This window comes from Psychrobacter sp. NC44, from assembly GCF_904846655.1.
Classification (GTDB): domain Bacteria; phylum Pseudomonadota; class Gammaproteobacteria; order Pseudomonadales; family Moraxellaceae; genus Psychrobacter.
Genome location: NZ_CAJHBN010000017.1, coordinates 1 through 57,671 on the forward strand (window position 1 = coordinate 1; position 57,671 = coordinate 57,671).

A 57,671-nucleotide genomic window follows, 5' to 3' on the forward strand; every position below is an offset into this window, starting at 1 on the left:
ACATAGACTAAATTATGTATTGCATTATATACGATCTATTACTCCGTATTGTGCATTATTGTTATGGGGGTATAATAGGAATAAATCTGCTGAACGCTGATAGAGCTGGCATGACAGTTTATTATCCGCCACAAAGAACTGAAATAGCGTATGGCAAGGCGGCAACGCAACTTGATCTGCTTCACCGGGATTCCAACCAGACACAATCAAACGTCTTGAATTGGGATTGGTTTTTATTTGCTCAATGACTTGGGTGATTTGATCGACACCATCATTATTGTAGCTCCCATCTTCACGCTGGCTTGCGCCATAATTGCGCCACTGATGACCATAGACAGGGCCTAAATCACCAGCAGGGCGATTAAAGCGCGCTGTCTGTTCAGCCGTTGACCACTCATTCCAAATGCGTACGCCATTGGCTTGTAGATAATCAACATGCGTACTGCCACTTAAAAACCAAAATAGCTCATAGACGATAGATTTAAAGTGGACTTTTTTGGTGGTTAATAATGGAAAACCGTCGTCTAAATTAAAACGGAGCTGCGCGCCAAAGTGGCTCAGCGTACCAGTGCCAGTACGATCGCCTTTTTCAGTGCCTTCAGTGAGGACAAGATGCAGCAAATCTAGATAGGCTTGCTCATTTTTACACTGCTTGTTGTTACCAATAATGGAGTTGCTCATGGTCATAAAATTGCTCTTCTACGCTATTAAAACGCATAGTTGTATTGTTTTTTAACAGGCTACTTGATGTGAATTAGTGCTTAATAAGCCGACTGCTTACCCCAGTCATAGATACCACGTTTGTAAGCGTATACCAGCATAATGAAACCAATAATAATCATGGGAGCGCTGAGTATCTGCCCTTTGGTCATCCAACCTAGTAATACGAATCCTTGGTCAGCATCGGGTTGGCGGAAAAACTCAATGATGAAGCGGCTGATGCCATAGCCCAATAAAAATACTGCCGATGCTGCCATACGTGGGCGCGGTTTTGATGAATACCACCATAGGAATAGGAATAATAATAACCCTTCAGCAAGTGCCTCATACAGCTGTGAGGGGTGACGAGGTAGCAAATACTGCCCATTTACTTCAAGCATCAACTCTTGCAGCTCAGGGTTGGTTTGCAATTGCTGCATATCAGTAGCAGCTGCTTGCGGGAAGTAGGTCAGCCAGTTGTAGCCACCGTTAGAGACGCGGCCCCATAGCTCGCCATTGATATAATTGCCAATACGACCAAATAATAAGCCTGTTGGCACGCAAGGAACGATAAAGTCCAGCACCTGAAACGGGGTCTTTTTATACTTACGGGCAAAATATAACATGCCCAGTAAGACACCAATCATGCCGCCATGGAAAGACATACCGCCTTCCCAGACTTTGAAAAGGTAAGCGGGGTTTTGTAAAAATTCACCGAATTGATAAAACAATACATAGCCGACACGACCGCCCAAAATGACGCCAAGTGCGCCAAAAAAGACCAAGTCGGACACCATGTCAGTGTTCCAATTATCACGTTTAGTACTGCGATACCAAGCCAGACCAAAGGCGGCGGCAAATGCCAACAAATACATTAGGCCATACCAGTGCACTTCTACTGGACCCAAAGACAGCGCTACAGGATCGTACTGAGGATGTATCATCATAAAGGCATCATAAATTTGGTAATAGAATGCTGCTCATAATAGCAAAAATAGCCAGTGAGGCATACCAAATTACGGTGAGGCTCATCTCATGGTAACAACTTATCTGCTACGGGTAACATCTAGAAAGAAAGCCAGAAAACCGCTAAGATATAAAAAAGCTGCTGAATATAAATGCCATCATAAATATTGCATCATTATATTTAATGAAGCGTTAGATACTGCGCGCTTGCGCTAATGCACCGTATTAATGGATTAACCGTATTTTTAAGGAATGATTATGCAAGCTAAGTTATCAAAAGTAGCAATATCACCTAAATTTTTACCTTCTAAAAAACAGTTGACGCCACTGGGTTTATTTAGCTTAGCGGCTTTAGCTTTGACTCCTGCTCAGGCCGCGAACAGTAGTATTGAGCAAGTGACCATTTATCAGGGCTTAGCGAGCGTGACTCGTGCGTTACCAATCAATGGTAGCGGTGAGCAGACGCTGGTTTTTTCTTGTCTGTCCCCTTATATCGATAAAGACAGTGTGAGCGTACAAGCAGCAAATGGCATCAATATTGGTGAAGTCGGTATCGAGACTTTAAGCGATGAGCAAGCAGCGCAGTGTCAGTATCAAGGTGAGGCGAGAGTGCAGACACAGCAAGATAATTTGGCAGTTATCAATGCTGAGTTAGAAGCGGCACGCTTAGCTAAAGCTTACTTGCAGAATTTAACCAAGGTCACGCAAATCAGTACAGATGGCACGCTTGCCAATAATGCGCGCGATCTGGAAACCCAAGCGGTCAGTATCAATAAACGCATACTAGAAATTCAGCAGCGCCAAGCCCGTGCACAAGATGCGCTCAACCAACTAATGGCGGGCAGCGCGACTTCCACTCAAAATAGTGTAACTCAAGTGAGTGTACGTACTGCCAGTCGAGTACCAAGCAGTGTAAAACTGCACTATCAAGTACGCGGCGCGGGTTGGGAGCCAACGTATCAAGCAAGGCTGAATACTGAAACCAAGCAATTAAATATCATTGCCTCTGCGGTTATTGCCCAGCAGACAGGAGAAAACTGGCTCGATGTCCCTTTGATGCTAAGCTCTGTCAATCCCAATCAAAACACCACCAGCCAATTACCACGAGTTGAGCGCTTTTCTTTATATGAAGAAGATAGAGAAAATCGGACTATATCTGTACCACCTATGGCGGAAAACATGCCTGTTGTGGTATCTGCAAGAGACAGCTATGGCGGTGCCTCGACACCTAACATGGCACCGCTGCCAAGCTTTACCGTTAGCAGTCAGAATAAAAACGGCATTACCGAATATCGCTTACCGCAGCGTATTAGTATTCCAAGCGATGGCAGGCGCGTACGGACGGTCATTGATGAGCAGTCGGGCAGTAGCAAGCTATGGATTCGTAGTACGCCGAGCGTGGAGGCAGCTGGCTATTGGTATGCATCCGCACCGTTCTTGACACCAGCTTGGGTAGATGGTTCGCTACAGCTATACCGTGATGATAATTATGTCGGGCAGGCGCGCTATAATTATCAAGCGCTCAAAGAGCAAGGTATCGGTTTTGGTATTGACCCTAATACTATCGTAAAGCAGATAGCTGATGAAGATAAGCAAGGTGATAAAGGCGCATTTAATCGCACGCAAACCTTGACTAAAACACAAGCTTATCAATTTACCAATCAGCACAACCGACCTATGCATTTACAAGTATTAGGCAGTGAGCCGATTAGCCGCGACGATAGTCTTAAAGTAACCATCACTCATACACCGCCAGTGACTGAGCGTGACTGGAATGACAATAAAGGTATGGTTGCGTGGGAGTTCGATTTACCAAGTAAACAATCGAAAGTCATACAGTCGACCTCTCAGATTAGTTATCCTGCTAGCAAAAACTTATCAGTAAACTAATTTGTCAGTGAACTAAGTTCACACTTAAATCAAGCTTGGCTGTTCGCTAAGCAATGACATGTTATTAAGTATATTTTTAGTAAAATTAGGAGTCTTATGTGTATTGTCGCCATTGCTTGGCAACTCTTTGATGAGCTGCCTTTGGTGTTATTGTCCAATCGCGATGAGTTTTTGCAGCGTCCGACAGAACTGCTACATCAATGGGAAGATAAGCCTGTTTTTGCAGGACGCGATGTACAAAGTGGCGGTACTTGGCTAGGTATTCATCAACAGCCCCATCAAGCCAATCATCAAGGTAGTCATCAATACAGTCATCAAGTGCCTCAAGAATATTATCAGCAAAACGGACGTTGGGCTGCGGTATTGAATTTTCGCGATGGCGTGCAGGCAAGCTCTGATGAGCGCTCACGCGGGGCGCTAGTCACGGATTTCTTAACCAGTGATATCAGCCCGATGGAGTTTGCACGGCAGATTAGTTTGCAAAACTATGCTGGGTTCAATCTCATTATTGGTGATATGACACAAGCCGTTATTGTCAATAATCGTGGTCATGCTCCTATGCCACTATATGCAGGACTGCATGTCATTTCCAATGGTCAGCCTGAGGACAGCTGGTTTAAAACTGAAAAGCTGCGAGGCAGGCTGCGCCAAGAAATATTGCCACTAATCGCTGAGAATAGCGAACCTGAGTACTGGCAAGAAGCTGCCTTTGCGGTATTGTCTGACAATACGCAAGCGCCAGTGAATAAGCTGCCGGAGACTGGAGTGGCTGTTGAGATTGAGCAGATTCTGTCTTCTATTTATATAGAGCCTGTCTCTTTTAATCATACGCAAAATAATTTGCCCACTTATGCCACACGTACCCAAAGCATTTTAACCCTGAAATGTCATTCTCGGTTGGCAGATTCAGCAGTAGATGATATTGCTAGATTAGTAAGCCGAGAGTGTCAGCATGATAGTCATAAGTAGCCTATGGGTTTTTAATCTATTAGCTTTTTCATCTACTCTTAATGAGGCTCACGTACAATTTTCATGAGAAGTTTGATACTACAGTTTTAATATCGAACAAGAGAAAATCACCAATCCCTTTATTAAAGAATGGATTTCACTTTAAATTACTATTTATATGGCGTAAGATAAATATATATGTCACTAAAGTTCATACCAGTTGAGTAAATGTTTATAAAACAAGGAGTGTAAAATGAGCATGATGAAGTCACTGATATTTATTGAACCAGGTAAAATTGAAATTGTAGATAAAAAAATCCCTGATGTAGGCCCAAATGATGCCTTGATAAAAATTACGACCACGACCATTTGTGGTACTGACATCCATATCTTTAAAGGTGAGTATGCCGTTGCAAAAGGCTTAACCATTGGTCACGAGCCAGTAGGTATCATTGAAAAGCTTGGTAGCGCAGTCATGGGCTATGAAGAAGGGCAGCGAGTCATTGCTGGTGCCATTTGCCCAACGTTTACCTCCTATGCCAGTCAAGATGGTTTCCCTTCACAAGACGGTGGTTATCTTGATGCAGATGGTAGATGTTCTTGTCACGGTTATAAAGCCACAGGCGGCTGGCGTTTTGGTAATCACATTGACGGTACGCAAGCAGAGTATGTGCTAGTGCCAGATGCGCAGGCCAATCTATGTCCAGTGCCAGATGGACTGACGGATGAGCAAGTGTTGATGTGTCCTGACATTATGTCGACAGGCTTCAAAGGCGCAGAAAACGCCAATATTCAGATTGGTGATGTGGTTGCTATATTTGCACAAGGCCCTATCGGTTTATGCGCTACTGCTGGGGCAAGGATTAAAGGCGCGTCACTGATTATCGCTGTCGATGGCAATAATGAACGTTTGGCCATGGCAAAGAAACTGGGAGCAGATATTACTCTAAACTTCACAGAAGTTGACGTGGTGGATGAGATCATGAAAATCACTGGTGGTCGTGGGGTGGATAGCAGTATCGAGGCGTTAGGTTTACAGTCTACGTTTGAGCAATGTCTCAAAATATTAAAACCAGGCGGTACACTCTCAAGCTTGGGTGTGTATTCTGAAGATTTAGTCATTCCAATGGCTCATTTCGCCTCTGGTCTTGGCGATCATACGATAAGAACGGCTCTCTGCCCAGGAGGTAAAGAGCGTATGCGCCGATTGATGAATGTCATCGAGTCGGGTCGAGTGGATTTATCAGAGATGGTGACGCATACCTATGCCTTGGATGATATCGTAGAGGCCTATGACTTGTTCATGCATCAGCGTGACGGCGTACTAAAAATTGCTATCAAGCCATAATTATTCCGAAAGATATAATCGCTATATAATAGAAGAGCCTGCATCTAAAGGATACAGGCTCTTCTATTACGTGTTACTTTTAATCAAAATGTCAGTTTATCCTATCAACAAGTGATTGTCTTGTTCAGGAATAATCAGCTCTTGTCTTAGAGGTAGCTCAGGCACTAGCTCCTGCAAGGCACGGCGATAAACGCCTCGTTTAAAATGAATCACTTGTCCAAGTGGGTACCAGTAACTGACCCATTGCCAATGATCAAATTCTGGTTTGCCCTCATCAAAGCGGATATGTTGAGTGTTCGTCTCATCTAAGCGTAGCAAAAACCACTTCTGTTTTTGCCCAATACATAAAGGGTGCTGTCCATGCCGCACATAGCGTTTTGGCAGACGATAACGCAACCAATCTTGCGTCACTGCCAATAAGTCTACATGACGCGGATGCAGGCCGACCTCTTCCCAGAGCTCGCGATACATCGCATCCATCGGCGTCTCCCCACGGTCGATACCGCCTTGTGGGAACTGCCAAGCGTTGTGACCAATACGTTTTGCCCACAGAACCTGCCCTTGTGTATTTGCCAAGATGATGCCGACATTGGCGCGAAAGCCGTCTGCATCTATCATGATTAAACCTTTTTAATTTATTTAAAATAGCTTATTTTGAGCTAGAACCGTGACAGCAATCATAATTATTATAAGGTGATGGTTGTCGATATTAGGTCAAAATAAGATTCATTACCGTTATTAAACCAAGAAACAAGCAAAATGTGTAACAGTATTTTGCTATAAAATGTTTCACGAGCTTAACTGTTTAAAATCAACCAGTTATAATTAAACTTTTGTAATGTTTTTTGGGGAACCTTACTGCAAAGATAGGTCCGAACTATAAGAGGATAGGTTTGAATAATAAACAGTAGGCGGTGTATGAGTGTTAATTCACTGCTAAGAAAATTTTAGTAAAAAGGTTTAATTGAAAATAAGGCTGCAAAAGACAAATAGGTGAGCCATTCATAATGATAATGATTTTGGATGATAAGGGCTCGATAAAATGTGCCATTGGCTTATGCTACACTAGCCAAGTAAAACATATTGCCAGAAAATAAAAATCGGGCAACGAGCTAATTAAAATAAGGAATGGTCAAGATGTCAGAGTCAAAAGCAAGTGTAACGTGGCAAGAAAAAAAAGCATTTATGGGCGTGTCACCATCAGGGCATAATGTACAGATCGATGCCGATAAAGAAAAAGGCGCAAGTCCGATGGAGCTGATTCTATTGGGGCTTGGTGGGTGTGCTAGCTATGATGTGGTAGCAATTTTACAAAAATCGCGCCAAGAGGTGACAGACGTACGTTGTGAGCTGACTGCTCAGCGTGCTGAAACTGTACCAGCTGTCTATACTGACATTCACATGCATTTTGTAGTGACAGGACAAGATGTCAAAGAAAGCCAAGTAGAGAAGGCCATAAAACTGTCCGCAGAAAAATACTGCTCGGCCAGTAGAATGTTGGTACAAGGTGGGGTGAACGTCACCCATGATTTCGAAGTGATTGCAGGGTAGGGGCAAGTATACTAATGAATGCACTTCTGGAATTAGTCTCTGATACCGCAGCGTCCGCCATTTGGGCGATGGTCGTAGCAAGTTTACTACCGCTTGCCATGGCATTGACAGCGAAAGCTATTGGCGGCTTTAATTTGGCTGACAATGCCCATCCACGTGATTTTTTACAAGGTACGACGGGCGCGGCTGCACGTGCTAACGCGGCCCAGCAAAACAGCTATGAAACTTTGCCAATATTTTTGGCAGCAGTACTGACGGCGATGCTGTTCTTCGTACCACAATCGATCATCAATATACTGGCTTGGTCATACGTGCTGATTCGTATCGGTTTTTGCGTGGCTTATATTACTAATTTGGCGACGTTTCGCTCCATACTTTGGGTGTTATCGATTGCCTGTTGTTTGATGCTATTCTATTTAGCGATTAGAGTGAGTGTTTAATCTTATTCGTTAGACAGATTGGCTTTAAGATAGTGCTGTTTTAAAACAGATTGCCTTTAAGATAAAAGCAGCTATTATTGGCGCACACTGGCTTGCAGTGCACTAATGATAGCTGCTTTATTTTTTTCTCTTTTAATACTGTCCCATAAAAATTTTGCTTCGCTATAGCCTTTGATGAGCATTGCTAACCACTGCTTGTAACGACCAACCAAGATAACTTCAGTTTTAGCCTGACCTTCCAAAAATCTTATCTGATGGGTGACCATCGCTTCCCACGACAACGTTGCTGCATTTAGCATGGCATCATCTGAACCGCAATCCACGCGAGCAACCAAATCGGGACGGGTAACCGCGCCGCGACCTAACATCAAATGTTCTGTACCAGCTTGAGTCATACAGTTTTGCGCGTGCTCGGCATTCCATATTTCACCGTTGGCAATGACTGGAATATCTAGCGTGTTAAAGCTCTGGATTTTGTCCCAATAGGCTGGTGGTTTATAGCCTTGGGTTTTGGTTCGTGCGTGAATGGTTAGCCAATCAGCACCACTGTCTTCAATCACAGCTTTGATATCATCCATGCGGCTGGTATCGGTATAACCTAAACGAATTTTGGCTGATACTGGAATATGAACGGGAACAGCTTGCCGCACCGCGCTGATAATCTGATACATGGTTTCGGGTTCATCCAACAATACGGAACCACCACGGTGGCTATTGACCGTCTTGGCAGGGCAACCAAAGTTGATGTCAATCGCCGGCGCACCAAGCTCGGCAGCATAAGCAGCATTTTCTGCCATGAGTTGCGCTTCACTACCGAGCAACTGGATATGAATAGGCGTGCCAGAGGCAGTTTTAGCATCATGACGCAGTTCTGGAACGTATTTATAAAATACATGCGCAGGCAATACGTGCTGAGTCACACGGATAAATTCGCTAACCGACCAATCATAAGGGCGACCCAAGTCCGATGCAATTTGCGTGAGAATTTGACGCATCAATGGGTCGGTTAAGCCTTCCATTGGAGCGAGCAGGCGGACGGGACTGGCGAATAACTGACGGATGGTATTTTGACGTATTTGAAGTTGCTGATTAGTATTCATGCTTGTTGTTCACTGCTAAAAGGGTGCTATTAAAGGATTGCCATAAAGACAGGTAGGCTAGAGGTTTAGAGTGGCAAATACAGAGAGTGACTAACTGAGAAAAATTAAGTATTACCAAAAATCACTTTTTTGCCTGTCTGCAAACCTGATATCAAGTCTTTAATATTATGGATGTCCAAATTGCTCTGGGCACGTGTGCAAGCGACGTAGAGCAAACGCAACTCTTCAGGGCTTATTTTGACCGCATTGGTCGTCACATCATAATAGAAATCATCGTCCAGCTGTACCTTTCCCCATTCGAGCCCTTTCGCCTTATGGGCAGTAGAGATAACATAGTCAGCATTTTCGATACTGGTGAGACTATTGACCGCTTGGCTCAGGACATTGGTGCCATGATCATCGACCAATTTCACCAGTGTTTTTAGATCACTGCCTTCATTGGTTTCAGAATACTCTTGTACATCGCCCCAATTATAAAAATATGCCAGTTCAGGTACACCGTACGCCGATTTACCATTCTTTAAATTTTCGGCTGCCTGACAAAATTTAAGCATACGATCGGTATCGGCTTGTAGCGCCACGCGGTGTCCCAATTTTAATCCAGTTAATAATTGCGACATTGCGGCGGCATTAGTGCGGCAAAGGATGGCATCTTTTTTACTATGTGCCATACCCTTATCAGTAGAAGATTGCTTATTCGGATTGCCTTTTAACGGGACGTCTTCTTGCAATGCTTTGAGCAAAGTATTGGCAATCTCAGCAATCGGTTCGCCAAAACGAAATGACTGGGTCAATAAGGTTTGTGGTAAGGGTAGTTTTTTCATCGCATTGACTGCGCCGCGCCATTCATAAATCTGCTGATGAGCGTCACCCACATAAATTACTTGCCGTGGCTGCTGGGTCAAAATTCCCATCATCAAGGGATCGGCATCTTGCGCTTCATCAAACAAAATAAAATCAGCGGGAATACTGGGTTTAGACAGTGCCCATAATTTAAGATAAATATCATGCCCGATACCAGCAGGATGGCGTGCATCAATAGACTGTAACCAGCGCTGCTCAACAGCAGGGTAGAGCATTTCACGCAGCTGCTCGGCATCAGAATCATCGAGCCAGCTGGGAAACAATATATGTCTAGGGGCAGGATAACTGGCATGGGTACTACAAAAATTGCTGACAGCATCACTGACGAATCGCGATAGTCGGGCTGGAGTGAGAGTAATATATTTGTTTATACCATCCATTTGCCGACGTACTTGGACGGGCTGCAAACCCAAATCATCACCCAGACGTTTGGGTGAAAAACGCGGCAATGACAGCTTAGCAGTGATATCGCGGGCGACATGCCGATAAGCAAGCGAATGAAAGGTGCGACATTCCACATGCGGTGGAAACTTTGAGCGTGCATCATTGGCAATCGTCTTGTTAAAAGCTAAATATAAGCCACGTCCACGCAAACGCTCACCAATCAGTTTTAAGGTCGTCGTCTTACCAGCACCCGCATAAGCCACCACTTTAAATGACTTGTGATCCATCGCCATGTTAAGCGCGCTCAGCTGCTCATCAGTGGGATCGCTCATATAAGCTGGCATAGATGCAGACATAAAAAATTACCTAAAAGAGTAAAACGGATCAAAAATGACGGGGGTAAAAAAAGCCACTGCATAGACAATGGCTGACTCATCATGTGCACTTGCAAAATGCTTGCAAGCGCATATGACAATAATACAAAAACTCATAGAAAATAAAGGTAGAAATAAGCAGGTTATAGTAACAGATTAGCGCGTTGGCTGTTTTTGGAATAAGTATCTGATAAGTGATGTTATTCTTTATTTAACCCTGTATCGCTTGCTAAGGCAGGACTGTGTTCTTCTTTAATTAATACTTTTGCTAAAAATAATCCTAGCTCAAACAACAACCACATCGGAATGGCGAGCATCAACATCGACACCCCATCAGGCGGTGTCACGACCGCAGCAACGGCGAAACAGCCGACAATAATATAACGGCGTTTATCTTCTAAGCTCTGAATGGAGACGACACCCGTCAATATCAATAGCAAGGTGACGACTGGAATCTCAAAGGTTAAACCAAATACCATAAAGAGTTTGAGTGCAAAACTTAAATAACTATCGATATCGGTCATTGGCAAGACGTTCTGCGGCGCGAACATAATAAAGAATTTGAGAACGCCTTTGAGTACAATAAAATAAGAGAAAGCCACACCCGCATAAAATAAAAATATAGAGGACATTAAAACGGGAATGGCGATTTTTTTCTCTTTTTTATATAAACCGGGTGCGACAAACGACCAGATTTGATACAAAATGTAGGGCATTGCAAAAAATGCAGCGACAAAAACAGTCAGGCGTATCGGTGCCATAAAGTTGGAAGTGATATCCGTCGCGATCATCGTTGCGTTGGCAGGCAACTGGGCAACCAATGGGTTGGACAAAAAATCATAGAGCTCGCGTGAAAATCCGACCAAGGCCAAGAATATTACCAGTACCGCGACGCATATCTTTATGAGATGTCTACGTAGGTCAATTAAGTGCTCAGTAATGGGCATATCACCAAGTGAGCTTAGGATATCGCCAGAGTCCTCAGTATTGCTGTCGACATTACCATCAATGGTAGCTGTTGAGGTCTCGATATCTGAATCCGCGACTTTTTCTTGACGGCTTTTTTTACGTTTAAATAAGCCCACTAATGACTCTCCTGCTCATGAACAGAAGCCTGTTTAGGTAAAGGACTGTCTATATGGCTGTTTAGTAAGATATCGGCTTTATAATTTGGTAAGTAGGGCGGTTGCGGCAAACGACGCGCTTTATCATAAGCACCAAGACGAAACCACATATTTTCCCACGGTCTAGTTGTGATGGTTTGAGACACTGGATTGGCGTTATCGTTACAGTCAGTTTTTAGACTATCATTATCACCTTGTGCCGATGACTGCTCAGGGCTTTCTGGTTTCTCAGCCTGTCTATTACTGTCATAGGCGTAGTCAAACGCTTTTGGCTGCACTGGTCGATTATCATCATTCTCACTACTGGCTTGACTACTTTGACTAGGCGTATTGTCATCCCCTGGATCAGGCGATGCTTTTAAATGCTGGTTTTGCGAGGATTCAAACTCTTGCATACTGCCGCGCATTTCCGCCATCTCGCGCCTCATATCTGCTTCAGTCTGGCGAATTTTGGCCAGCTCTTTTTGCATAAGCTGGCGGGTCTCTGCCAAATCAAGCTCAGCTTCGATTTCAGACTGCAGGGTGGATACCGTGCGGCGAATTTTGGCATACCATTGCCCAGCGGTACGCGCTGCCTGTGGCAGTTTTTCTGGGCCCAAGACGATTAGGGCGATAACACCAAAGAGGAGTAGTTCAGAAAAGCCGATATCAAACATAATGTTCCGATGTTACTGTCTAAAAGGTCACTGTCTAGATGCTATACATTATGCGTATCATCAACCTTGGTGGTTGTTGGGCGCTCTTCAGTGTGTGCGTTGCCATCATGATCGAGCACCACCTGCTTTTTAGCATGCTCGGTATTTTCGTCTTTGACCGCTTCTTTGAAGCCTTTGACTGCGCCGCCCAAATCTTTGCCAGCATTTCTAAGCTTTGAGGTGCCAAATACGACCACCACTACCACCAATAAAATCAGCCAATGCGTAATAGAAAAACTACCCATAAAGGTATCCTTGTGTCTTGGTTTTCAGTCTTTGTATGCCTACTTTGGGTGTATCGAATATCGTTATACTCAATAAACAGCCTCGGCATACAATGCGAAGTAAAACAGAGCTATATTATAACCTGCACTTGTGACAAAAAGGTGAAATCAACAATAATCAAACAGGGCAATGGCCAAGCTTATAGAAACTATCGAGCCGCCTTTTCATCGATACCTGATAGACCAAAACGTCGACCTAGCTCATTTAATACCGCATCCGACTCAATATCGAACCACGCCAGTCCTACTAATGTATGAAACCAGACATCGGCCACTTCATAGATGAGCTCATGACGAGCGTCATCGTATTGCGCTTTATTGCTATTTTCGTCGCAATTGGCAAAATCTTTGGCGGCAATGATACTTTCAGTACTCTCTTCGCCAACTTTCTCTAGAATTTTATTTAAACCCTTTGCGTATAAGCTTGCCACGTACGAGCTATCCGCATCTGCATGTTTACGCTCTGCCAATACACCGTCAAGCTGCTGCAAAATAGAGCGATTGGTAGTGTCGTTGTCATGGTGACTGTGATTGGCATCTGAAGGGATTACAGCGTGAGCCTGCGTCTCGTTAGTTTCAGGAGTGGCTTTTTCTGCATCGCTTGAATGATAAATATCAGCAGGGTCTTTTAATACCTTATCGACGGTTTGCCATTCAGGCGTTTGACCCGACAAATCTAAACGCTGATAGAAGCAAGACTCGCGACCAGTATGGCAAGCGATACCGCCAGCCTGAGTGACACTAAGGACAATCACGTCTGCATCACAGTCCAAGCGAATATCATGTACGGTCTGAGTATGACCCGATGACTCGCCCTTATGCCACAATTTGGCACGTGAGCGCGAAAAATAAACCGCTGTCTGCGTTTGCGCGGTTAACTGTAGTGCTTCGGCATTCATCCAAGCCATCATCAAAATACGCCCAGACTTATGATCTTGAGCAATTGCAGGAATCAAACCATCATCATTAAATTTTATGGCAGCCAGCCAAGCAGGTAAAGTCATAATATATCTGTCTTCTTGTTTATATAGAAATCAAAGGGGAATAAGTGAATCGTAACGGATTCTATTTATGGTCTTAATAAAAAAGCGGTTGGCGTTAGGGCATGTCCTCAATATCAAATCCTGTAGAGATGTGGGTAAAGCGCTTCTTTCATAATTTTATCAAGCGCAATCGACTTATTGAGGCGAAAGTCATAGTTGACAAAATGCTGCCGCGCCTTGGCTACTGTTTCTCCAGTATGCATACGGGTAATTTTTATCACTATAGTGCCACCCTTATCGTATAACGGCTCAACGCCTACTTCAAATAATAGCTCTTCACGCGCCCGTATGCGACTGACAATACTTAGCTGTAACTCATTGATAATTAAACCGTGATAATCTGCATCGATCTCTTTAATTCCTTTAGAGTAAAAAAATCTTTGCCGCGCCTCACATAGCAACGCCGTCAATGATTCGAGCGTCAGGTACTGAGCCATATCAAGCTCAATATGACGCACACGCATCACTGTTTCAAAGACAAATATATCGTTATCAAAGTCTAATTCTTGTTTTGACACGTTATCTCCTAGATTGATTGCAGGCTATGAGTGCTGCTAATCATGGTGTAGGTTGGTAGCGTCATCATCGTACGATAGACGCTCGATAAGTGTGATAAATAACTTTGTATTATTAATGCTCAGCTTATACTAAGGTTTAGTCTCTACTTAAGCACAGCTTAAGCTGACATTCAATCTATTTGGCGGTGAATCCGCAGTTTTATGAGTGTTTTGACTAAAATCTTTATAAATGGGCTCATACCCATTATCCACTGTCATGCCTACTAGGGCGTGTCCTCATTTTAAAAATGATGATAAGAATAAGATAAATTGCAGTCAAACAAGGAAAATAGCGCAAATAATATCGAGATATGAATCAGCTATTTGACTTAGCTTGGCAAAATTTAACCGTTTTTAGTCCATTTGGTTGCTTTCGTTCAGATTGAGGACACGCCCTAGGCGAGGCGTAAAAGTTTCCTTGGCAAAACAGCGCATTATCTGCTAAAATACCGCCTCCCACCTCGAGGCAAATAGAGGTTTAGTGGGTGTTTTTACAGCCACTATTCGTTATTAACTATTTGACGACCAGGTTCTATCAAAGACAAAGAGGCAAATCATCATGAAAGTTAAGATGAAAACCAGAAGCGGTGCAGCTAAACGCTTCAAAAAAACAGCGAACGGCTTCAAGCGTAAGCAAGCAAACAAAAGCCATATCTTGACCAAGAAATCAGCTAAGCGTATTCGCCAGTTGCGCGGTCTAAAGATGGTGGACAAGTCTGACGAAGCAGCAGTTCGTCGCATGTGCCCATACATCTAGTAGGCTATCGTCATTTATCTTTAATTAAGTGCTGTTTAATTTATAGCGACTGGATTAAAAATATCTGACTTTGCAATCTGATAGCGATGTCTACTATTCGATGACATCGTGATTCGTTTAATAATGATTAAAGAAATCTTGGAGTAATTTATGGCCCGTGTAAAACGTGGTGTACAGGCGAATCGTCGTCACAAAAAAATCCTAAAACGCGCAAAAGGCTACTACGGTGCCCGTTCACGTGTTTACCGCGTAGCGGTACAAGCAGTGACCAAAGCTGGTCAATATGCTTATCGTGACCGTCGCAACAAAAAACGTACTTTCCGTCGTCTTTGGATTGCACGTATCAATGCTGGTGCACGCTTAAACGGTTTAAGCTACAGCCGCTTTATCAATGGCATGAAATTGGCTAACATCACTGTCGATCGTCGCGTACTTGCTGACATCGCTATGCATGATGCAGCGACTTTCACAGCGTTGGTCGAAAAAGCAAAAGCGGCATTAGCATAAATATTAACCTTCCTTTAGGGTTGCTGCTTGTTTAGTCAGAATTTACAAGTAGTTATCTATATGGACAGGGATAATATTGATTAATAGTATGATATTAATAAAAGCTACCGCTGGTCGGTGGCTTTTTTTATATCACATTATCTAATGTTACCGCATTTTTTGAGCACCAGCGCTAAATATGCTTTTTTGAGATAGCTTTTATTATCGTCTAAATATTCAAGCCATTCATATCACTGGTATTATTTTTGAATGACTGGGTAAATGGTTTGCAATATTTGGTCAAATCCCTACAATTACCAATCACTATTATTAATGGTCCGTTTAAATCAGGAAGAATGCATCTTATGACTACCCCTGCTGCTACCACCGATTTGTCGGCGCTACCGACCTTGTCCACAGAGCTAAGCGAGCTTAATGAAGCTCAGCTAAATGAGTTGGCCAGTGCCGCTGAAGCCTTGGTTCTACAAGTCACTGATTTGCGTGCGTTGCAAGATTTGCGTGTGCAATTGACCGGTAAAAAGAGCTCATTAACTGGCTGGTCAAAGCAGATGGGTAAACTCAGCAGCGACGATAAAAAAACCTACGGCGGCTGGTTACATCAAGTCCGTAGCCGTATTCAAGATGCGTTGACAGAGCAGCAGCAGCAGCTAGAAGTGGCTGCACTAAATGCTAAGCTTGCAAGCGAAAGTATTGATATCACCTTGCCTGCTCGCGGTGGTGAAAAAGGTCATTTGCATCCTGTGACCATGATTACCCAGCGTATGCAGCAGTATTTTATACAAGCAGGTTTTAACGTTGCTACTGGTCCTGAAGTCGAAAGCGACTATTATAACTTTGAGGCGCTCAATATTCCGTCGCACCATCCAGCACGCGCGATGCACGATACCTTCTATTTTGATGCGCATTATCTGCTGCGTACGCATACCAGCCCCGTGCAAATTCGCACGATGGAAAAGAATGAACCGCCTATTCGCATTATTTGCCCAGGTCGCGTGTATCGCAATGACTCGGATCAAACGCATTCGCCGATGTTCCATCAGCTAGAAGGTTTAATGGTCACTGAGTCGAGCACTTTTTCTGAGTTAAAAGGCTTGATTAGTGAGTTCTTGGAAGCATTTTTTGCCAAAGAGCTGACTGTACGTTTCCGCCCGTCATTTTTCCCATTTACCGAGCCGTCAGCTGAAGTGGATATTCTCGATGACAATGGTAAATGGCTTGAGGTTATGGGCTGCGGTATGGTACACCCACAAGTACTGACCAACTGCGGTATTGATGCCGAAAAATATACTGGCTTTGCTTTTGGAATGGGGATTGAGCGCTTCGCGATGTTATATTACGGCATCGATGATTTGCGTTTATTTTTCCAAAATGACGTACGCTTTTTAAAGCAGTTTGGCTAGATTTTATTATTTAATAATACCTCTACCTTTACTCCAAAACCTTTATTATAAAATTCTGATCTGAGATATTTATGAAAATTAGCGAACAGTGGCTACGTCAATGGGTAAACCCCAACAATAGCAGTGAGCAATTGGCCGAACAACTCACGATGGCAGGACTTGAGATTGATGATCGCTATGCGGTTGCCCGTACCTTCAGTGGTGTGGTTGTCGGTGAAGTCATCAGCGTCGAGCAACATCTAGATGCCGATAAACTGCGCGTTACGCAGGTGAATATTGGTGCCGCTGAGCCATTACAAATTGTCTGCGGTGCACCTAATGTCACCGTTGGTATGAAAGCACCGGTTGCGACCGTTGGTGCCATTTTGCCTTCTGATAATGGTGCAGGTTTTGAAATTAAAAACGGTAACCTACGTGGTGTCGACTCTAACGGTATGCTATGCGGCGCGTCTGAAATTGATTTAATCGATAGCATCGATGGTCTGCTTGAATTGCCAGCTGATGCACCGATTGGTATGGATATTCGTGAGTATTTAGGTTTAGACAATCAGATATTAGATATCTCTATCACGCCAAATCGCGGTGACTGCTTTAGTGTACGCGGTATTGCACGCGAAATATCAGTTATCAATGATTTGCCAATGCAGCTGCCTGAGATTCCTACCAATGTGGTAGTTACTGAAAACGCTGCTGGTACTGCTACGCCAGTGGTAACGGTTAGTGCAATTGAAGCGTGCCCACGCTATTTACTACAATTAATCAGCAATATTGATCGTAGCATCGATACACCAAAGTGGATGCAAGATGCACTAGTGCAGTCAGGACTACGCTCGCACAACTTTTTGGTTGATGTGACCAACTATGTATTGATGGAATTGGGTCAGCCGCTACATGCGTTTGATGCTGATACTATCGAGGGCGATATCGTTGTGCGTTTGGCACAGCCTGAAGAAACGATTACTTTATTGAATGAGCAAACCATTACCTTAACCGGTGATGAATTGCTCATCGCTGATGATAAAGGCGCATTGGCACTTGCCGGAATCATGGGCGGTCAGCGTAGTAGTGTGACTGATAGCACAACCAATATTGTTGTAGAAAGCGCTTTCTTTGGTCAGCTAGCTATTGCCGCGCGCGCACGCCGTTTTGGGTTACATACCGATGCCTCACAACGTTTTGAGCGTGGGGTAGACTTTGCGTTACCAGAGCTAGCACTGGCACGCGCTGTTGATTTGATTACTAGCGTTACTGGTGGGCAAGCCGGACAAATAGTAAAAGCAGAAAGCAGTGAGCATTTACCAGCTCGCGCACCGATCACTTTACCAATTGCTAAAGTTCGTGATGTCATCGGTATTGAGATTGAGCCAGCAGTCATGGTTCGTATCTTAACCCAATTGGGCTTTGAGATAGTGCAGCAAGCCGATAGCCTGATTTGCACGCCGCCATCGTATCGCTTTGACATGAGTATTAAAGAAGACCTCATCGAAGAAATTGCGCGTATCTATGGCTATGACAATATTCCAAGCGTGTTGCCGCATTTGCAAGTCAGCATGGATTATGACGATACCGCAGACTTGACACACGAGATGAAGCTCGCGCTGGTCGATAATGGCTATATGGAAGCCATTAGCTTTAGCTTTAGTGACGCAAAAATAGAAGCCTTGCTCGATGATAAAGCTTTAGGAGAAGTGTTGGCACTGGCCAATCCTATCTCTAGTGACTTAGCCGTGATGCGCCGTACTTTGTTATCAAGCTTATTACCTTGCGTGCAGTACAATCTCAATCGTCAGCAGCCGCGCGTGCGTTTCTTTGAAACAGGGCTTAGCTTTGTTGGTCAAAGTATTAGTGAATTGGTACAAACGCCAAGTATTGCGTTAGTAGCAGTTGGCGATGTCTGGGACGAGCAAGCGTATCAAAACCGTGCGTTAGACTTTTATGATCTTAAGCATGATATTGAGCAGTTATTACCTGCACAAATGGATAGCGCCCGTATTCGCTATGAGCGCAGTGAGCTTGCTTTCTTGCATCCGGGTCAAAGTGCTAAGCTCTATATTGATGATGAATATGTCGGTTGGTTGGGTCAGTTGCATCCTAACACGGCTAAGCAGTTAGATTTGCCAGCTACGTGGGTTGCTCAATTATCACTTGCGCCATTACTGACCCTTGCCCGTGAGCAGCATACCATCAGCACCCCGAGCAAATTTCCACAAGTACGCCGTGATATTGCCATTTTAGTAGATAGTGAGATCAGCTTACAGACATTAGAGTCGACGATACGCACGGCAGCTGGTGAGCTATTGGCTGATCTGTGGCTGTTTGATGTGTATCAAGGCGACAACGTGCCAGCTGGTCAGCGCTCATTAGCTTTTGCGCTAATATGGCAAGACAATGCACAAACGCTATCTGATGACGCCATTAAAACCGCGACTGACAAAGTGGTACAAGCACTAACTGAGCAACATGCTGCAAAGTTGCGTGACAGCTAACATATAACTCTTATCATAGACATGCTCTGTAGCCTCACTCTTAAAGAGGCTATAGGGCATTGCTATTTATAAGAATTATGATTTTATAAAATTTTTATCCATAAAAATAGTTAAGTGGTTATTAATAAAGGATTTTAAAGCAGTCTTTGTTAAAAAGAGGTTAGAAAACCTTTATAATAACTAGCATTAACCCTCATACCGCTAAACCATGATATTCGACATCACGACATAGCATAGGAGTCGTACTGTGAGCACCTTAACCAAATCTGACATGATTGAGCATTTGATGAGTCATCTTGACCTAACACGCCAAGAAGGCCGCTGTTTGGTAGAGAATTTCTTTGATGAATTGTCAGAGAGTTTAATTGATGGCAAAGAGGTCAAGCTTTCAGGCTTTGGCAACTTCGAGCTTAAAGATAAAAATAGCCGTCCAGGTCGCAACCCTAAGACAGGAGAGCCAGTCGCCGTATCAGCACGCCGCGTGGTGACTTTCAAAACAGGGCAAAAATTCCGTCAACAAGTTGATGAGCGTCTCTTTGACGAGTAGCAGTAACTGTCAATCGTATAAAACTGAACATATAAATATATCATGACTTCATGATGGTTGTTAAAGTTACGCTTTATTATTAATGTGAGATGGTTGATCTACATTTGATCAGAGATCATTAACTATCATATTTAGCTATTAATAACCATGAACGATGGTAAATGACACGCACAAAAAAAGAGAGCTTAGGCTCTCTTTTTTTTACTACAGTATTTCTATCATATAAACGATAAAATTACTGAGCTGGTTCTTCAATAACTACAACTTCGTCAGCTGCGTCTACAGCTGGAGTTTCGCTAGCTACGTCAACGCTAGTAGTAGTACCGTCTACAGGTACTTCAGCATCGATTTCGTCAGTAGCAGTAGCAACTTGAGCATCAGCGATGTCAGCTTCAGCTTCAGCAACAGCAGCGTCAGCATCAGCAGTTACTTCGCCTTCAGCAGCAGCTTCGTTTAGCTCTTCTGATGCATCTTGCACTTCTTCTTGTGCGTCAGATAAATCTTCAGCAGCGTTTTCTTTGTTGCTGTCACAGGCAGTAAGGCCCATAGTTGCAGTCATGATACCAGCTAGAGCAAGTAATTTTAAGTTCATAAGGTTTTCTCCGGGAAAATGAAATGATCAGTAGCAGCAAAAAAGGTTGAAAGCTGAGATTTCTCAGAATTCAACTAGTCTTAGTTACAGCTACTCAGCTTTCACGCATTCTATAGGATTTCTATATAAATAGAAATAGGCTGTACAATTAAGTAACAATAAAATTGTAAATAGTGTTTTACATCATTTATTCGTTATAATTTTTAATACAACGAGCCAAATTAATAGACGTATAATCAATGACATCAACCTATTCTGATGACTTTTTCAATGTCTTGATTTCTACTATGCTTTTTAAGCATCTATTGTATCTATTAGGGGTTTAATAGTCATTACATGTCTTGATTAATGCAATATCAAGAGCCTAGTAAAGTAGCATTCGTCAAAAGTACTTTGAGATTACTTACTTGTTAGAAATCGGATTTGATCAGAAAATAAAGAATTGAGTCAAAATTACACTATATAAAAAATCATCAATACGAGTAGCAATATATATCGTATATTTGAGGAATGAAACAATGAAATGGCAAGGTAGACGCGGCAGTTCCAATGTGCGCACCAGCAGTGGTGGTGGCAAAATGATAGGCGGTGGTATCGGTGGTATTATTATTGCTGGCATTTTATGGCTGGTATTTGGGGTAAATCCAATGACCGCTTTACAGACGGGTCAAGTAGTAGCAGGCGGTGGCAATAGCAGTGCCTCTACCGAGCCTGCGACAAGTAACGATCGAGATACGCAGTTTGTCAAAGTAGTATTGGCTGATACTGAAGAAGTTTGGCATCAGATATTCAAAGAAGCAGGCAGCACCTATCAGGAGCCATCATTGATTCTCTTCAATGGTCAAATTAGCTCAGCCTGCGGCAGTGCTAGCTCCGCGACGGGCCCATTTTATTGCCCAGGCGATCAGACTGTCTATCTAGACAAATCTTTCTTTGTAGAAATGCGCCAAAATCTCGGTATCACGGGTGATAAGCAAGGCTCTGGCGACCAAGATAATCAAGGTAAAGCGGGTGATTTTGCACAAGCTTATGTTATTGCACATGAAGTTGGTCACCACGTACAGACGTTGTTAGGCATCAGCCAGCAAGTTAATGAGGCCAGCCGTCAAGTCACTCGTGCACAAGCCAATAAGCTATCAGTACTACAAGAACTGCAAGCTGATTGTTTTGCTGGGGTTTGGGCACAACGCAACCAAGAGCGTGTACAGTTTTTGGAGGCAGGTGATATCGATGAGGCCATCAATGCCGCTGGTCAAATCGGTGATGATCGTTTAGCGCGTGCTAGCGGTGGAGCAGTCGTACCTGATAATTTCACTCATGGCACCAGTCAGCAGCGTGTTCAGTGGTTCACTCGTGGTTTGGAAAGTGGCAACGTACAGTCTTGTGATACTTTTAGCGGCGCGCTATAAGTGTACTGAATATCATGATAAGCGGATTTACTTTCAACTCATGAGTTAGAAACAAAAAAGCCTGCAATATCGATTGCAGGCTTTTTGTATTTTAGAGCGTTTTAGACATATTCAATGGATTTAAAATACAAACAGTTGAAATGCTTAAAAACGGTCTTGATAGCACCAAATAATCATTTAGTGATTATCTGCTGTTGTTAAGAATGTAAGCACCAGCGCCACCTACTGCAGCACCACCAAGTGCGCCACGAGCGATGTCTTTGCTATCGCCGCCACTTCTAATAAGTGCACCAGCAGCAGCGCCGGCAGCAGCACCTTTAGCGGTATTGCTCAAGCCACTATTGTATCCATTAGTTGCACAGCCACCCATGATAAGGGCAGAGCTAGTAAGGGCAGTCATTGCGATAGTTTTAGCAAATTTCATAGTATCACCTGTTAGGTTATCAAGTTAGTTTATCAAAATCAAAATACGATATTTTTATTACCACTAATTTTAATACCGATAGTAAGCTGTATTAAAATATTTGGGCAAGTATCTTAGAATAATCTATTGTGCTACCGCAAGACATACAAAGGTCTGCATTAGTAAGGATTACATCAAGGATGTTAAATATCTCGAAAATTATACTGCTATTAACACGTGATAGCAGAGTATATCTATACTGGCTCCTATACTAACCCATATAATAATTTCTAGGCGTAGTAAAAGCGCTAAGCTTTGCAAATAGCCTGTAAAGGATGTTTCTCCACTGTATCGTTGGTAGGGGTTTTGCTTAGGGTTATTGTATTTATATTGATAGTAAGCTAACTGTTTTTGAAAATAGCACTTTTGGCGTTTAATCGTTAGGTGTTAAGGTATGTTCTCATTTCTATTGCCATTTTTTATATATTCAGGACATGCCTGAATATATAAAAAATGAATACAAAACGAAAAGACCGCACGAGTGCGGTCTTTTCTACTTAAGTTGCTTATTTATTGAGTATGGGAAGGCAGCACGGATCTATCATTAGTTCTGTGATTTACGTTTCATCTGCTCAAAGAATTCGTCATTAGTTTTCGCTTCTTTTAAGCGGTCTAGTAAGAACTCAGTGGCTTGTACACCATCCATCGGCTGTAATAGCTTGCGTAAAATCCAAACCTTGCGCAGTTTATCTTCATCAAGCAGACGCTCTTCACGGCGTGTACCAGATTTTTTGATATTAATCGCAGGGAAGACACGTTTTTCAGCCAGATCGCGCTCAAGCGTAATCTCTTGGTTACCAGTACCTTTGAACTCTTCAAAGATAACGCTGTCCATTTTACTACCCGTATCGATAAGCGCACTGGCAATAATGGTCAAACTGCCGCCTTCTTCAACATTACGAGCAGCACCGAAGAAGCGTTTTGGGCGCTCTAACGCATTGGCGTCTAGACCACCGGTTAACACTTTACCTGACGACGGAATAACTGTGTTGTAAGCACGCGCCAAACGAGTAATCGAATCCAGTAAAATAACCACGTCTTGTTTGTGCTCGACCAAACGTTTGGCTTTTTCAATAACCATTTCAGCGACTTGTACATGACGCTGTGGCGGCTCATCAAAGGTAGAGGCAACCACTTCACCGCGTACCGTACGTACCATTTCGGTGACTTCTTCTGGACGCTCATCAATCAATAGGACGATTAAGTAGCATTCAGGGTTATTACGAGTAATCGACTGAGCAATGGTTTGTAGCAGCATCGTTTTACCCGCTTTTGGCGGTGCGACGATGATAGAACGCTGACCTTTACCAATCGGCGCGATTAGGTCGATGATACGACCCGTCAGATCCTCAGTAGTGCCGTTACCAAGCTCGAGTTTTAAATGCTCAGTTGGGAATAGAGGTGTCAGGTTTTCAAAGATAAGCTTATGGCGTGAGCGATCTGGGGTATCAAAGTTGATTTCACCAACTTTCAATAACGCAAAATAACGTTCAGAATCTTTCGGTGGACGAATCGTACCAGCGATACTATCACCCGTCTTCAGACTAAAGCGGCGAATTTGGCTAGGGCTGACATAAATGTCATCAGGACCGGCTAAGTATGAGCCTTCTGATGAGCGCAAAAAGCCAAAACCATCCGGAAGAACCTCAAGTACGCCGTCACCATAAATGGCTTCACCGTTCCGCGCATGGGTTTTTAGGATAGCAAAGATGATGTCTTGTTTACGGCTACGCGCCATATTATCAAGACCCATTTCTTTGGCGATAGCCAATAGCTCAGCGATTGATTTTTTCTTTAATTCAGTAAGATTCATAGATAGGTCATTAGCAATTGATCAGATGAGAGATGCCATTAGCAGCACAAGTCACGACAGTGATTAAAACAACGATAGTATGGTGATAGAGGGTGCGTGCACAGAGCTGGATTTATGTAGTTTGGATATTACGTGTCAGCTTATATACGAATTGCAATCGTTTATGCAAGGTAATAAGAAATAAGGATAAAGAAGTCTACATAAGAGTCTGCGTCAAAAACTCAATATCAGTAATTGTGTTTAGTCATTTCGTTCAGCAATGGTGTTTATAACGACGATTGTGTTTTTGTTGATAAACACGAGGAGAATAGCGATAAGACAGTTAGGAAAACCGTTAGTTTTCTGTTGTCAGCAGACTATACGGTCTTCACAATAGTATTGTCAATAAATTTTGCCAAAAAAGTCGTCTAATTGAGTTTTTTGCATAAAAAACAAGCAAAAAAGCCATTATCTACGTTAGATAATGGCTTTTTCGACGGTGTTGCTGTCTCTTTAGAATGCTTATGCAAAACGAGCAAGTCTCGACTTAGAGATGCTTGTCTAACACTTTTGCCAATTCAGCTTTTGGCTGTAGACCCATCACTGAGTCAACTTTTTCGCCATCTTTAAAGACAAATAGTGTTGGGATATTACGGATACCAAAACGGCTGGCCGCTTGTGGGTTGCTATCCACATCAACTTTGACGATTGTAACTTTACCTTGGTACTCAGTGGCTAGATCTTCTAAAATAGGGGCGATTGCTTTACAAGGACCACACCATGCTGCCCAGAAGTCTACCAATACTGGCACATCTGATTGCAATACGTCTTTGTCAAAGTCGGCATCGGTAGTATGTAAAATAAGGTCTGACATAATTTATCTCTCTTGTTTTATTATTTCTATCGCCATCCATCAACCAATATATTTGTTGCATAATAGAATGATGAGTGACCAAAGAAGCGTTTAGAAGTGGTTAAAATGTGCCATTATATTAACATGTTTGCTCGAGGTTAACAGATACAGGCTGGTTAAATTGTTTAACAATTACGATTAGCACAATAAATCGACACATAACGACACAGGCATGGTTTTATCTGTCACTTGATAATACTGTCTGTGTTTTTTGCTCAAAAATAAGCGGTTTATAACACTATATCTATACTCTAATATCTACCACTTAAGACAGCTTTCATATGCAAGCTCATTAATCATTCAAGCCCATTTATATAAGTGCCCATTTTTATGCCTTTTACTGCTGAAGAAGTCAACGCCCTCAATGCTCAAGAAAACGCCTATCCGCTTGAATTTTTTCAAGCATTTGCGCAACAGATTACTGTCTACGAAGATGATGATATTTGGGTGGTTGATAAGCCTGTAGGTCTGTTGAGTGTCGATGGTAAAATGCTCAAGGTCAGTTTGCTGGCAAGACTTGAGCGTGCCAATCCCGCAGTCAAGCTGATTCATCGTCTGGATATGGATACCTCAGGGCTGCTCATTTTTGCCAAGAATGCCGAAGCACAAACCCATATTAGTAAGCAATTCATTGAACGGCTGCCACAAAAAAAATATCAGGCACGCGTCTTTGGAGAGTGGGAGCGTGTCGGCGCAAAGGGTGAGATATCCGTACCAGTGCGCTATGAGCCAGAGACGAAACCGCGCCATATCGTCGATCCTAGCTGGTCAAAGCATGCCTTAACTTTATATGAAGTCATCAGCCATGAGCAATGCAACGGTCAGACAGTCACACGCGTAATGTTAAAGCCTGTCACCGGTCGTAGTCATCAGCTGCGCGTCCATATGGTGCATGTGGGTCATGTGATGATTGGCGATCCTATTTATGCAGAAGGTACGGCTTTAGCGATTGCGCCAAGGCTTAATCTTCATGCCCAGCAATTGCGTCTCAAGCATCCTACGCTTGGTGCGTGGATGGATTGGGAAAGCCCAAGTCCTTTTTAAATGGATTTATGTGAAATTTTTTAAACCCATCATGCAAAAACAAGGAACGTATTATGCTTGATATGACGGTAGCCAAACAGGCAGTTAAGAAACGCTTCAAACCTCAAGCGGCACTCTCAGACACATCAGTGGATTATGAAGTACTGATTATTGGTGCAGGAATTGCCGGTATTGGTATGGCGTGCCGATTGCAGCAGCAAAAACACAAAGGACTGTTTGGTCATAAAAATTCAGGTAAGCAGAAACGCAAATCATCAAAGCAACAGCAGAAAAGTGCACAGCGATTTTTGGTGTTAGAAAAACGAGCAGATTTGGGTGGTACATGGGATTTATTTACCTATCCTGGCATCCGCTCTGACTCTGATGCCTTGACGTTTGGCTACAGTTTCAGACCATGGCTAAATCACAGGATTTTGGCAAAAGGCGGTGATATTAAAAACTATATTGCTGATACGGCGCGTGAGTTTGGTATCAGCGAACATATTCGCTATCAGCACGAGGTGCAGCAGCTGTCTTGGTCAAGTAGCCATCAACAATGGACGGCGATGGTAAAAAATCATGCTAGCGGTGAGGTGTTTACGGTAACGGCAAAGTTCGTCGTTGGCGCCACGGGTTACTACGATTATGAGCAAGGTTATCGTCCTTCTTTTAATAAAGAAGCAGATTTTCAAGGTGAGATCATTCATCCGCAGCATTGGCAAAATGTGGATTATGACGATAAGAAGGTAGTCATTATCGGTAGCGGTGCCACAGCGATGACATTGTTGCCTGCCATGGTCAATGAAGAAGATGGTCAATGTGTGCAGCACGTTACGATGCTGCAACGCTCGCCGACTTATGTGGCAAGCGTACCTGGCGATGACTATGCGCTTGATTGGCTAGCAGGCAAATTTTCACCGTTGTCGAAAGAGCAGGCTTATACGCTGCTGCGTACTCGTAATGTATTGATTCAGCAAGGTACTTATCGAGCGGCTATATTGGCACCCAAGTTTATGAAAGCGTTATTAAAACGCGGTGTCAAAACAGAGCTAAAGGGTAGCGGTATCGATGTGGCGCATTTTGTACCGGACTATAATCCTTGGGATCAGCGAATATGTGCGGTGCCAGACAGTGATTTATTCAAAGCATTGCATGGCAAACGCGCCAGCGTCGTCACCGATCAAATCAGCCATTTTACCAAGACAGGCATTATGCTTGATTCTGGCAAGCATCTCGATGCTGATATCATCGTCACAGCGACAGGATTAAAGCTACAAATGCTCGGCGGTGCCAAAGTATATATTGACGGGCAGGCGATAGATATTGGTTCGCGCATGACTTATAAAGCGGTCATGATTGAAGAGTTGCCAAACATGGTGGCACTGTTTGGTTATACCAACGCCTCATGGACGCTAAAAATCGATTTGGCGTGTCAGTATGTGATGCGACTGCTGGGCTATATGCATCAGCATCGCTATCAAGTGGTATTGCCACAAGCACAGACTAAAGATGCCAAAGCGCTTACGCAGACAGATACAGTGATGGGCGCGCTATCGTCAGGATATGTCAAGCGCGCTCAACATGAGCTACCCAAGCAAGGCGATATATATCCTTGGCGGGTGACAAACAACTATCTAAGCGACCGCATCATGCTCAAACATCGCAAAATAAAAGATGATTGGTTACGTTTTAGTCGTTAAGGTCGCTTGGTTACAGTCGTTTTTTAATGGCTATTAATAAAGTCAGTAACTTGTTTGCTTAAGATCTGCCACAAGGTTTGTTGTGCACTTTTGCTGCCCCACGCATTATGCGGGCTAAATATAACGCGGGGATGCTTGGCAATGGTCAATAAAGGGTCGTCAGCGGTGATTGGCTCTTGTTCAAAAACGTCGCTGGCGTAGCCGATGATTTGCTCATTGTTAATGGCATCAGTCAGCGCTTGGCTATCGACAATACCGCCACGAGCGACATTGACGATGAGCGGCTGTTTGACCATTTTTGCTAAAGTATCTGCATTAATCAGGTGCTGAGTTTTCTCGTTTAATGGGCAATGCAAGCTCAGTACATCAGACTGTGCCAGTACGTCGTCAAACGCAGTATAGTCGTCATTGCGCGGTGCGCGCCCTTGCTGCTCCGCCCATAATACAGTCATTCCAAAAGCGCGCGCAATGTCGGTCACGCGTTTGCCAATAGTGCCAACGCCAATAATACCTAGTGTTTTATTTTCCAAATCTATTAGCGGAATATCCAGTAGGCAAAAATTACCGTTTGCTTGCCATGTGCCATCAGCGACTTTTTGATGATAATAAATACCCGCGCGCATGGCGTTGAGCATGAGCATAAAGGTATGTTCGGGCACGCTTTTGACTGCATAACCTGCGACATTATAAAGCGCCACATGGTGCTCAACACAAGCGTCTTGATCGACGTTGTTCATACCAGTAGCGGTCAGTTGAATGAGCTTGAGCTTGGGCAATTTGCTTATCACTTCAGCGCTGATTTGCACTTTATTGGTGATAATGATGTCAGCGTCTTTGCAGCGCTCTACGATAACAGCAGCATCTTTTGGGGTATCATCATAAGTGAGGTAGTCGCTGATGCCGTTTGGGGCTGGCAAGTCGATGCCATCAGAAAAAGTGCCTTTATCTAAAAAAACCGCGCGCATGGTTATTCCTTATTAAATAGTTATTTTTAAATGATTTTAATAATGATCGACTTAATGTAGCACGTTGGTGATTTTAGTCAAAAAGGTCGTCAAAAAATCCATCAAAAAAGTACAAAGCAAAAAACCTCTACTTCAATATTGAAATAGAGGTTTTGTTGATTGAGACGGTAGTCTTTTGTGCTTATTTGGTTTTATGCACTTATAAAGAAAAGCGTTTACGCAATTTGCCAATAAGGCTACGTACGCGACTACTCAAGTCAATACGAACGTCGTTTTCAGGGTCATGCTCGACTTCATAGCGTTTGACCAAGTCAGGGCTAGCTTTGAGTTTCGCATGATGCTGAAATGCACGGTTGACGCTAATCTCAAGCAGGCTGGCGCGCATCGGTTTCGGCAAGCAGCGATAAACCTGACCTTTATTAATCAAATCAATCAGCAAGCCAGCGTCTTGAAATTCAGTCTGTACCAAAACCACCAAATGCGGCGCATCTTGCTTTAAGGTAAAGATAATCGGCGCGATATTCTCACCGCTGACATTGATATCGGTGATACAAACACCGATATCTTCATTCGCCAAATAATCGTACGCTTCTTCTAAACTCTCAGCGTGCAGTACTTTATAACTATGAGAAAATTGCTTACGTATTTGCTCAATCAACTCATTGGTTTCATCGATCACTAGCAGCGTTTGCTTATTACCTGAACTGTCGAATTGGTCGGCATCTTCGTCTGGATTATAGGTCAAGGCAATTTCGGTAGCGCGTCCGACCACGGTGATCAGCTCTTCAGATTTACAAGGCTTGGTCAAATAACGATAAATCTCACCATCGTTAATAGAACCAATAATGGCGTTTAAATCGGCATAGCCCGTCAATAAGATACGCATGGTAGAAGGTGAGACATCTTTTACTTCGCGTAAGATATCCACACCGACTCGCTCAGGCATCCGCTGGTCACTGACTGCCACGTGTACATGGTTGTTCTTGATATAGTCAATATACTCAGTTGGGTCGGTGGTGATAAACACGTCATGGGTCTTACGAAACAGCAGTTTCATAGACCGTAAAATGCGTTGTTCATCGTCGATAAATGCCAACTTCGGCTTTGACTCAGTGCTGGTTTCAACTGTGGTTAAGTCATTTTCTAATTCATTCATGATGATATCCTTATGATGATGAATAATAGTCGTTAAATATCTAAATATGTTCTACGTAACAGGGCAGCTGACCCAGCGCTTATGCGACTAGATTTTTCTCTGTTAAGTTATTATCAATCGGCAGTATTAACGTAAATGTAGTGCCAATACCTTCGGTCGATACGACTTTGATATCGCCATTATGTTGCTCCATAATTTGCTGGCTGATTGCCATACCAAGACCAGTGCCTTCGCCTGCGCCTTTGGTCGTAAAGAACGGCTCAAAGATTTGATTGAGAACTTCTGGACTCATACCTTTACCGTTGTCGATGACATCAATATAAACATGGTGATCATCGGCACGGGTGTGCACTTCGATTTTGCCATCAGGTTTTTCTCCCATGGCTTGCGCGGCATTGTTCAGTAGATTGACCAAGACTTGGTTGATTTGCGACGGTGAGCATTTCACTTCAGGCGTGGGCGCAAAATCAGTCACAATCTCTTGATGTCTAATAGAGTTACCAGCGATTTTAAGCGAGGCTTCGATACATTCGCGCACATCGATGGTTTTTACTTTTGACTCATCAAGACGGGCAAAGTTGCGTAGGTTCAGCACCATCTCAGTGATTTGCTCGACGCCAAATAACGAATCTTTAATCAGCTCTTTTAATTCAGCTGACAGGTCATCTTCTTGGATTTCATCAGACGCACGGATAATATCTGCTAGTAGTTTGTCAATTTTGCCATCAGTCGCCGCGTCAGTTTTAACGCTTTTTAATCCTTGTACCAATTCAATTAGCTCTTCGTATTGCTCAGTTAACTGGCCGATAATTTCAAGGTTATTTTGCACGTATGATAAAGGTGTGTTCACTTCATGAGCAACGCCTGCCACCATTTGTCCCAACGTTGCCATTTTTTCTGAACGAATCAATTGCAACTGCGAGTTTTTTAGCTCTTTTAGCGTTTCTTGTAGCTCAGCAGTACGTTCTTCGACTTTAATCTCTAGCTGTTGGTTAATGTTGGCAAGCTTACCTTCGTTAGACTGGATTCGGTCTAGTAGGTCATTGATAGAGCCGTTCACCAGTCCAATCTCGTTGCGACCTTCTGCGAATTTAACCTCGCTCAGCTTATTGTATTGCTTATTATTAATTAAGTTTTCCGCTTCAGAGATTTTATCAGTGGTTTCTTTCAAGGGTTTGAATGCTAAGAAGGTCAGCATGAAGTAAATGACGCCAGCCGTAATCAATAGTGCTAATGCAATCCAGTTAACCAAGTTTTCACTGAGATTATCCGCGATGGCGTTAATTTCAGCATCAGGTTGGACAACGATCAGCTTCCAATAAGTCTCAGGAATCTCAAAGACATAGGCTTGACTGCCGTTGTAGTAACTGTCTTTTGCCAACTCAAAGCTCTGTAATAAGCGGCTGTCCATGGCGTTTTGCTTGTTTTCGCCATTATTTAGGTAAGCGGCGTAGTTCACCAAATAATAACCTTTTGCCGTACCAGTCTCAGCTTTATCAAGCGTGGTCAGTACCTGCTGAACTTGTGGTGAGACGCTAGCGGCGACTTGTTCGATGATCTCATTACGTTGGACATCTAAGAAATCAAGCACGGGTTGCCAAGCAGGGTCTGAGTTGATGACTTGTTTGATATCAAGCGGCGTACCCGTTTTCTCATCAATATAGCTTAAACGTTCAGGGTTAGAGGAGGCGATCACCTTGTCACTATTATCCAAGAGTAGAATGTAGCCTGAGCTTTCGCTTAACTTGACGATGTTTTCTTGTAACTGATTCAGCGTAAAGTTAACCGTACTGGCACCCCAAAACTGATTGTCACGCTCGATTGCCACACCGCAGCTCATCGCAAGCTCGCCTTTGGTTTGGCTGGCGCGCACATGGTTCCAAATGCAGCTCTCAGGTTTGAGCAACTTTAAGACGCTAAACCAATCTTCTTGATAATAAGGATTGGTAGGATTTGGGTCGCTTAACACCGCTTGATAATCACCGTTTTGGCGAACCATCAAAAATGGATGGGTCGCGGTATTTGCCCCAAGTGCGCCTTTTTCAGGCCAAATGCCACCACTACCCAGTAAGTTATAATCACGCTTATCAAAGGCATTGGCAGTACTGGTTTGTAAAATCGCCTCTTCTGTGGGCAAGGTTTGCGCGCTTTGCTGTAGTAGTAAGGCACTACGCATCACCCGATTGATATCGGCTGAAATACTATTTACCGCGGTATTGCCACGTTCAGCCACCAGTTTTGCAGATTCAAGGCGGATTTTCTCATAGCCCTCTTTATCAACAACATAAACGACGACCGCCAGTACGACCGCAAAAGCAATAAATAAAATAGTGGTTACTTGGGTACTGACTTGATTAAAAAAGCCAACTTTTTTGGAGGCACTCATGATGGTGATAGTCCTTGGATAATAGTGACCACGAAGAAGAGTGCCAATGCTAGGTATTGGTGGCAATCAATCAGGTGGTAATGCGTAATCTTAATTAAAATGGTCTGTACATAATGGCAAAAAATTAAAACTATAACTTTACTTTTATAACTTAACGGACTTAACTATTGATATTCTTATAACTTAAAGGACTATGAAAGGCCATGCTATGCCCATAAATCCTTAAGGATAATCAATCATGAATACTAGGCGGCAAAAGAGTATGGGTAGACGTGCGTTTGAATAATTCAGGTAAGAAAGAAGAAATGTTCTATTGCATTTCTTAACAATACAGAATCAATTTTATAATGACAATATTTTTTCTTTACTTGCGAGTCGTTATCTTATTGTTTTATATGACCAACTTATGCTTGGCGTTGATATAATCTTGCAATAATCTGCTCTTGAAAAGTCAACTTAGCGCACTCATCTAGCTGCTAACGTTATATAATGGTCGGCTTTATCTTGCGACCTAGCTAATGAGCTGACGCTGCCGGTATGGCCGGTGACCTCTCAGACTATTAAGTAATGACATCGCGCTAGTGATTCACGCTAGCAAATCTCATTATGAGCTATCTATTTTTTCCTATTATCTGAGTACAAAAGACATCGCCCTATGACTATCTCTATCGCTTCATTGCACAATACTGAATTTGCCGTTGGTCAACGTTATTTATCTGATACGGAGTCCGAGCTGGGCTTGGGTGTGGTCATCGATGTAGATGACCGATGTGTGCACATTCTATTTCCACAAAGTGAAGAGACGCGCGTCTACGCCAAAAACTCCGCGCCATTATCACGCGTGGTGTTTAAAGTCGGCGATAGTATTTCTGATCAAGCGGGTAAGAGCTATACCGTAACCGCGGTCGAAGAAGTGATGGGTGTACTCAAATATAGTGTCGATGAGCATGAACGAGGCATTATGGAAACCCGTCTTGCTGCCAATATCACGCTTGCTAAGCCACTTGAGCGTCTGCTGGCTGGTCGGATTGAGCGTGGTGATTGGTATGAGCTGCGTCAAGATATCTTGCGTATGCAGTCGGCGCTAGCGGGTCATCCGCTTAAAGGCTTGATGGGTGCGCGTGTCGATATCATTGAGCATCAGCTCTATATCGCTCATGAAGTTGGCAAACGTATCGCACCGCGTGTGTTGCTTGCTGACGAAGTTGGTTTGGGCAAAACCATCGAAGCAGGTTTGATTATTCATCAACAGCTGTTAACAGGCAAAGCTGAGCGTGTGCTCATTCTTGTACCAGACAGTCTACAATATCAGTGGATGATTGAGCTGCGTCGTCGTTTTAATCTAAATTTTGCCTTATTTGATTTGGTACGTGCAGCAGCCATTAAAGAACACGATCCTGAGCAAAACGTCTTTGCCACTGAGCAATGTATCATTGCGGGTATGGATTTACTCCTTGACCACCCTGATTTGTACGACCAAGCAATGGATGCAGGGTTTGATTTATTGGTGGTTGATGAGGCGCATCACCTGCATTGGGATGAGGCGCAAGGCGGCAATGATAAATATGACTTGATTGCTGACTTTGCCGAAGAAACGCCAGGGGTCATGCTATTGACAGCAACGCCAGAACAGCTTGGCGCACAAAGTCACTTTGCTCGTTTGCGTTTGCTCGATCCGGATCGCTTTGATGATTTGGATGAGTTTATCAATGGTCAAGAAGCCTTTGCTGAAACGGCTGCCGTTGCTGGTGTATTGATAGAAGATAAGCCATTAAGCGACAGTCAAATTGCCGCTTTAAGCAGCTTGTTAGACATCAGTCTTGATGAGTTGGCAACGATTAATGATGACGAAAAATTGCGCACCTATGCGCTCAACGAGCTATTAGATCGTCATGGTACAGGTCGTATTCTATTCCGTAATACCCGTGAAAGTGTCAAAGGATTCTATGGTCGTAGCAGCCAGCCGTACCCACTGGCATTACCTGCCGCATGGAAAGACAGCTACCAAACCAATGGTAAATTACGTGAGCAGCTATGGGGCGAAGAAAACCAACCTGATGGTGGCTGGCTAGAAGATGACCCACGTGTGCCTTGGTTGATTGATATTTTGCGCGGCGAGCTTAAGCACAAAAAAGTGCTGTTGATTGCCCGTAGTGGCGCGACGGTTGAGAGCTTGGAGGCGGTATTACGCTTACATGCTGGTATTAAAACGGCTATCTTTACCGAGCAGATGACCTTGCTTGAGCGTGACCAAGCAGCGGCGTTCTTTGCTGATAGCGAAGGCGCGCAGATATTGTTGTGCTCGGAGATTGGCTCGGAAGGTCGTAACTTCCAGTTTGCCAGCCAGCTGATATTGTGGGATTTGCCAGCCAATCCTGATACCTTAGAGCAGCGTATTGGTCGCCTAGATCGTATCGGACAAACGCAGCAAATTATGCTCCATGTGCCTTATGTACAGGGTACTGCGCAAGAGCGTCTGTATAAATGGTATCACGACGCGCTGAATATGTTTAATCAAATCTCTCCAACAGCGCAGAGCGTGCAAGAGCAGTATATCCAAGAGCTAAAGCCCATGCTTGAAGGCGCGGATACTGAGGAGAACCGTGCGATACTACAAGATATCATCGAAGAAGCGAAGCAGACGCGGTTGGGGCTAGAAGCACAGCTACAAGCGGGTCGTGATCGCCTATTAGAATACAACTCGTGTCGCCCACGTGTTGCCAAACGTATCGCTGACGCCATGCGCGATTTTGATGGTCATAATCTATTGCCGCAGTTTATTGAGCGCTTTTTTGCCTCAGCCAATATCGATCACAATATCCAGCGCGATGGCTCGTGGGTGATTGCTCCGATTGACAGCACTGAAATTAGTGATTATATCGATGGTCTGCCACTCGGTGACGAAGACGGTATGACGTTGACATTCGAGCGTGAGCAAGCACTACAGCGTGAAGATATCGAATTTATCACTCATGAGCATCCATTGATGCGCGCGATTTATGAGTTGGCGAGTACCAGCACCTTTGGTAATACCACGGTGGCGATGCTAAAAAGTTCTGCTGTACCACAAGGTATGGTACTGCTCGAAGTGAATTTCCGCGTTGAAGCCATTGCGCCAAGGTTGCTCAATTTACCAGCGACGCTGACCACGCAAAATATCCGTGTATTTATCAGTGAGCAAGGCAGTGATTTGTCCTCGCGTATCAGTGCGGAGATGATTATGCCGCATATTGAGCGTCTGGATAAAAACCGTGCTCGCCAAGTCATCAAAGTACGCGGTGATGTGATTGAGCAGCGTTATTATGAAGCGGAAGAGATTGCCCGTCAGCAGTTAGCGGAGATTGGCGAACAAGCCAGTGCCCGTTTTAGCCAGCAGTGGTCACGTGAAATCAAGCGTCTTAAGCATCTACAAACGATTAATCCTAACGTACGCCCTGCTGAAATTGAGCGCTTGGAGCAGCTAAAAGCCCAAGGCGAGCAAGCACTAGGTAGTCTGTTATTAGTCCCAGACTCCATCCGTGTGTTAGTGGCAGTGAAGCCATAAATGTAAATGATCAAAAGAACGAGATGTTTAATAGCATCTCGTTTTTTTATGATTAATATCGTTTATATTAGGGCGCGCCTTAAGGCATGTTAAGCAAAAATATCAACATGATATTGCCAAGTGAGCGTCGCTCTCTAGTCAAAGCCATCGATATTGGGTAAGATGTTTATCTTTTCGATTTATAGCCCATTCGCTATAAAAGGGTAACCGCGTCTCGTGTGAAGTATCACATATACCTTTGTACTCGATTGCTTTGTACTTCTTTTAAGCTGAAACAACTATATAATAAATGCTGGTGATAGCGCTGCTATGACCGTGTTTTTTGCGCTAAAATTTTCGTGTTAAATCTCTCTTGTGCATTTTCAGCAAGTGATTTCATATTATTTTACATTCAAATGCAAAGTGTCTTTTGTCTTTCGCTATATGATATTGATATCGTTGGGTGCGTATTTTCAGATGCTTAGCGTTTTTGATAAAAATAAGGAAACCTATCGTCATGTCCGATTATTCGCAATTGATTGATGAGCTGCTAGCTACTGTAGCGCTTATTGAAGTGACCCCCGATGTCTTTGAGGGTAAGAGCCATGACTATGTTGGCAGTCGTATTTTTGGTGGACAAGTGCTCGCCCAAGCCATCATGGCGGCGGCGCATACACTGGATAAAGACAAACCCTGTCATTCACTGCACGGCTATTTTTTGCGCGGTGGTGATATCACGCAGCCAGTTATTTATCAGGTACGCCGCTTGCGTGACGGTCGTAGTCTGTCTGCGCGTGAAGTGACGGCGATTCAGTATAAAGAAGTGCGTGGTAAAGCGCCTATTGAGCAAGTAATATTTTCAATGATAGCCTCGTTTTCGCCGATGGAAGAGGGTTTAGAGTATCAAGAAGACATGCCTGTCTATCCGCCACCGGAGGATTTACTGGCTGAGCAAGATTTAAAAGAAGAGTATGTCGGAAAAGTTCCAGACGCGCTCAAAGCCCGCTTTATGCGCCGTCGCCATGTCGAAATTAAACCGGTTAAACCGCGTGATCCGATTCATCCAGAGCCAATGAAACCAAAGCAGGCGAACTGGTTGCGTATCCGCGAATTGGGCAATCAACCTGTTGCGATTCAACAAGCGCTATTGGCATTTTCATCCGATTTTTATCTGGTTGGTACAGGGCTGATGTCGCACGGTGTTAGCTTTATGACCAGTGGCTTACAGGCGGCCAGTATCGATCACTCGATGCATTTTCATCGTAATTTTGATTTAAACGGTTGGATGCTATACGACATGTGGAGTGATACCACGTCTAATGCTAAAGGCCTAAACCATGGGCAGTTTTGGCAAGATGGTAAGCTGGTTGCTACGGTACAGCAAGAAGGTCTGATGCGTTTGCGAGTGCCGAAGTCTTAAGCTCTCATCTTCTGATAAATAAAAAAAGCGACTCAAGATACATTTTGAGTCGCTTTTTTTATGAGCTTTATTTAGTTGAATTTACTCATTATTCTAAAATCTTGACCATTGCTCGTGGCAGTCCAAGTGTTGCCTGAGCGTCAACAGCATTTAGCCAATTAATATTAATTTGTGCTGCTTCTAAGGCTTCGGTTATTTCGGCAATTTGCTCAGTATTTAAAATCAGCGATTGCGGTGTCAAATACCAATGAAAATGGGTCAGTGAATGTTTAATAGGGGCATCGTCTAATAAAGTTTTACTGACTGCTTTTGCTGTCAATTTATGCTTGTCTAACCACTCGTTGATAATTTGCTCGGCAGTGGTAAATTCTGCTTCGTATACTTTTTCATTACTGGTCACTTTTAATAATGTATCGTCAATTTCAGTCGTTTTTTCTGCGGCAGTTTTAGTATTCACTTTGCCTGCGGTTTTCTCAACAAACTGTAAAGGTAAACTCCACAGTCCGCCCCAAATGCCATTGTCAGGGCGTTGTAGCCACAGTATTTTGCCATCAATATCTTCAATCAATAACGCATTGCTAAACTTGCTGGGTTTGGGCTGCTTTTTTGCTTTGACTGGATAATCCGTTTCGCGCCCCTCAGCATGTGCCAAGCAGTCCTTTTGAAGGGGACATAATAGGCAGGCAGGTTTGCTACGCGTGCATAACGTCGCGCCCATATCCATCATTGCTTGCGCGAACAATCCTGAATTCTCTATTGGGGTCAAACGCTCTGCCAATGCCCACAGCTCTTTGGTCGTGGCAGATTTGGTAATATCACCATCGATAGCCGCCCAACGCGTGAGGACGCGTTTGACATTGCCATCACAGATGACGCCATAACGATGCAGTCCCATCGCCATAATCGCGCCAGCGGTCGATGGCCCGACGCCAGATATGCCTTCCCACCCTGCTAGCGTCTGCGGAAAGTCGCCCGTCTCATCAATGACTTCGACCAGTTGTTTCGCGCCTTTATGCAAATTTCGTGCACGCGCATAGTAGCCAAGCCCCGCCCAATGTTCCGCAACCTTATCCCATTCTGCGGCTGCTAAATCTTGTACCGTTGGAAACGATGCCATAAAACGGGCAAAATAGGGCAGTACCGTCGTTACTTGCGTTTGCTGGAGCATGACTTCGGATAGCCAAACGATATAAGGATTGGGCGCGTCGGTTTGGTGCTGCTGCCAAGGTAGGTCATGGCGACCGTTTTCGGCGAACCAATCGAGTAGGCGCGGGGCGAACGAATCGAGAGAAGTAGAGTATTGAGTAAAATTATTTTCTATCGTTGTGAGGTTTGCAGTGGAGGTAAGCTGAGTCATATCATCAATTTTTGGCATATTAGTGTATGAATTATAACCGATTTTTGAGAGAAGTGAGTTGATATCGCTGTTGTGTGCTGCTTGAGATTACCACGATGTAAGCGTCTTTTGAGTATGAGTGTTAAAAAATAGAGTATGTAACAGAAAACTTAATGTAGAGTTGCAAATTTATAAAGTAAATCTTACAAAATTAAGTGAATTTTGTAGAAAAATTAACTTATCATTGTTGTGCTTTTTGCAAGATTATGACTCTTATTCTCGCTAGGGTCGCAAGAGCACCTTTGAGTTAATGATAATTCATTGTCTGGTTTCATCAAATACGCTTATTAAAGCTCACTAAGCATCATTTCAAACAAACGCTCACATGTATGAGTAATATTTAGGACTCTTTATGAAGTTAATGTCGAACTACTTATCTAAAGCATTATTGGCGCTAGCAGTCATTGGCTGTTCAGCCAACGTTTTGGCCGCCAAACCAAATCTAGTATTACAACAGCCCAATGTTTCTTTAGAGTTGGCCAATGAATTAATCGATGCCACCATGGCAGCCTGTCACGCAGAGGGCAAATCTGCCGTTGTCGCAGTTGTTGATCGTGCTGGCAATTTAATCGCGCTACAGCGCGATGATAACGTTGGTCCGCACAATACTGATGCTGCTGTCCGCAAAGCATTCACGGCATTATCTACCAAAACGCCTTCACGTACGTTGGCGGATAATGCTCGCGCTAATCCAGACTCAAATAACCTGAATACGGTAAATGATTTACTACTGATCGGCGGTGGTGTGCCATTAAAGTTTGGCAATGATGTGATCGGCGCTATTGCAGCGGGCGGCGCAGGCGGTGCAGTACAAGATGAAGCTTGTGCGTTGAAAGCTATCGAAAAAGTCATGCCTAAACAGAAGTAGTTGATGATTTAGATATCGCTAAATGATTTAGATATCATCGAAAAACTTCGATATCTCGCTAGCAGTAGATATAAAAAAAGCCCTTAGGGGCTTCTTTTGTATAAGCGCTAAAAAATAGTTTTTAGGATCCTAATTCAAAGATTAATCTTTATAGTTCAGTATACATTGCGATGGGATCGATAATTATTTCATTACTAAGCCTGCCAGTGAATGCGGATTCTAAGTTAGTTACATGAGAAACCATATTCATTATAGCTTCTTTCAAAGTTTCATAGTCATGCGCTGCTTCAGGAGGGCTAGTTTGTTCTTTTTCATATTGTGTAATTATACCGAATAAAGTGAATTGCACTTCAGTCTGTCTCGAATATTTACGAATTACTAGGTCTTCTGGTTCTCTAAGAAACTTTCGATTGAGATTAGCTGAAGCTATGTGATTAGAAAGATTCATTTGTACTTCAAGTTGACCTCCTAAACCATATTCTAAAAGGAAACTTAAGTCATCAAGCAACTGTTTGTCAAAATTTAAACCTTGATCAGATGATATTTTGTCTATGTCACTAATTCTTCGAAGTTCAGCGTTCAGTCCGCTAATTTTACTTCTTTCATCTTTTCCTTTTTGAACTCTCGAGAGTTCTGCTTTAACTAACCTAATATCTTCGTAATTAGTAACATATGTTAGTGCTTTACCCATTCTGTTAAAGTCATTAAGAGTACTTATTATTGAATCTATATCGTTGAATGTTGCCTTTGCTGTGACTTTTATAAATGATTTTTCTTTTATCAGTTTCTCTAAACTAGAGCTTTCATATGAAACTGTCAGTACTTTATTTTCTTCAATAAGCTTCTTTTCAAAAAGAGTATAAGAATAATCATTCAAAAACTTTTTTTCAGTATTTCTTTCACTATTTTTTAAGATGTCACCGACGATTCTTCCGCTAGAAATATAGCCTCTTTGTTCTTCTGATTCTATTTTCTCTAAGTTTTTCTCATTCAAAACATATTCAGTTATGCCTTCAAAAAGCTGTGATGAGAGTGAATACATTTTGTCTTCATCAAGATATATAATGTTTTTAATCACTTCTTTTCCTTTTTATATAGTCATCATAGTGTTTTCTTCGAGTATCTACTATTGACCAAACAGCTATAAGCATACCTATCAAAGCTAAGATAATAGTCGCAACTATAATTATAGTAGTCATATTTTATTCTCAACAGAAGTAATAGGTATTCTTGAAACTGCATCATATACTGAGTAGCTGATAACAAATGAAACTACTGATAAACCAATAGCACAAAATGTTATAGCTTTTATATCAATAACATCTGCTCCAACTAGATTCAAAGCTAATAAAATGCTATAAAAAGCTATAAATGTAATCGAAATACCATTTTGGACAGTTTTCCACTGTTCTCGTTGTCCTTCGTAGTGTTCTATTTCGTTGATATTAGAGATGTGCAAAACTAATCCGAAAGCAACAAAATCAGAGGCTGATAATAGATCGAGACTACCTTCTTTAGTTACAAACCAAACCATAAATCTTGCCAGAATTGGAATTAAACCTACAAGTACTGTATAAATTAGCCATTTAGTCTTTTTATTTCTCATAGTCCAAGATGTGCCTTAGAAGTTTTTAGAGTAAATAAGTACGCATATTATCAATATCAAACTATAGTAGGATTATGTTCCGGTAACCTATTTCCGATTCTTCCGCGTTTTCAAACGACGTAAGCGCTTTTCTTCTTCTTTGGCGATTCTTTTTTCTTCTGCTGCTAAGCGTTGCTTGGCGACGACGAGTTCTTCAGCTTCAGACATGGCTGGCGTCTCAAGCGTAATACGCCCAAGCTTAGCGCTACGTAACTCGTTGATCAAAATCTCAGACATGCGGTACGTATCGACTTGATTGCCCGAACGTACACAGCCGCGATTACGTCCAGCTATTTCAAAAAACTCCCAATCAGTCTTTGGTAGCGCTTCAATTTTATAGCGGGTTTTTAGCAGCTCAGGATAGGCTTGCATCAAGTATTCAGCGGTATAGCTGGCAACATCAGCGAAATCAAAAGCCGTATCACGAATACCGCCCGTCGCTGCCAGACGATAGCCAGAGTTTTCGTTTTCGACTTTTGGCCATAGCATACCGGGCGTGTCATAGAGCATTATGTCATCGTCAAGTTTAATCAATTGCTGCGACTTGGTGACCGCTGGCTCATCGCCAGTTCTTGCGACAGCACGTCCAGCCAAAGTATTAATCAACGTCGACTTACCAACGTTTGGAATTCCCATAATCATGGCTTTGATTTGGCGACCCGTCCCCACTTTATTGGGAACAAGTTGTTTACAGATGGCGATGATACGTTTGACATCATTGGCTTTATCAGTATCGCAAGCAATGGCTTTCACACCGCTTTGCTGCTCAAGATAGTCCATCCACGCTTGGGTCAATTCAGGATCAGCAAGGTCGGCTTTGTTCAGGATTTTGATGACGGGTTTTTCGCCGCGCAATGCCGCGACCATTGGGTTTTCACTACTATATGGGATACGCGCATCGATCACCTCGATGACCAAATCCATCTGCGGCATGATTTCTTTGATTTCGTTACGGGCTTTGTTCATGTGCCCAGGGAACCACTGAATACTTGCTCTCTTATCCATCTGCTTTCATAACCTTTTATAAAAAATGCGCAAAGTAAGACGATCGTCATTTACTTTTCATGGTGTCCAGTTTACTACAGAACCACCTTGCTCACGCTACAATTTCGCCCAACCAGATGCGCGGTTACTCTTGAGCTTAATTTTCTATTTCATCGCGTGCTGGAGGTAACGGTGCCAAATAACCAATGAGCAGAATCAAACTGCCTGCGCCGAGGAAAGATATCACCCGCCAAATCGCTTCGGTCTGCGACAAATCAACCAATACCAGCTTGAGCACGACAATACCTAGTAGCCCGATGCCCATAAACCAAAGCGTCCGCTGCCAATAGCGACTGGCGACGATGGTGGCGACTAAAGCTAAGAGTGTCCATAAAATGGTCAATCCGGTCTGCACTTGCTCGCTATTCCATGCGCCGCCCTGAGCGCTGTCCCACAGCGGTGTACCGATAAAGGCATGTAGCGTTCTGATCAACATACTGGAAATCAGCCAAAAGCTAATAAGTCCCAACATAACCAATAAATAATCTGCGGTAAATATACGCTTAGTTTGGGGGGCTGCACTTGATTCGATAAGACTCTCATCGCGGTGATGTTGGCTCATATAATATAGACTAAAACCAACCAATAGCGTCAGCAATGAGGTAATGTCGTATAAATTCAGTAGTGGGAAGTAGGACATACCCCAAATTACACCATCATATGACCAGTTGGTAATGATGACCCAACATAAGGCAATGGGCGCAAAGATAGCCGCGCAGCTCAATAGCACTTGTTGCCAATCAAACCAGTACAGTGGGCTTTGTTTTAATAGCTGATTCGTGCGCGTATTTTGCTTGAGATAGCTGGCATAACGATGACAGCACCATAATCCAGCCAATATTAAAATGGCTGGCATCAATACAGCCATCACCCCAGCGGAATCTGCTAGTCCATAGTGGGCGGCGGCAGCAATGATTAGAATGCTAGCTCCCAGCCAGCTTGCACTATCGTAGCGTGACAACTCGGAATGGTCGTACCATGTCTTTAACCACAACTGTCCGATAATCAACCAACCAATGATTAGACCAGTCAATAGTAGCCAATCTGCTCCTTGCCATATTAAATGAAACTCGAATTTTTGCGGCAATTGCAGGACGAGCATGAGATAAAAGACGATCGATAAGCCATGGCTAAGTTGTCTGATTTCTATCCACGAGCGATAACGATTGATTGTCCAATAAATGGCAAGGCTAACCAGTGCTGCGAGTGCAATCATGGTCGTCGTTGCCAGTGTCCAACTGGTGAACCACTGGTTAAAATCAAGCAGCAGCACTTGTAGTAGCCACGCTATAGCCGTAAAGGTCAAAAACCTTATAAGTATAGGACTGTGCCAAACAAGATTAAATACTGTGCTGTGGCTGTTGATTGAGGTTAGCCATTGCTGAGCGGCATGAGTGCTAATACCTAATGCGTCGGCATAGGTTGCTATCGCATCTGGCGTGGCGTTTTGCTCTTGAGAATATGTTGAATGATTATCTAAGCTATCATTTAAGTCTTCGTTCAAACTATCATTTAGCATAGCTGGAGAGTTGTTCGTGCGTAAAATAAATACAGTGGCTAGATAAGTCATAGCCGAAATGGTTAAGGCCAATGTCGGATAATCCTGAATGGCGAAGACCACTTTTACCATCAGCATACCTATACTGATTAGCTGCAATAACAAACCAAATAGCACTGACCATGCGCGTAGTGAGCGCCGTCCAAACCAGACCAGCGCCAGTCCTTGTACTGACCAGCCAAAGGCAATCCATTCAGCATCTAATGCCAGCGGAATGACCAACGCCAAAAAGCCAAACCCTAAAGCTAGCATGCCCTCGGTGATTAAGGCATAACGCTGGCTACGCTGCACAAACAACCCGCCGAGTCCTAAATAAACAGTGGCTAAAATAGCACTAGCGATGGTTAAGGCGTTAGGAATGTCATCTAATAATGCCGAAAATAAACCAAAGGCTAATATCGGCACTGAAAACAGTAAGCCAGTATCAATAGGGAATACATAGCTATTATATCTTGCCTGAACGCTATCTAGATGTTTTACGTTGTCTGCGCTCTCTGTCTGGATGATGTCTGTTTCATTAAGGGTATTGTAGACAATGATTTGTTGGGCGTAGCGAATGACGACAAACAGATATAGCAGTAAATGTAAGGTGACCAGTAGGACTAAAGAGCAGCGCTGCGCCTCAATGACTGTGCTCAAATTTTCACTGATGCCCCAGTAGTAAGCCAATCCAAAGGTCATAGTGACACCGAATAAATTCAGTATTTTCCACGGGTGGTAATGCGCAATAATCGCAATCGTCACGTTCAATAGTAGATAGTAACTAAACAATACCACCAAACTGCCCGTGTCTTCACTGGTCAAAATAGGCGCAAAGAAACCACCCGATAATGCCAACAAAGCCAGTGGAAAAGCGTTTTGACGCACGGCAAGGGCAATGGTAATCGCAGATAATAGCCCAAGCCCAATAAAGCTCGGTAGACTAGGCAAGACTTGGTAAACGCTATAGGCAAAAAAGGTCGTTAAATACGCAATCGCTAAGCCTGCGCCTTGTAGGGTGATGCCATAAGCAAAGCGATTTTTTGCCAATTTTAGACCTAATGCTGCCAGACCTAAACCGAGGATGCCTATCGCTAAAAGCTTGGACGCTATCGACACTTCGATATAGTCGCTTAACAAGCGAAGTAGTAGCACCACACCGATAAGTAAGACGATCACGCCAACACGCACGACTAGATTGCCGCCAAAAAACCAGTTTTTGATGGAGTGAATGAGTGAAGTGACGATAGGCAGTGAGCGCTCATCCGGCTCTATGGGCGATGGTTTTTTTGGAGAAGGGGCTGGTTTCGGGTGAATCGTAGCAGTAGGTAAAGGAGGTGCTGAGTCAAATAGCTCTTCGTTAATAGATTGGGGCGAGTGAGTCTCAGCTAGCGTTTGAGCCATTGGTTCAGTATGAACGTCTACGTCATTATCGGCGTTATTATTCATAGAGCTGACACGGTGTTGCTGCGCTTGTAACTCATCTTGCAGTTGCGTGATATCTTGTTGAAGCTGATCAACGCGTCGCTTTAGTTTATGGTAAAAAACGATAATCACTACTAGACAAACAAGCAATACAAACCCGCTGATATCAGACATAGCGCTACCACACCGTTACTCAATATTTGATGGCTTGATGATGACTCGATTTCAAAGCAAACACAAGCAAAGCGCTCATCAAAATAAAAGGATTAGCCCAAGATTATTCGTTCACTATCATTGAGCTGACCTTGATGCTTTATAAACTAAGATATTTATGCGGCATATAATTTATGTCTTTCTGATAATGTACATTCACGTAGGGTTAGATAATTCACCATACCTGAGACGATACCTGCAATAACACCGATAATAATTAAAGCTGAAATCAAAGATACTTCGACCGTACCTGCGTATTTTTGCCATAGTACAGCAAGAGAGGTCAATACCCCAAAGGTGAAAAATCCATGCTTTATCGTCAACCAAAAAGCGGTTGGGAAGAATGCTACTTTTTTTTCTTTGATACCAAAATAAGCCACCATAGTTAAAATCATGGCTAACGTAATCGATAAGGTAACGGAGGTACCGAGCACTGTGTCTTCATTATTGGTAATAGAGTCAACAGATATTGCGATTGATGAGTATGTTTTTAAGAAGAAATATTGTATGCCGCCGTTAATGAAAGCATTGATTACGCCAGTAAGCATAGCGCCTTTTAGCAATTTTGCGTTTAATGTTGTTGTCATGGTTTATGTTCCAAGTCCAAGCGGGTAGGTTTATGCATAAAAAATACTGAGTAGATAAAATCCTACCCAGTATGGTCAATGTTCAAGACGCCCTATTATGTATCGTTTATAAATTTATGATTAAAATGATGGCTGAGTTTATGAGGTTGGCATTTTGCTTTTGTAAACACCGCCGCCATTGACTGTCAGTTCAGCACCAGTAATCCAAGACGCTGCATCACTTAACAAAAACGCCATCGCTTGAGCGATATCTGCTGGCACACCACGTCGTTTTAGGACGATACCTTTGACCACATTATCGATCATTTCTTGGGTATAACCGGCTTCTTCAGAGGAAGCACCATTATCTACTGTACCGATGATTAGTGAGTTAAAGCGCACTTCAGGACCTGATGCGACCGCCATACTTTTTACCATATTTAGCAAGCCCGCTTTAGCTGTGCTGTATTCGATAAATTCTGGCGATGGTGTATTACCAACCATGGATCCAGAAAATACCACAGAGGCGTTTTCTTCTTGTTTTAAATACGGCATACATAAACGAGTCAAATGATAAGATCCCAAGGTATTGAGCTTATACGCATTGACCATTTTTTCGGTGGTAGATTCCCATAAGGGCGTACTTGCACCCCAACCGACGTTGTTGACTACTGCAGAAATCTTACCGAATTTTGCAATAGTTGCATCCACCAAGGCTGCAATTTGCGTCTCGTCAGTAAAGTCGGTTTTCATGCCTAAGGTTGCATTGCCTGTTTCTTTTTCGATATCAGCGGCAATTTGCTTCACTTTATCTTCATTTAAATCAGCGAGGACAATGTTGCCTCCTAATGAGCTTAAAAACCGTGCAGCCTCGCTACCAATAGCGCCTGCTGCACCACTGATAATGATGGTTTTATGATGAAAGTCGAATAGTTGTTGGATTGTTTTCATGGTTTTACCTCATTATTAGTGAGTGGTTAGAGAGCTATCAGCAAGTGGTGTGACCGATTATATGAATCACGACTGTGCAATAACCATGTTAGCGTCTTAAATCCTTACTAATAGTAAGCCTTTGTAAATATGTAATGATCAATATGGATTTGTTTACGATAAAAAAAGCAGAGTGCGGCGGGCGCACTCTGCTATATATTGCGTTAATAGATAGGGGTTAATAAATAGTGTGTTAATAACCTGAAAACAGCTATTGATATGCCTGATTCAAAGATTATTTACCTAAGTTATTTACCTAAGTTATTTACCTAAGTTATTTTCCATAAATTCAAGCATGTTTTCCCAGCTTTGCTTGGCAGCGGCTTCGTTGTAGCCGAGATCAACCTCATTTTTAGCAGCGCGCTCATCGGCATGTGGATTGGTAAAGCCATGTTTAGCGTTGTCATAAACATCGATAATATAGTCAACGCCAGCAGCATCTAGTTCTGATTTTAGACCTTCTATTGCTTCCATTGATACCATTGAATCATCGCGACCGTGAGCAACCAATACGTTAGCGGTGAAGTTTTTATCCGCTGGCTGTTTTGGTGTTGGGTTGCCATGGAAAGTGGCGACCGCTTTTAATGGCATGCCTTCGCGAGCCATATCAAGCACGACCTTACCACCAAAGCAAAAGCCAATCGCTGCTAGATTGTCACCATCAACGGCTAACTGGTCGCTAAAGTCATTAAGGATTAAACGGCAGCGCGACATCAGCATATCTTGATCTTCTAATACTTGCTCCATCCACATATTCGCTTGCGCGGCATCGGTGGTCAGCTTGCCTTCACCGTACACGTCCATTGCGACGGCGGCATAACCTGCTTCTGCCAAGCGCTCGACCACTGATTTTGGGTGATCAACGATACCCCACCATTCTGGCGCTACTAAAATTCCCGCAACAGGATGGTCGTCAGATGCATTTTCTGGCAATGCCACATAGCTGATAAGCTGGACACCGTTTTCGGTGGTACTGATTAATTCAAAAGTCTTAATTGACATATTATTATCCTTTTTTATGTGAGGAGTTTTACGTTATAAAGGTTATTTGTCTGTGTTTTTGCTATATCGTTTTTCTTACTTTTACTACCTTAACGCTCAACCTAGGCAAAAACAGCTATAATACTGTAACGCTCTTTATCAAAATGCTACGGCACCTTTATGACACTAAACTTGTTAGACAACTGTGCAGCCCATCTCGACTCTGACGCAACTTTGCCGCAAAAAGTCACGGAAAAATCAGCTGTGAGCTTATTTCCTGACAGTGGTAATGAAAGCAACAGCGACCATGACAGTAAGCTCAATGATACCTTGCGTCCGAATTTTTGGTCGCGCTTTGCACTGTCAGAACTCAATCATAGCGAATGGGAAGCGTTGTGTGATGGCTGTGGCAGCTGCTGTTTGATTAAGTATATTGACGAAGATGAGAATGGCGATGTGGATGAAGAGTTGGTCGAGTATACCGATGTGACTTGCCAGCTAATGGACTGTACGACGGGTTATTGTCAGCACTATGACACGCGTCAAGAGCATGTGCCAGACTGTATTCAGCTGACCATGGACAATCTGCCGCAGATGATGTGGTTGCCTTCGCACTGCGCCTATAAGCGTTTGTATAAAGGACAAAATTTGCCAAATTGGCATTTGTTATTGACCCAAGATGCAGTGGTAACGCAGCAACAAATGCGTGCTGCCAATGTTGGCGTGGCAGGGCGCTGTGTTTCTGAAACTGGTATGTCTGATGAAGCGATGGAGGAGCGGGTGGTCAGCTGGGTTAAGCCTTGATAATATTGAGAGTTACTGAAATCAGTGACATCAGTGACGTTGGTATTATTGCAGGGTAAACGTACAATGCGACTTGATTTTAATAAGAAGCCTGAGCTGCAGATTTGGCTTTTGCCTCAGCATCTTCTTGCGTGTCAGCCAATGGCGGGATAGGAATATCCTGACGAATTTGCTCAGAGAACTCGCGGCTGTTTTCGTTGCTATTAACGCCAGACTCTAGATTGATTTGATTATCAAATCCTTTAACCTTTGAGTTGATATGGGTACGCTCGTACCATGTATCCATTGACCAAGGCTGTCCAGTATTTTCTGGATTAGCGTCAAGCATACCGACATCATATAGATAATTTGGCAGCCAGCCAGAGACCCAAATACGATAATCCCACGGCAGGCGATCACCACTGACGATACGCGCCATATAAAAAATGATATTGGTGCAATTACTGAGTAATGTGTTATACCAAGCAGGCTTGGTATTCAATTCATCGGCAGCGGTTAAGTAAGATTCAAATAGTGACTTGACCTCGTGCTGCTGCAAGTTACTAACGGGAAATAGATAAACTTGCTCGCCACGCGCATTCGTTCGGGTATAAATAATATCGCGCTCTTCTGCGGCAATCAGGCTCAGCTCATAGCGTCTAAAAAACCCTGCTAATGCCGAAAACGACTCGCCTTCTTCTTTACGAATCTCAAATGAGAAAGCAAGCGGTCTATCATCTTCAAAACGAAAACTGACCAAAGTATGGGCAATCAGTGGACCCATCCAGTAAGAATTGGTGACATCGACGCCAGATAGTTTGGACATATCAATGGTACGTGTGTCCCAGCGTTCGGTCGCCTCCGTGTCGGTATGCCAATCAAAGTTGCGTACATTGGTTAGGGTCACTAAATTAGGGTTGATTGCATCGCGCTCGTAAGTGACTCTTTCACTTACCTCAGCCATCCAGTCGCGCTCTTGTTGGGGTTCAATAGAAAAAAACCAGCCAACGCCTACCAACCAAATAGCGCCATATAAAGCGGTTAACCATTTATTTGCTGACTTACTATTTATGGTTGCTTCGTTGCTCCATGGTTTACTGCTGTGTTGTTTATGATCAAAGCGCTGAGCTATTTTCGGCCAATAGCGAACGCTCAGTAAGGCTGTCAGTACACCAACAATGAAAATTGCGGCTAACCAAGTGATGGCAGAGCCTGCCCCAAACTGATACCAAATCGCCAGCAATAACCAGACAGCTGACAGTAGCAAGGTAATAATGATGAAAAACTGTACAAAATAATATCGCCATGTAGGTGTCGGTTGGCGACCATTCGCAGTGTTATTTTTTAAGCCGTGTCTATCCGAACCATGATTATTTGACTCAAGCGTGTCCAAGCCGTTATCTGAACGATGGCTATGTGAGTGCGGCGTGAGCAGGCGAGAGAAAAAGGAACGTAGCGACATAGGGTGTGCTTTGGTGTGTGAAGGCTTTGACCATAGCAAAGTTTATAACGTACTGACAATACAATTTGAGTGAATTTATCGTTGAATGTCGGTGAGCCTTGCGCTAAAGTGAAGCTACTTTGATCTGCTCCATTTATAATTTAATAATCAAAGATCTGTTTTATTTGCTGTATTCATCCCCATCTACGTCTGTTATTACGTATTATTGTTTTTACGTATTATTTTAATTGTTATTAACTAAAGAGGTTAAATCACATCACCATGTCTGACGACACTCCCAGCCCGAGTAGTTGGTCGATGCGCGGCTTAAAACGCTGGCTATCGACCGCCCCCGAAACCCGTGACGAATTGATTCGTCTGGTACAAGACTCGCGCCAGTTCTTAGAGCCTGATACCGTCGATATGTTAGAAGGCGTGCTGGATCTGCCTGCGACACAAGTGCGCGAAATCATGACTCCGCGTCCGCAAGTGGTTGGGCTACACGAAAGCACCAGTCTCGCTGAGGTGATGGATATCATCCTTGAGACCACCCATTCGCGCTATCCTGTCTTTGACAGTCAAGATGATGATGCCGTCATTGGCATTTTATTGGCAAAAGATTTGATTCCTATTCTTGTGCATATGGTGCGCGATCAAGAAGATAAAATCGATAGCAAACGTTTGAGAGATTTGGTACGTCAGCCGCTATATATTAGTGAGACGGCACGTTCTGATACCTTGTTACGCTCATTGCAGCGTACCCAAGTACATATGGCGATTGTCGTCGATGAATTCGGCAACTTTGGCGGTGTCGTTACCATGGAAGACTTGCTTGAAGAGATTGTGGGTGACATCGTCGATGAGCATGATGACTTCGATGAAGACAGTGATATCAATAACATCGTCGCTGATCCTGAAAAACCAAATACGTGGCGTGTGCAAGCGTCTACCGTGATTGAAGACTGTAATGATGAGCTTGGCAGTCATTTTGATGATACGGATGTCGATACCATGGGTGGTCTAGTCATGCAGGCGCTTGGTTATGTGGGTGATTTGGAAGGTGAAAGCGTGGTGATAGATGATTGGAAAATCACTATTACTGATGTTGAAGGGCGTTTTATCCAAAATCTTGAGCTCACCAAAATCAATCCTGATCAGCAAATATTGATAGGCAGTCATTGATGTGTCGATAGCGACCTAAACATTGTTTGATATACTCAAAAAAACACGATTGCGGTCGTGTTTTTTTTGTGTTTGCTATTGGGTATTTGCTACGCAATGTTACCTATTAATGGGTTGAGACTGGTATCATGGGCGGGTTTAACTTTTAGATACTGTACAAAACACAATACGGTCTGCTTCAGCTTGGTTTTCATCTGAATGTTGACGCTTAAAATTTTGAAAAATATGGTTTTGGATAACTGCTATGCGCCTGTCTACTGTTGATTTACAAAAACGCCTGAACCCTGATAAGCCAAAGGGTTTGCCTATAGCGCTGACGGTATTGATTGCGTTGTTGGCAGGTGCGGTGTTTATATTTGCACTGGCGCCTTATGGCATTTGGCCACTAGCATTGGTTTCGCCTGCTATTTTATATGCATTATTGATGCCTGATATGAGCGGTAAACGTGCTTTTCTTATCGGTCAGGCTTATGGTACGGGACTTTGGTGCGTTGGTGCATTTTGGTTATACACCTCTATTCATGTTTATGGCGATACGCCAGCGTGGCTTGCGCTGATTATGATTGCGCTGATGGGGTTAGGCATGGGGTTATTCCATGGCTTTTTGGCGTTGGTTTTCAACCGTATGGTCGGTCGTCAGCCATTGTCGTTTGCGGCGCTATGGATACTCCAAGAGTGGCTGAAAACGTGGCTGTTCACTGGATTCCCGTGGTTGTTTGTCGGTTATGCCTTTACGGAGCAGTATTGGTTATCGTCATTAGCACCAGTTGCTGGCGTCTTTGCAGTGTCTTTTGTGGCGGTATTATTGGCAGCCAGTTTGGTTGAGCTATTGCGTCGCCGTGGCGGCTATATGATTCCGTCGATAGCATTGTTGGTCATTAGCAGCGCGTTATGGTTGATTAATCCGCAATGGACGAAACCAAAAGGCACACCTGATTTGTCCGTGTCCTTAATCCAAGGTAATATTCCACAAGATTTAAAATGGCTCACCGAATATCAAATAGAAACCCTAAAAATTTATGCAACTCTGACAAGTACTGAGTGGGATCGCGATATCGTCTTATGGCCAGAATCCTCGATTCCTATGTTTCAAGATGAAGCGATTGGCTTTATCAGTGAAATGGTTAAAATGGCCAAAGAAACAGATACCACGTGGGTAACAGGTATTCCTTATAGAGATTTAGAAAACTTTGACCCAAAAACGGATAAATATCCGCCATTTTATAATAGCGTGGTTGCGCTAGGTAGTGACGCTGAGGGCATGTATAAAAAGCAGCGCCTGGTACCATTTGGTGAATATATTCCCTTCGAAGGCATGTTAGATATCTTGCCAAACCTTGCTGGTAGTCAAGAAATCATGAGCTATAGTCGTGGTAGTGACAACCAATCACCGCTGCGTGTACGTGGTCATAATTTGGGCTCAGCAGTCTGTTATGAAGTGGCTTACCCTGATACCACTCGTAAAAACGCGATTGGCACGGACTTCTTATTGACCATCTCAAACGATGCTTGGTTTGGTACGTCGGCAGGTCCATTGCAACATCTGCAAATGGTGCAGATGCGCGCGCTAGAGAATGGGCGTTGGTTTATGCGTGCGACCAATACGGGCGTGACCGCGATCATCGATCATAAAGGTCGTATCGTCGAGCGTGCACCGCAGTTTGAGCGCACCGTATTGCGCGGTGATGTTCAGGCGCGGGTTGGTAATACACCTTTTATGAGCTTCGGTAATTATCCGATTCTCTTTATCATTACGCTGTTACTTGTCTTGAGCTACTTTGGTAAGCGTGGGATGCCGCAACCGCGTTTGGGTAAGTCGCTAAAATAACTGGCTATTATTACAAGTCATAATGAATCGCTAGAATGGGTTATGAGAATTAACCACAAAAGCGAGTGGCAAAGTTTGTTGATAATAAATCCTTTAAATACTTAAGGGTTTTAACAAATCGGTACGAATTGCGATATAATAGACCAATATTTTAAATATTTTGTGCAAGGTGGATAAGGTATGTCAGAACATATTGTCGAAAACAACCCTAAAAAAGAGTTCTTATTTGCTTTAGGCGGTGTTGCCTTATTTTTAGGTATCGTCTTACTTATTGGTATTTCTGGATTTTTGCGTCCAGCAGGCGAGCACATTACTGCTGAGACAACCGAAACCTCAGCGGCGGCTGATGAAGCAGAAGCGATTGCTGCTGAAGACACTGCGCCAGCTGAAACAGCACCTGTAGCCGCGGATGCTACAGCGACTGATACTGCTGCAGACGCAAGCGTTACCCCAGCGACCGATACTGATAGCGCTGTGGTTACTGCAGAAGCTGGTACTGCAACTGCTTCTGGTACAGTCAGTCAAACTGCGGTTGCAGATGCTGATCTAACGGCTGAGCAAGCAGACGGTGATTTGGAAGCGGGTGATACCACTGATGAAGCGGTAGCCGCACAGTAATATACGTAAGTCGATGCTACTTTTTTAAAGTACGGATCGACAAACCGCTTCGCTTAAAGTCCAAGTATTTTTGCTTAAAGCCTAAGTATTATTGTAATACCATAAGCACAACAGCGTCGTCATCACTGACATTGATGCTAAAAATAAAAGTCCGCTTTCAGCCAATGATAGCGGGCTTTTTTGTGGGTATTTGTGTAATTATTGACCAATTATTTCTTTACTTGATTATATCCAAGTGAAACAATGATGCGCCTATATGACCGCTTGTCGGGATAATTATATATTTGGTCGTTAATACAGTGGTCTTTAAAGGAATAAAGTTATGAGTGCAGAATCAAAGTCAGAGGTTAGTGCTGCTGAATTGGCAGCACTAGATAATGGATTTATGGGGCACCCTAAGCCGCTACGTCCATTGTTTTTCACAGAAATGTGGGAGCGATTCTCTTATTATAGTATCCGTCCACTATTAGTATTATTTATGGTAGCGACCGTCGGTAGTGGCGGTTTTGGTTTCGATGAAGTTACAGCTTCTGCTATCTATGGTATTTTTGCTGGTTCGTTATATTTAGCGGCAGTACCGGGTGGCTGGTTGGCTGATAATTGGCTCGGTCAAGAGCGTGCACTCTGGTGGGGTAGTATTATTATCGCCCTTGGTCATTTGTGTATCGCACTATCGGCTATGTTTGGGATGACGCTGTTTTTTGTGGGTTTGATGTGTATCGTTCTCGGTTCAGGCTTATTTAAAACCTGTATCTCCGTGATGGTCGGAACGTTGTATCCCAAAGGCGATGCACGCCGTGATAGCGGCTTTACTCTATTTTATATGGGTATCAATATTGGTGCGCTACTGGCTGCCCTTATCGTTGGCGTATTTAAAGAAAAAGGTATGTGGCATGTAGGCTTTGGTGTCGGTGGTCTTGGCATGTTAGCTTCACTATTGATTTATCGTTTTTCAGCTAAAAAAACCTTAAATCGTTATGCTCGTGCCAAAAACATTACGCCTGAATGGGAACAAACGACTGGACGTTTCAAAAATGTAGGTCGCTGGGTTGGCGGGTTTCTCGCGCTACTTGCTGCCATTACTGTCTTAGTGTCGACTGGTATTATGCCATTTAACCCTGAAATGGTTGCTCAGTATATGACTTACCTCATTGCCGCAGTCGTCATATTATACTTTGCTGTCATGTTTATTTCACCGCGATTGGATAAAACTGACAAGCTGCGTTTGTTAATTTGTTTTATCTTAATCATCGGCTCGACGCTATTTTGGTCAAGCTTTGAGCAGCAGCCAACGTCTTTTAACCTGTTCGCCGATCGCTATACAGACCTGAATGTTTTAGGCTTTGAAGTGCCTAGTATTTGGTTTCAATCGCTTAATCCTTTGTTTATTTTAATATTAGCGCCGATCATTAGCATTGTCTGGGTCAAGCTTGCCAATCGAGGCCTTGAGCCAAATAGTATGGTAAAGTTTGCGCTTGGTATGTTGTTTGCCGCTGCAGGCTTTGCCTTGATGATATTTGCCTCAAAAAGCATTTTGACTAGCGATGGTGGATTGGCTTCACCTTTATGGTTAGTGGGTAGTTTATTATTGCTGACCCTTGGTGAGTTGGCGCTCAGTCCTGTTGGTCTGTCTGCAATGACTAAGCTTGCGCCAAAAGGCATGCAAGGTCAGATGATGGGGCTTTTCTTTGCTTCTCTTGCTTTAGGTAATTTGGTTGCTGCGTTCTTTGGTGGTCAAGTATCAGCGGATAAGATCGAAGGGTTGCCGGGCTTATTTACGATGATGACGATCTTTTTGGTGGTCACAGCCGTTGTCTTATTGGCATTAGCCAAACCGATCAATAATATGCTGCAAAAAAGCGAGCGTGCAGATAAGCTGAGCTAATTCAGACACACGGTTAACGGATTTAGGATCAATAGCAATACTAGCAAAAATGTTAGATGGCGAGACGTGTTACCATGATCGGTAGCACGTTTTATGGTGACACTTAGTAAGTTATTGCCCCCACGCTATTGAAAGTACGCTTTCCGCCCAAACATCTAATAATGCTCTGCTGTAATGCTCCTAAAAATAGCTAGCCTCATTTATCTGGTCATTGACAATATTTTAATTTTTAAGACATTGAGCTGCTTATGTAGGTTTAGATGCTGAGCATTCAATGAATGATAAATAGCAAACGCCTAAAACAGTTTACTCGCTCAAATAAGACGACTATCCATAGTCGCCTCACAATATGATTTTTCCAAATCTTATTTTTTAAAATCAATAAGGACACCTTTTATGAATAAACAAAGCATCCACGATCGTATCGACAGCCTACGTCAGGCGTTGATAGCACAAGATCTGACCGCGATTATCGTACCGTCTGCTGATCCGCATTTATCTGAGTATCTGCCAGAATATTGGCAAGCGCGCTTATGGTTATCAGGATTCACAGGCTCAGTCGGGACGCTCGTTGTTACCGCTGATTTTGCTGGATTATGGACGGACAGCCGCTATTGGGTACACGCCGCTGACCAATTAGAAGGTACTGGTATTAGCTTAGAGAAGCTTGCACCGGGTCAGCCAAATCATATTGATTGGCTCGCCGAGCATTTGGCTGAGGGGGATAGCGTGGCAGTCGACGGCAATGTATTGTCTATCTCTGAGCAAGATAGATTGTTAAATGCCTTTGATGCCAATGACATTACCTTAATCACTGAGCGTGACGTATTGACAGAAATATGGAGCGATCGTCCAGCGCTACCTACTGCCAGTCTATATCAACACGATGCGCAGTTTGTCGCGCAGACTGCTACCTCAAAACTTGCCGCTGTACGCGCAGGTATGGCTGAGGCAGGCGCAACCCATCACTTGCTTTCAAGCTTAGACGATATTGCTTGGTTGACCAATTTACGCGGCGCTGATGTTGACTATAACCCTGTGTTTTTGGCACATATGCTCATTAGCGAACATGACGCGACATTGTTTATCGATAATAATAAAGTCAGTAGCGAGATAGCACAAAGCTTAAAAGACAGCGGTATCACCCTTGCTGATTATGATGCTGTGCAAGATGCGTTGGGCACATTGACTGCTGATGACTTATTGCTATTAGACCCAAGTAAAGTGGCAGTAGGTACGTTATCTAAAATGGGCGATGGCATAGGTTTTATTGAGCAAATGGCGCCAAGTACGTTGCTAAAATCGGTTAAATCTGACGCTGATATCGACCATGTGCGTGAAGCCATGCGTCAAGATGGCGCGGCATTAAGTGAGTTTTTTGCCGCATTTGAGCAGCGTTTAGCAGACGGTGAGCGTTTAAGCGAGCTGGACGTTGATAGTATGCTCATCGAAGTGCGCAGTCAGCAGCCACATTATGTATCGCCAAGTTTCCCGACTATCGCAGGCTTTAATGAAAATGGTGCGCTGCCACATTATCGCGCAACGCCAGAAAAATTTAGCTACCTAGATGTCAATGAAGGTGAGGGTGGTTTATTGCTCATTGATTCAGGCGCTCAGTATCAAAACGGCACCACTGATATCACCCGTGTGGTCGGTATTGGACAGGTAAGTAGCGAACACAAACGTGACTTTACCACCGTACTCAAAGCCCATATTGCCTTAGCAAAAGCACATTTCCCTGATGGTATCGCTTCACCACTCATCGATGCGATATGCCGTGCACCATTATGGCAGGCACAGATGGATTATGGTCACGGTACTGGTCATGGCGTTGGTTATTTCTTGAACGTCCATGAAGGCCCACAAGTGATTGCTTATAGTGCCAGCATGCCGAAAGAGCGTGCGATGAAAGAGGGCATGATCTCAAGTAATGAGCCAGGTCTATACCGTGAAGGCAAATACG

Annotated in this window: 48 protein-coding genes (1 of these 48 running past the window's edge); 22 read left to right on the plus strand and 26 right to left on the minus strand. The window is 43.4% G+C overall.

Translation table 11 applies throughout. The annotated features are described in order from the left end of the window. Nucleotides 1-24: 24 nt before the first annotated feature. Nucleotides 25-687, minus strand: a complete 663-nt coding sequence (thyA, locus tag JMX95_RS11575; protein WP_265089727.1) for a thymidylate synthase — start codon at nt 685-687, stop codon at nt 25-27. Between the two features lie 74 nt (nt 688-761). Then, the gene (gene lgt, locus JMX95_RS11580) at nt 762-1,646 is read right to left on the minus strand and encodes a prolipoprotein diacylglyceryl transferase (protein WP_087813630.1); all 885 of its coding nucleotides are present in this window, start codon (nt 1,644-1,646) and stop codon (nt 762-764) included. A gap of 277 nt (nt 1,647-1,923) precedes the next feature. Between lgt and JMX95_RS11585 the strand changes: the two genes are divergently transcribed. The 3 genes from JMX95_RS11585 (at nt 1,924) to JMX95_RS11595 (ending at nt 5,851) form a co-directional block, all read left to right on the plus strand. Beyond that, on the plus strand, nt 1,924-3,555 hold the full coding sequence (locus JMX95_RS11585) for a DUF4139 domain-containing protein (RefSeq protein ID WP_227676057.1): 1,632 nt from the start codon (nt 1,924-1,926) through the stop codon (nt 3,553-3,555). 96 nt (nt 3,556-3,651) lie between these two features. Next, nucleotides 3,652-4,524 carry an NRDE family protein gene (locus JMX95_RS11590; RefSeq protein ID WP_201560887.1) on the plus strand — a complete coding sequence of 291 codons (873 nt, stop codon included), beginning with the start codon at nt 3,652-3,654 and terminating at the stop codon, nt 4,522-4,524. A gap of 232 nt (nt 4,525-4,756) precedes the next feature. Beyond that, entirely contained in the window at nt 4,757-5,851 is a 1,095-nt protein-coding gene (locus tag JMX95_RS11595; RefSeq protein WP_109592130.1) for an NAD(P)-dependent alcohol dehydrogenase, read from the plus strand. A gap of 96 nt (nt 5,852-5,947) precedes the next feature. On the opposite strand, the gene JMX95_RS11600 is transcribed toward JMX95_RS11595, so the two are convergent. Further along, on the minus strand, nt 5,948-6,469 hold the full coding sequence (locus tag JMX95_RS11600) for an RNA pyrophosphohydrolase (RefSeq protein WP_045452438.1): 522 nt from the start codon (nt 6,467-6,469) through the stop codon (nt 5,948-5,950). Nucleotides 6,470-6,988: 519 nt separating this feature from the next. On the opposite strand from JMX95_RS11600, the gene JMX95_RS11605 reads away from it, so the two are divergent. Both JMX95_RS11605 and JMX95_RS11610 read left to right on the plus strand, forming a co-directional pair. Then, nucleotides 6,989-7,402: an OsmC family protein gene (locus JMX95_RS11605; RefSeq protein ID WP_198332640.1), complete on the plus strand. Its 414-nt coding sequence runs from the start codon at nt 6,989-6,991 to the stop codon at nt 7,400-7,402. A gap of 14 nt (nt 7,403-7,416) precedes the next feature. Beyond that, nucleotides 7,417-7,842 carry an MAPEG family protein gene (locus JMX95_RS11610; RefSeq protein ID WP_201560888.1) on the plus strand — a complete coding sequence of 142 codons (426 nt, stop codon included), beginning with the start codon at nt 7,417-7,419 and terminating at the stop codon, nt 7,840-7,842. A gap of 74 nt (nt 7,843-7,916) precedes the next feature. On the opposite strand, the gene JMX95_RS11615 is transcribed toward JMX95_RS11610, so the two are convergent. The 7 genes from JMX95_RS11615 to JMX95_RS11645 form a co-directional block, all read right to left on the minus strand. Continuing rightward, nucleotides 7,917-8,942, minus strand: coding sequence for a tRNA dihydrouridine synthase (locus JMX95_RS11615; RefSeq protein ID WP_201560889.1), 1,026 nt, complete (start codon nt 8,940-8,942; stop codon nt 7,917-7,919). Nucleotides 8,943-9,046: 104 nt separating this feature from the next. After that, nucleotides 9,047-10,546 (minus strand): UvrD-helicase domain-containing protein, encoded by a 1,500-nt coding sequence (locus tag JMX95_RS11620; protein WP_201560890.1) that lies wholly within the window; start codon nt 10,544-10,546, stop codon nt 9,047-9,049. Between the two features lie 218 nt (nt 10,547-10,764). Then, entirely contained in the window at nt 10,765-11,649 is an 885-nt protein-coding gene (gene tatC, locus JMX95_RS11625) for a twin-arginine translocase subunit TatC (RefSeq protein WP_201560891.1), read from the minus strand. Then, nucleotides 11,649-12,344, minus strand: coding sequence for a Sec-independent protein translocase protein TatB (tatB, locus tag JMX95_RS11630; RefSeq protein ID WP_201560892.1), 696 nt, complete (start codon nt 12,342-12,344; stop codon nt 11,649-11,651). The genes tatC and tatB overlap by 1 nt, the downstream gene beginning before the upstream one ends. Nucleotides 12,345-12,385: 41 nt before the next feature. Continuing rightward, nucleotides 12,386-12,628 carry a Sec-independent protein translocase subunit TatA gene (gene tatA, locus JMX95_RS11635; RefSeq protein ID WP_011514610.1) on the minus strand — a complete coding sequence of 81 codons (243 nt, stop codon included), beginning with the start codon at nt 12,626-12,628 and terminating at the stop codon, nt 12,386-12,388. 188 nt (nt 12,629-12,816) lie between these two features. Continuing rightward, nucleotides 12,817-13,671 (minus strand): bifunctional phosphoribosyl-AMP cyclohydrolase/phosphoribosyl-ATP diphosphatase HisIE, encoded by an 855-nt coding sequence (hisIE, locus tag JMX95_RS11640; RefSeq protein ID WP_201560893.1) that lies wholly within the window; start codon nt 13,669-13,671, stop codon nt 12,817-12,819. Between the two features lie 113 nt (nt 13,672-13,784). Continuing rightward, nucleotides 13,785-14,228: an acyl-CoA thioesterase gene (locus JMX95_RS11645; RefSeq protein WP_201560894.1), complete on the minus strand. Its 444-nt coding sequence runs from the start codon at nt 14,226-14,228 to the stop codon at nt 13,785-13,787. 598 nt (nt 14,229-14,826) lie between these two features. Between JMX95_RS11645 and rpmI the strand changes: the two genes are divergently transcribed. The 5 genes from rpmI (at nt 14,827) to JMX95_RS11670 (ending at nt 19,964) form a co-directional block, all read left to right on the plus strand. Next, nucleotides 14,827-15,024, plus strand: a complete 198-nt coding sequence (gene rpmI, locus JMX95_RS11650) for a 50S ribosomal protein L35 (protein WP_010197866.1) — start codon at nt 14,827-14,829, stop codon at nt 15,022-15,024. Nucleotides 15,025-15,174: 150 nt separating this feature from the next. Further along, nucleotides 15,175-15,531, plus strand: coding sequence for a 50S ribosomal protein L20 (rplT, locus tag JMX95_RS11655; RefSeq protein ID WP_025651520.1), 357 nt, complete (start codon nt 15,175-15,177; stop codon nt 15,529-15,531). Between the two features lie 344 nt (nt 15,532-15,875). Then, a complete protein-coding gene (gene pheS / locus JMX95_RS11660; RefSeq protein ID WP_201560895.1) occupies nt 15,876-16,931 on the plus strand; it encodes a phenylalanine--tRNA ligase subunit alpha in 1,056 nt (351 codons plus the stop codon). A gap of 71 nt (nt 16,932-17,002) precedes the next feature. Beyond that, entirely contained in the window at nt 17,003-19,417 is a 2,415-nt protein-coding gene (pheT, locus tag JMX95_RS11665; RefSeq protein WP_201560896.1) for a phenylalanine--tRNA ligase subunit beta, read from the plus strand. A 247-nt stretch (nt 19,418-19,664) separates the two neighbouring features. After that, entirely contained in the window at nt 19,665-19,964 is a 300-nt protein-coding gene (locus tag JMX95_RS11670) for an integration host factor subunit alpha (protein ID WP_045445928.1), read from the plus strand. 235 nt (nt 19,965-20,199) lie between these two features. Here JMX95_RS11670 and JMX95_RS11675 read toward each other — a convergent pair whose 3' ends face one another. Next, nucleotides 20,200-20,556, minus strand: a complete 357-nt coding sequence (locus JMX95_RS11675) for a hypothetical protein (protein ID WP_045452446.1) — start codon at nt 20,554-20,556, stop codon at nt 20,200-20,202. A gap of 518 nt (nt 20,557-21,074) precedes the next feature. Here JMX95_RS11675 and JMX95_RS11680 point away from each other — a divergent pair. Further along, complete coding sequence (locus JMX95_RS11680) at nt 21,075-21,965, plus strand: neutral zinc metallopeptidase (protein ID WP_201560897.1); 891 nt, start codon at nt 21,075-21,077, stop codon at nt 21,963-21,965. Between the two features lie 184 nt (nt 21,966-22,149). On the opposite strand, the gene JMX95_RS11685 is transcribed toward JMX95_RS11680, so the two are convergent. From JMX95_RS11685 to trxA, 3 genes are all read right to left on the minus strand, one after another. Next, nucleotides 22,150-22,389: a hypothetical protein gene (locus tag JMX95_RS11685; RefSeq protein ID WP_055125335.1), complete on the minus strand. Its 240-nt coding sequence runs from the start codon at nt 22,387-22,389 to the stop codon at nt 22,150-22,152. A 583-nt stretch (nt 22,390-22,972) separates the two neighbouring features. Then, nucleotides 22,973-24,241 (minus strand): transcription termination factor Rho, encoded by a 1,269-nt coding sequence (rho, locus tag JMX95_RS11690; RefSeq protein ID WP_055125334.1) that lies wholly within the window; start codon nt 24,239-24,241, stop codon nt 22,973-22,975. Nucleotides 24,242-24,767: 526 nt separating this feature from the next. After that, nucleotides 24,768-25,094, minus strand: a complete 327-nt coding sequence (trxA, locus tag JMX95_RS11695) for a thioredoxin (RefSeq protein ID WP_201502828.1) — start codon at nt 25,092-25,094, stop codon at nt 24,768-24,770. 369 nt (nt 25,095-25,463) lie between these two features. Here trxA and JMX95_RS11700 point away from each other — a divergent pair, with 369 nt between their 5' ends. Together JMX95_RS11700 and JMX95_RS11705 are read left to right on the plus strand one after the other, a co-directional pair. Further along, the gene (locus JMX95_RS11700) at nt 25,464-26,177 is read left to right on the plus strand and encodes an RluA family pseudouridine synthase (protein WP_201560898.1); all 714 of its coding nucleotides are present in this window, start codon (nt 25,464-25,466) and stop codon (nt 26,175-26,177) included. A 62-nt stretch (nt 26,178-26,239) separates the two neighbouring features. Continuing rightward, complete coding sequence (locus tag JMX95_RS11705) at nt 26,240-27,856, plus strand: flavin-containing monooxygenase (RefSeq protein ID WP_413786840.1); 1,617 nt, start codon at nt 26,240-26,242, stop codon at nt 27,854-27,856. A gap of 23 nt (nt 27,857-27,879) precedes the next feature. Here the strand turns inward: JMX95_RS11705 and JMX95_RS11710 are convergent, their stop codons facing one another. The 3 genes from JMX95_RS11710 to JMX95_RS11720 all read right to left on the minus strand — a co-directional run bounded on the left by JMX95_RS11710 (nt 27,880) and on the right by JMX95_RS11720 (nt 32,363). Next, nucleotides 27,880-28,821 carry a D-2-hydroxyacid dehydrogenase gene (locus tag JMX95_RS11710; RefSeq protein ID WP_201560900.1) on the minus strand — a complete coding sequence of 314 codons (942 nt, stop codon included), beginning with the start codon at nt 28,819-28,821 and terminating at the stop codon, nt 27,880-27,882. A 199-nt stretch (nt 28,822-29,020) separates the two neighbouring features. Further along, entirely contained in the window at nt 29,021-29,977 is a 957-nt protein-coding gene (locus tag JMX95_RS11715) for a response regulator (protein WP_201554940.1), read from the minus strand. A 79-nt stretch (nt 29,978-30,056) separates the two neighbouring features. Beyond that, nucleotides 30,057-32,363, minus strand: coding sequence for a sensor histidine kinase (locus tag JMX95_RS11720; RefSeq protein ID WP_201560901.1), 2,307 nt, complete (start codon nt 32,361-32,363; stop codon nt 30,057-30,059). Between the two features lie 655 nt (nt 32,364-33,018). Here JMX95_RS11720 and rapA point away from each other — a divergent pair. Continuing rightward, the gene (gene rapA / locus JMX95_RS11725) at nt 33,019-35,907 is read left to right on the plus strand and encodes an RNA polymerase-associated protein RapA (protein ID WP_201560902.1); all 2,889 of its coding nucleotides are present in this window, start codon (nt 33,019-33,021) and stop codon (nt 35,905-35,907) included. Nucleotides 35,908-36,403: 496 nt separating this feature from the next. Then, the gene (locus JMX95_RS11730) at nt 36,404-37,306 is read left to right on the plus strand and encodes an acyl-CoA thioesterase (RefSeq protein ID WP_045452453.1); all 903 of its coding nucleotides are present in this window, start codon (nt 36,404-36,406) and stop codon (nt 37,304-37,306) included. 88 nt (nt 37,307-37,394) lie between these two features. Here JMX95_RS11730 and mutY read toward each other — a convergent pair whose 3' ends face one another. Beyond that, nucleotides 37,395-38,663: an A/G-specific adenine glycosylase gene (gene mutY / locus JMX95_RS11735; RefSeq protein WP_201560903.1), complete on the minus strand. Its 1,269-nt coding sequence runs from the start codon at nt 38,661-38,663 to the stop codon at nt 37,395-37,397. A 391-nt stretch (nt 38,664-39,054) separates the two neighbouring features. On the opposite strand from mutY, the gene JMX95_RS11740 reads away from it, so the two are divergent. Then, nucleotides 39,055-39,570 (plus strand): GlcG/HbpS family heme-binding protein, encoded by a 516-nt coding sequence (locus JMX95_RS11740; RefSeq protein ID WP_228139032.1) that lies wholly within the window; start codon nt 39,055-39,057, stop codon nt 39,568-39,570. A gap of 148 nt (nt 39,571-39,718) precedes the next feature. Here the strand turns inward: JMX95_RS11740 and JMX95_RS11745 are convergent, their stop codons facing one another. The 7 genes from JMX95_RS11745 to JMX95_RS11775 form a co-directional block, all read right to left on the minus strand. After that, the gene (locus tag JMX95_RS11745; protein ID WP_201560904.1) at nt 39,719-40,648 is read right to left on the minus strand and encodes a hypothetical protein; all 930 of its coding nucleotides are present in this window, start codon (nt 40,646-40,648) and stop codon (nt 39,719-39,721) included. A gap of 117 nt (nt 40,649-40,765) precedes the next feature. Beyond that, nucleotides 40,766-41,176 carry a hypothetical protein gene (locus tag JMX95_RS11750; protein WP_201560905.1) on the minus strand — a complete coding sequence of 137 codons (411 nt, stop codon included), beginning with the start codon at nt 41,174-41,176 and terminating at the stop codon, nt 40,766-40,768. A gap of 87 nt (nt 41,177-41,263) precedes the next feature. Then, nucleotides 41,264-42,220, minus strand: a complete 957-nt coding sequence (gene ylqF, locus JMX95_RS11755; protein ID WP_201560906.1) for a ribosome biogenesis GTPase YlqF — start codon at nt 42,218-42,220, stop codon at nt 41,264-41,266. 136 nt (nt 42,221-42,356) lie between these two features. After that, nucleotides 42,357-45,395, minus strand: coding sequence for a DUF2339 domain-containing protein (locus JMX95_RS11760; RefSeq protein ID WP_201560907.1), 3,039 nt, complete (start codon nt 45,393-45,395; stop codon nt 42,357-42,359). Between the two features lie 155 nt (nt 45,396-45,550). After that, nucleotides 45,551-46,021, minus strand: a complete 471-nt coding sequence (locus JMX95_RS11765) for a hypothetical protein (protein WP_055125326.1) — start codon at nt 46,019-46,021, stop codon at nt 45,551-45,553. Nucleotides 46,022-46,159: 138 nt separating this feature from the next. After that, the gene (locus JMX95_RS11770; RefSeq protein WP_060491945.1) at nt 46,160-46,951 is read right to left on the minus strand and encodes an SDR family NAD(P)-dependent oxidoreductase; all 792 of its coding nucleotides are present in this window, start codon (nt 46,949-46,951) and stop codon (nt 46,160-46,162) included. A 300-nt stretch (nt 46,952-47,251) separates the two neighbouring features. Further along, a complete protein-coding gene (locus JMX95_RS11775; protein WP_060491944.1) occupies nt 47,252-47,992 on the minus strand; it encodes a dienelactone hydrolase family protein in 741 nt (246 codons plus the stop codon). A gap of 309 nt (nt 47,993-48,301) precedes the next feature. Here JMX95_RS11775 and JMX95_RS11780 point away from each other — a divergent pair, with 309 nt between their 5' ends. Then, nucleotides 48,302-48,775 (plus strand): YcgN family cysteine cluster protein, encoded by a 474-nt coding sequence (locus tag JMX95_RS11780; RefSeq protein WP_227676059.1) that lies wholly within the window; start codon nt 48,302-48,304, stop codon nt 48,773-48,775. Nucleotides 48,776-48,854: 79 nt separating this feature from the next. Here JMX95_RS11780 and JMX95_RS11785 read toward each other — a convergent pair whose 3' ends face one another. Beyond that, nucleotides 48,855-50,216 (minus strand): DUF4105 domain-containing protein, encoded by a 1,362-nt coding sequence (locus tag JMX95_RS11785; protein ID WP_201560909.1) that lies wholly within the window; start codon nt 50,214-50,216, stop codon nt 48,855-48,857. A gap of 261 nt (nt 50,217-50,477) precedes the next feature. On the opposite strand from JMX95_RS11785, the gene JMX95_RS11790 reads away from it, so the two are divergent. The 5 genes from JMX95_RS11790 to JMX95_RS11810 all read left to right on the plus strand — a co-directional run. Further along, nucleotides 50,478-51,377 (plus strand): CBS domain-containing protein, encoded by a 900-nt coding sequence (locus JMX95_RS11790; RefSeq protein ID WP_045445952.1) that lies wholly within the window; start codon nt 50,478-50,480, stop codon nt 51,375-51,377. A gap of 244 nt (nt 51,378-51,621) precedes the next feature. Beyond that, nucleotides 51,622-53,205, plus strand: coding sequence for an apolipoprotein N-acyltransferase (lnt, locus tag JMX95_RS11795; RefSeq protein ID WP_045445955.1), 1,584 nt, complete (start codon nt 51,622-51,624; stop codon nt 53,203-53,205). A 180-nt stretch (nt 53,206-53,385) separates the two neighbouring features. Next, nucleotides 53,386-53,823: a hypothetical protein gene (locus JMX95_RS11800; protein WP_060491940.1), complete on the plus strand. Its 438-nt coding sequence runs from the start codon at nt 53,386-53,388 to the stop codon at nt 53,821-53,823. A 322-nt stretch (nt 53,824-54,145) separates the two neighbouring features. Continuing rightward, a complete protein-coding gene (locus tag JMX95_RS11805; protein WP_201560910.1) occupies nt 54,146-55,708 on the plus strand; it encodes a peptide MFS transporter in 1,563 nt (520 codons plus the stop codon). 396 nt (nt 55,709-56,104) lie between these two features. Continuing rightward, nucleotides 56,105-57,671: the 5' portion of an aminopeptidase P family protein gene (locus JMX95_RS11810; RefSeq protein WP_201560911.1), read on the plus strand. 251 nt of this gene lie beyond the right edge of the window; only the first 1,567 of its 1,818 coding nucleotides appear in the window; its start codon is at nt 56,105-56,107; the stop codon falls past the right edge of the window.

Excerpts from the sequence above, each read along its gene's own strand:
- thyA (WP_265089727.1), bottom strand. The coding sequence starts at position 687 with ATGACCATGAGCAACTCCATTATTGGTAACAACAAGCAGTGTAAAAAT.
- lgt (WP_087813630.1), bottom strand. The coding sequence starts at position 1,646 with ATGATGATACATCCTCAGTACGATCCTGTAGCGCTGTCTTTGGGTCCA.
- JMX95_RS11585 (WP_227676057.1), top strand. The coding sequence starts at position 1,924 with ATGCAAGCTAAGTTATCAAAAGTAGCAATATCACCTAAATTTTTACCT.
- JMX95_RS11590 (WP_201560887.1), top strand. The coding sequence starts at position 3,652 with ATGTGTATTGTCGCCATTGCTTGGCAACTCTTTGATGAGCTGCCTTTG.
- JMX95_RS11595 (WP_109592130.1), top strand. The coding sequence starts at position 4,757 with ATGAGCATGATGAAGTCACTGATATTTATTGAACCAGGTAAAATTGAA.
- JMX95_RS11600 (WP_045452438.1), bottom strand. The coding sequence starts at position 6,469 with ATGATAGATGCAGACGGCTTTCGCGCCAATGTCGGCATCATCTTGGCA.
- JMX95_RS11605 (WP_198332640.1), top strand. The coding sequence starts at position 6,989 with ATGTCAGAGTCAAAAGCAAGTGTAACGTGGCAAGAAAAAAAAGCATTT.
- JMX95_RS11610 (WP_201560888.1), top strand. The coding sequence starts at position 7,417 with ATGAATGCACTTCTGGAATTAGTCTCTGATACCGCAGCGTCCGCCATT.
- JMX95_RS11615 (WP_201560889.1), bottom strand. The coding sequence starts at position 8,942 with ATGAATACTAATCAGCAACTTCAAATACGTCAAAATACCATCCGTCAG.
- JMX95_RS11620 (WP_201560890.1), bottom strand. The coding sequence starts at position 10,546 with ATGTCTGCATCTATGCCAGCTTATATGAGCGATCCCACTGATGAGCAG.
- tatB (WP_201560892.1), bottom strand. The coding sequence starts at position 12,344 with ATGTTTGATATCGGCTTTTCTGAACTACTCCTCTTTGGTGTTATCGCC.
- tatA (WP_011514610.1), bottom strand. The coding sequence starts at position 12,628 with ATGGGTAGTTTTTCTATTACGCATTGGCTGATTTTATTGGTGGTAGTG.
- hisIE (WP_201560893.1), bottom strand. The coding sequence starts at position 13,671 with ATGACTTTACCTGCTTGGCTGGCTGCCATAAAATTTAATGATGATGGT.
- rpmI (WP_010197866.1), top strand. The coding sequence starts at position 14,827 with ATGAAAGTTAAGATGAAAACCAGAAGCGGTGCAGCTAAACGCTTCAAA.
- rplT (WP_025651520.1), top strand. The coding sequence starts at position 15,175 with ATGGCCCGTGTAAAACGTGGTGTACAGGCGAATCGTCGTCACAAAAAA.
- pheS (WP_201560895.1), top strand. The coding sequence starts at position 15,876 with ATGACTACCCCTGCTGCTACCACCGATTTGTCGGCGCTACCGACCTTG.
- pheT (WP_201560896.1), top strand. The coding sequence starts at position 17,003 with ATGAAAATTAGCGAACAGTGGCTACGTCAATGGGTAAACCCCAACAAT.
- JMX95_RS11675 (WP_045452446.1), bottom strand. The coding sequence starts at position 20,556 with ATGAACTTAAAATTACTTGCTCTAGCTGGTATCATGACTGCAACTATG.
- JMX95_RS11680 (WP_201560897.1), top strand. The coding sequence starts at position 21,075 with ATGAAATGGCAAGGTAGACGCGGCAGTTCCAATGTGCGCACCAGCAGT.
- JMX95_RS11685 (WP_055125335.1), bottom strand. The coding sequence starts at position 22,389 with ATGAAATTTGCTAAAACTATCGCAATGACTGCCCTTACTAGCTCTGCC.
- rho (WP_055125334.1), bottom strand. The coding sequence starts at position 24,241 with ATGAATCTTACTGAATTAAAGAAAAAATCAATCGCTGAGCTATTGGCT.
- trxA (WP_201502828.1), bottom strand. The coding sequence starts at position 25,094 with ATGTCAGACCTTATTTTACATACTACCGATGCCGACTTTGACAAAGAC.
- JMX95_RS11700 (WP_201560898.1), top strand. The coding sequence starts at position 25,464 with ATGCCTTTTACTGCTGAAGAAGTCAACGCCCTCAATGCTCAAGAAAAC.
- JMX95_RS11705 (WP_413786840.1), top strand. The coding sequence starts at position 26,240 with ATGACGGTAGCCAAACAGGCAGTTAAGAAACGCTTCAAACCTCAAGCG.
- JMX95_RS11710 (WP_201560900.1), bottom strand. The coding sequence starts at position 28,821 with ATGCGCGCGGTTTTTTTAGATAAAGGCACTTTTTCTGATGGCATCGAC.
- JMX95_RS11715 (WP_201554940.1), bottom strand. The coding sequence starts at position 29,977 with ATGAATGAATTAGAAAATGACTTAACCACAGTTGAAACCAGCACTGAG.
- JMX95_RS11720 (WP_201560901.1), bottom strand. The coding sequence starts at position 32,363 with ATGAGTGCCTCCAAAAAAGTTGGCTTTTTTAATCAAGTCAGTACCCAA.
- rapA (WP_201560902.1), top strand. The coding sequence starts at position 33,019 with ATGACTATCTCTATCGCTTCATTGCACAATACTGAATTTGCCGTTGGT.
- JMX95_RS11730 (WP_045452453.1), top strand. The coding sequence starts at position 36,404 with ATGTCCGATTATTCGCAATTGATTGATGAGCTGCTAGCTACTGTAGCG.
- mutY (WP_201560903.1), bottom strand. The coding sequence starts at position 38,663 with ATGACTCAGCTTACCTCCACTGCAAACCTCACAACGATAGAAAATAAT.
- JMX95_RS11740 (WP_228139032.1), top strand. The coding sequence starts at position 39,055 with ATGAAGTTAATGTCGAACTACTTATCTAAAGCATTATTGGCGCTAGCA.
- JMX95_RS11750 (WP_201560905.1), bottom strand. The coding sequence starts at position 41,176 with ATGAGAAATAAAAAGACTAAATGGCTAATTTATACAGTACTTGTAGGT.
- ylqF (WP_201560906.1), bottom strand. The coding sequence starts at position 42,220 with ATGGATAAGAGAGCAAGTATTCAGTGGTTCCCTGGGCACATGAACAAA.
- JMX95_RS11760 (WP_201560907.1), bottom strand. The coding sequence starts at position 45,395 with ATGTCTGATATCAGCGGGTTTGTATTGCTTGTTTGTCTAGTAGTGATT.
- JMX95_RS11765 (WP_055125326.1), bottom strand. The coding sequence starts at position 46,021 with ATGACAACAACATTAAACGCAAAATTGCTAAAAGGCGCTATGCTTACT.
- JMX95_RS11770 (WP_060491945.1), bottom strand. The coding sequence starts at position 46,951 with ATGAAAACAATCCAACAACTATTCGACTTTCATCATAAAACCATCATT.
- JMX95_RS11775 (WP_060491944.1), bottom strand. The coding sequence starts at position 47,992 with ATGTCAATTAAGACTTTTGAATTAATCAGTACCACCGAAAACGGTGTC.
- JMX95_RS11785 (WP_201560909.1), bottom strand. The coding sequence starts at position 50,216 with ATGTCGCTACGTTCCTTTTTCTCTCGCCTGCTCACGCCGCACTCACAT.
- JMX95_RS11790 (WP_045445952.1), top strand. The coding sequence starts at position 50,478 with ATGTCTGACGACACTCCCAGCCCGAGTAGTTGGTCGATGCGCGGCTTA.
- lnt (WP_045445955.1), top strand. The coding sequence starts at position 51,622 with ATGCGCCTGTCTACTGTTGATTTACAAAAACGCCTGAACCCTGATAAG.
- JMX95_RS11800 (WP_060491940.1), top strand. The coding sequence starts at position 53,386 with ATGTCAGAACATATTGTCGAAAACAACCCTAAAAAAGAGTTCTTATTT.
- JMX95_RS11805 (WP_201560910.1), top strand. The coding sequence starts at position 54,146 with ATGAGTGCAGAATCAAAGTCAGAGGTTAGTGCTGCTGAATTGGCAGCA.